The organism is Priestia megaterium, from assembly GCF_023824195.1.
Taxonomy (GTDB): Bacteria; Bacillota; Bacilli; order Bacillales; family Bacillaceae_H; genus Priestia; species Priestia megaterium_D.
This window is the reverse complement of sequence record NZ_CP085446.1, coordinates 1-57,671: the sequence shown is the minus strand read 5'-3', so window position 1 is coordinate 57,671 and position 57,671 is coordinate 1. Positions and strand designations below refer to the sequence as shown.

Annotated in this window: 59 protein-coding genes and 6 pseudogenes (1 of these 65 running past the window's edge); 36 read left to right on the top strand and 29 right to left on the bottom strand. The window is 32.9% G+C overall.

What is annotated here, in order from left to right; all coding sequences use genetic code 11:
• The 4 genes from LIS78_RS29390 to LIS78_RS29375 all read right to left on the bottom strand — a co-directional run.
• Positions 1-241, bottom strand: partial view of a DinB family protein gene (locus LIS78_RS29390; protein WP_252285559.1) — the 5' portion only. The gene continues 227 nt to the left of window position 1, outside the view; the window shows 241 of its 468 coding nt (coding positions 1-241); it begins with the start codon at positions 239-241; the stop codon falls past the left edge of the window.
• Between the two features lie 19 nt (positions 242-260).
• Positions 261-821, bottom strand: a complete 561-nt coding sequence (locus tag LIS78_RS29385; protein ID WP_252285558.1) for an HPP family protein — start codon at positions 819-821, stop codon at positions 261-263.
• A 119-nt stretch (positions 822-940) separates the two neighbouring features.
• Positions 941-1,525: a CGNR zinc finger domain-containing protein gene (locus LIS78_RS29380; RefSeq protein WP_252285557.1), complete on the bottom strand. Its 585-nt coding sequence runs from the start codon at positions 1,523-1,525 to the stop codon at positions 941-943.
• A 129-nt stretch (positions 1,526-1,654) separates the two neighbouring features.
• On the bottom strand, positions 1,655-2,674 hold the full coding sequence (locus LIS78_RS29375; RefSeq protein WP_252285556.1) for a hypothetical protein: 1,020 nt from the start codon (positions 2,672-2,674) through the stop codon (positions 1,655-1,657).
• A 1,204-nt stretch (positions 2,675-3,878) separates the two neighbouring features.
• Here LIS78_RS29375 and LIS78_RS29370 point away from each other — a divergent pair.
• Entirely contained in the window at positions 3,879-4,493 is a 615-nt protein-coding gene (locus LIS78_RS29370; RefSeq protein WP_209152421.1) for a DedA family protein, read from the top strand.
• 124 nt (positions 4,494-4,617) lie between these two features.
• Here LIS78_RS29370 and ftsW read toward each other — a convergent pair whose 3' ends face one another.
• Together ftsW and LIS78_RS29360 are read right to left on the bottom strand one after the other, a co-directional pair.
• Positions 4,618-5,808 carry a putative lipid II flippase FtsW gene (ftsW, locus tag LIS78_RS29365; protein WP_252285643.1) on the bottom strand — a complete coding sequence of 397 codons (1,191 nt, stop codon included), beginning with the start codon at positions 5,806-5,808 and terminating at the stop codon, positions 4,618-4,620.
• A 42-nt stretch (positions 5,809-5,850) separates the two neighbouring features.
• Complete coding sequence (locus LIS78_RS29360) at positions 5,851-6,108, bottom strand: hypothetical protein (RefSeq protein ID WP_252285642.1); 258 nt, start codon at positions 6,106-6,108, stop codon at positions 5,851-5,853.
• Between the two features lie 597 nt (positions 6,109-6,705).
• Here LIS78_RS29360 and corA point away from each other — a divergent pair.
• On the top strand, positions 6,706-7,665 hold the full coding sequence (gene corA, locus LIS78_RS29355) for a magnesium/cobalt transporter CorA (RefSeq protein ID WP_055990250.1): 960 nt from the start codon (positions 6,706-6,708) through the stop codon (positions 7,663-7,665).
• Between the two features lie 1,009 nt (positions 7,666-8,674).
• Here corA and LIS78_RS29350 read toward each other — a convergent pair.
• Entirely contained in the window at positions 8,675-8,866 is a 192-nt protein-coding gene (locus tag LIS78_RS29350) for a hypothetical protein (protein ID WP_252285641.1), read from the bottom strand.
• Positions 8,867-9,193: 327 nt separating this feature from the next.
• Here LIS78_RS29350 and LIS78_RS29345 point away from each other — a divergent pair.
• From LIS78_RS29345 to LIS78_RS29335, 3 genes and pseudogenes are all read left to right on the top strand, one after another.
• A pseudogene (locus tag LIS78_RS29345) lies at positions 9,194-9,543 on the top strand (DoxX family protein).
• Between the two features lie 192 nt (positions 9,544-9,735).
• A complete protein-coding gene (locus LIS78_RS29340; protein WP_252285640.1) occupies positions 9,736-10,365 on the top strand; it encodes an NAD(P)-dependent oxidoreductase in 630 nt (209 codons plus the stop codon).
• 1,347 nt (positions 10,366-11,712) lie between these two features.
• The gene (locus LIS78_RS29335; protein ID WP_252285639.1) at positions 11,713-11,901 is read left to right on the top strand and encodes a hypothetical protein; all 189 of its coding nucleotides are present in this window, start codon (positions 11,713-11,715) and stop codon (positions 11,899-11,901) included.
• Positions 11,902-12,356: 455 nt separating this feature from the next.
• Here the strand turns inward: LIS78_RS29335 and LIS78_RS29330 are convergent, their stop codons facing one another.
• Positions 12,357-12,770 carry an NUDIX hydrolase gene (locus tag LIS78_RS29330; protein WP_252285638.1) on the bottom strand — a complete coding sequence of 138 codons (414 nt, stop codon included), beginning with the start codon at positions 12,768-12,770 and terminating at the stop codon, positions 12,357-12,359.
• A gap of 184 nt (positions 12,771-12,954) precedes the next feature.
• On the opposite strand from LIS78_RS29330, the gene LIS78_RS29325 reads away from it, so the two are divergent.
• Together LIS78_RS29325 and LIS78_RS29320 are read left to right on the top strand one after the other, a co-directional pair.
• A complete protein-coding gene (locus LIS78_RS29325; RefSeq protein WP_252285637.1) occupies positions 12,955-13,476 on the top strand; it encodes a GrpB family protein in 522 nt (173 codons plus the stop codon).
• Positions 13,477-13,590: 114 nt separating this feature from the next.
• The gene (locus tag LIS78_RS29320; RefSeq protein ID WP_252285648.1) at positions 13,591-14,160 is read left to right on the top strand and encodes a histidine phosphatase family protein; all 570 of its coding nucleotides are present in this window, start codon (positions 13,591-13,593) and stop codon (positions 14,158-14,160) included.
• A gap of 195 nt (positions 14,161-14,355) precedes the next feature.
• Here the strand turns inward: LIS78_RS29320 and LIS78_RS29315 are convergent, their stop codons facing one another.
• Both LIS78_RS29315 and LIS78_RS29310 read right to left on the bottom strand, forming a co-directional pair.
• Positions 14,356-15,822, bottom strand: coding sequence for a serine hydrolase (locus tag LIS78_RS29315; protein WP_252285636.1), 1,467 nt, complete (start codon positions 15,820-15,822; stop codon positions 14,356-14,358).
• An 843-nt stretch (positions 15,823-16,665) separates the two neighbouring features.
• Positions 16,666-17,046: a winged helix-turn-helix transcriptional regulator gene (locus LIS78_RS29310; RefSeq protein WP_098598798.1), complete on the bottom strand. Its 381-nt coding sequence runs from the start codon at positions 17,044-17,046 to the stop codon at positions 16,666-16,668.
• A 144-nt stretch (positions 17,047-17,190) separates the two neighbouring features.
• Between LIS78_RS29310 and LIS78_RS29305 the strand changes: the two genes are divergently transcribed.
• Positions 17,191-17,709 (top strand): DJ-1/PfpI family protein, encoded by a 519-nt coding sequence (locus LIS78_RS29305; protein WP_252285635.1) that lies wholly within the window; start codon positions 17,191-17,193, stop codon positions 17,707-17,709.
• Positions 17,710-18,080: 371 nt separating this feature from the next.
• Here the strand turns inward: LIS78_RS29305 and LIS78_RS29300 are convergent, their stop codons facing one another.
• The 3 genes from LIS78_RS29300 to LIS78_RS29290 all read right to left on the bottom strand — a co-directional run bounded on the left by LIS78_RS29300 (position 18,081) and on the right by LIS78_RS29290 (position 19,959).
• The gene (locus LIS78_RS29300; protein ID WP_252285634.1) at positions 18,081-18,590 is read right to left on the bottom strand and encodes a GNAT family N-acetyltransferase; all 510 of its coding nucleotides are present in this window, start codon (positions 18,588-18,590) and stop codon (positions 18,081-18,083) included.
• A 183-nt stretch (positions 18,591-18,773) separates the two neighbouring features.
• On the bottom strand, positions 18,774-19,304 hold the full coding sequence (locus tag LIS78_RS29295) for a GNAT family N-acetyltransferase (RefSeq protein WP_252285633.1): 531 nt from the start codon (positions 19,302-19,304) through the stop codon (positions 18,774-18,776).
• 238 nt (positions 19,305-19,542) lie between these two features.
• A complete protein-coding gene (locus LIS78_RS29290; RefSeq protein WP_252285632.1) occupies positions 19,543-19,959 on the bottom strand; it encodes a carboxymuconolactone decarboxylase family protein in 417 nt (138 codons plus the stop codon).
• A gap of 406 nt (positions 19,960-20,365) precedes the next feature.
• Here LIS78_RS29290 and LIS78_RS29285 point away from each other — a divergent pair, with 406 nt between their 5' ends.
• The 8 genes from LIS78_RS29285 (at position 20,366) to LIS78_RS29250 (ending at position 27,041) form a co-directional block, all read left to right on the top strand.
• Positions 20,366-21,577, top strand: a complete 1,212-nt coding sequence (locus LIS78_RS29285) for a macrolide family glycosyltransferase (protein ID WP_252285631.1) — start codon at positions 20,366-20,368, stop codon at positions 21,575-21,577.
• A 602-nt stretch (positions 21,578-22,179) separates the two neighbouring features.
• Positions 22,180-22,362, top strand: a complete 183-nt coding sequence (locus LIS78_RS29280) for a hypothetical protein (protein WP_043977906.1) — start codon at positions 22,180-22,182, stop codon at positions 22,360-22,362.
• Between the two features lie 83 nt (positions 22,363-22,445).
• Complete coding sequence (locus LIS78_RS29275) at positions 22,446-22,784, top strand: VOC family protein (protein ID WP_252285630.1); 339 nt, start codon at positions 22,446-22,448, stop codon at positions 22,782-22,784.
• Positions 22,785-23,459: 675 nt separating this feature from the next.
• Positions 23,460-24,827 carry an FAD-dependent oxidoreductase gene (locus LIS78_RS29270; protein WP_252285647.1) on the top strand — a complete coding sequence of 456 codons (1,368 nt, stop codon included), beginning with the start codon at positions 23,460-23,462 and terminating at the stop codon, positions 24,825-24,827.
• 119 nt (positions 24,828-24,946) lie between these two features.
• Positions 24,947-25,249, top strand: a complete 303-nt coding sequence (locus tag LIS78_RS29265; RefSeq protein ID WP_209152410.1) for a hypothetical protein — start codon at positions 24,947-24,949, stop codon at positions 25,247-25,249.
• Positions 25,250-25,294: 45 nt separating this feature from the next.
• A complete protein-coding gene (locus LIS78_RS29260; protein ID WP_209152409.1) occupies positions 25,295-25,879 on the top strand; it encodes an NAD(P)H-dependent oxidoreductase in 585 nt (194 codons plus the stop codon).
• A 195-nt stretch (positions 25,880-26,074) separates the two neighbouring features.
• Positions 26,075-26,539: a GNAT family N-acetyltransferase gene (locus LIS78_RS29255; RefSeq protein WP_209152408.1), complete on the top strand. Its 465-nt coding sequence runs from the start codon at positions 26,075-26,077 to the stop codon at positions 26,537-26,539.
• A 205-nt stretch (positions 26,540-26,744) separates the two neighbouring features.
• Positions 26,745-27,041 (top strand): putative quinol monooxygenase, encoded by a 297-nt coding sequence (locus tag LIS78_RS29250; protein WP_374726335.1) that lies wholly within the window; start codon positions 26,745-26,747, stop codon positions 27,039-27,041.
• 267 nt (positions 27,042-27,308) lie between these two features.
• Here the strand turns inward: LIS78_RS29250 and LIS78_RS29245 are convergent, their stop codons facing one another.
• Positions 27,309-28,052: an MBL fold metallo-hydrolase gene (locus tag LIS78_RS29245; protein ID WP_209152406.1), complete on the bottom strand. Its 744-nt coding sequence runs from the start codon at positions 28,050-28,052 to the stop codon at positions 27,309-27,311.
• A gap of 437 nt (positions 28,053-28,489) precedes the next feature.
• A complete protein-coding gene (locus LIS78_RS29240; RefSeq protein WP_209152405.1) occupies positions 28,490-29,035 on the bottom strand; it encodes a DUF1697 domain-containing protein in 546 nt (181 codons plus the stop codon).
• Positions 29,036-29,690: 655 nt separating this feature from the next.
• Between LIS78_RS29240 and LIS78_RS29235 the strand changes: the two genes are divergently transcribed.
• Together LIS78_RS29235 and LIS78_RS29230 are read left to right on the top strand one after the other, a co-directional pair.
• Positions 29,691-30,209 carry a DinB family protein gene (locus LIS78_RS29235; protein WP_209152404.1) on the top strand — a complete coding sequence of 173 codons (519 nt, stop codon included), beginning with the start codon at positions 29,691-29,693 and terminating at the stop codon, positions 30,207-30,209.
• A gap of 40 nt (positions 30,210-30,249) precedes the next feature.
• Positions 30,250-30,778 (top strand): annotated as a pseudogene (locus LIS78_RS29230) (DUF1697 domain-containing protein).
• A 188-nt stretch (positions 30,779-30,966) separates the two neighbouring features.
• Here the strand turns inward: LIS78_RS29230 and LIS78_RS29225 are convergent.
• Positions 30,967-31,821, bottom strand: coding sequence for an Rpn family recombination-promoting nuclease/putative transposase (locus LIS78_RS29225; protein WP_252285629.1), 855 nt, complete (start codon positions 31,819-31,821; stop codon positions 30,967-30,969).
• A 566-nt stretch (positions 31,822-32,387) separates the two neighbouring features.
• Here LIS78_RS29225 and LIS78_RS29220 point away from each other — a divergent pair.
• The 3 genes from LIS78_RS29220 to LIS78_RS29210 all read left to right on the top strand — a co-directional run bounded on the left by LIS78_RS29220 (position 32,388) and on the right by LIS78_RS29210 (position 33,710).
• On the top strand, positions 32,388-32,612 hold the full coding sequence (locus LIS78_RS29220; protein ID WP_252285628.1) for a hypothetical protein: 225 nt from the start codon (positions 32,388-32,390) through the stop codon (positions 32,610-32,612).
• A gap of 419 nt (positions 32,613-33,031) precedes the next feature.
• On the top strand, positions 33,032-33,304 hold the full coding sequence (locus LIS78_RS29215) for an HU family DNA-binding protein (RefSeq protein WP_252285627.1): 273 nt from the start codon (positions 33,032-33,034) through the stop codon (positions 33,302-33,304).
• 223 nt (positions 33,305-33,527) lie between these two features.
• Positions 33,528-33,710 (top strand): YolD-like family protein, encoded by a 183-nt coding sequence (locus tag LIS78_RS29210; RefSeq protein ID WP_252285626.1) that lies wholly within the window; start codon positions 33,528-33,530, stop codon positions 33,708-33,710.
• A gap of 121 nt (positions 33,711-33,831) precedes the next feature.
• Here LIS78_RS29210 and LIS78_RS29205 read toward each other — a convergent pair whose 3' ends face one another.
• Positions 33,832-34,044: an alpha/beta-type small acid-soluble spore protein gene (locus LIS78_RS29205; protein ID WP_252285625.1), complete on the bottom strand. Its 213-nt coding sequence runs from the start codon at positions 34,042-34,044 to the stop codon at positions 33,832-33,834.
• 853 nt (positions 34,045-34,897) lie between these two features.
• On the opposite strand from LIS78_RS29205, the pseudogene LIS78_RS29200 reads away from it, so the two are divergent.
• From LIS78_RS29200 to LIS78_RS29190, 3 genes and pseudogenes are all read left to right on the top strand, one after another.
• A pseudogene (locus LIS78_RS29200) lies at positions 34,898-35,097 on the top strand (hypothetical protein).
• Between the two features lie 317 nt (positions 35,098-35,414).
• Positions 35,415-35,594, top strand: coding sequence for a hypothetical protein (locus tag LIS78_RS29195; RefSeq protein ID WP_252285624.1), 180 nt, complete (start codon positions 35,415-35,417; stop codon positions 35,592-35,594).
• Between the two features lie 367 nt (positions 35,595-35,961).
• Positions 35,962-36,162: pseudogene (locus tag LIS78_RS29190) on the top strand (DDE-type integrase/transposase/recombinase); the annotation flags it as partial.
• A gap of 224 nt (positions 36,163-36,386) precedes the next feature.
• Here the strand turns inward: LIS78_RS29190 and LIS78_RS29185 are convergent.
• A complete protein-coding gene (locus LIS78_RS29185; protein WP_252285623.1) occupies positions 36,387-38,012 on the bottom strand; it encodes a M4 family metallopeptidase in 1,626 nt (541 codons plus the stop codon).
• 328 nt (positions 38,013-38,340) lie between these two features.
• Between LIS78_RS29185 and LIS78_RS29180 the strand changes: the two are divergent.
• The 4 genes and pseudogenes from LIS78_RS29180 to LIS78_RS29165 form a co-directional block, all read left to right on the top strand.
• Positions 38,341-38,454: pseudogene (locus LIS78_RS29180) on the top strand (IS6 family transposase); the annotation flags it as partial.
• 122 nt (positions 38,455-38,576) lie between these two features.
• Positions 38,577-39,572: a beta-ketoacyl-ACP synthase 3 gene (locus LIS78_RS29175; protein WP_252285622.1), complete on the top strand. Its 996-nt coding sequence runs from the start codon at positions 38,577-38,579 to the stop codon at positions 39,570-39,572.
• 61 nt (positions 39,573-39,633) lie between these two features.
• A complete protein-coding gene (acpP, locus tag LIS78_RS29170; protein WP_252285621.1) occupies positions 39,634-39,891 on the top strand; it encodes an acyl carrier protein in 258 nt (85 codons plus the stop codon).
• 151 nt (positions 39,892-40,042) lie between these two features.
• The gene (locus LIS78_RS29165; RefSeq protein WP_252285646.1) at positions 40,043-42,205 is read left to right on the top strand and encodes an MMPL family transporter; all 2,163 of its coding nucleotides are present in this window, start codon (positions 40,043-40,045) and stop codon (positions 42,203-42,205) included.
• Positions 42,206-42,761: 556 nt separating this feature from the next.
• Here LIS78_RS29165 and LIS78_RS29160 read toward each other — a convergent pair.
• Positions 42,762-42,934, bottom strand: a pseudogene (locus tag LIS78_RS29160) (IS6 family transposase); the annotation flags it as partial.
• A 70-nt stretch (positions 42,935-43,004) separates the two neighbouring features.
• Positions 43,005-43,796, bottom strand: coding sequence for a DUF4046 domain-containing protein (locus LIS78_RS29155; protein WP_252285620.1), 792 nt, complete (start codon positions 43,794-43,796; stop codon positions 43,005-43,007).
• Between the two features lie 434 nt (positions 43,797-44,230).
• On the opposite strand from LIS78_RS29155, the gene LIS78_RS29150 reads away from it, so the two are divergent.
• The 3 genes from LIS78_RS29150 to LIS78_RS29140 are packed head-to-tail and all read left to right on the top strand — an operon-like array spanning position 44,231 to position 48,127.
• On the top strand, positions 44,231-45,802 hold the full coding sequence (locus LIS78_RS29150) for a spore germination protein (protein WP_434092396.1): 1,572 nt from the start codon (positions 44,231-44,233) through the stop codon (positions 45,800-45,802).
• A 25-nt stretch (positions 45,803-45,827) separates the two neighbouring features.
• Positions 45,828-46,916 (top strand): spore germination protein, encoded by a 1,089-nt coding sequence (locus LIS78_RS29145; protein WP_252285618.1) that lies wholly within the window; start codon positions 45,828-45,830, stop codon positions 46,914-46,916.
• Positions 46,916-48,127 (top strand): Ger(x)C family spore germination protein, encoded by a 1,212-nt coding sequence (locus LIS78_RS29140; protein WP_252285617.1) that lies wholly within the window; start codon positions 46,916-46,918, stop codon positions 48,125-48,127. The genes LIS78_RS29145 and LIS78_RS29140 overlap by 1 nt, the downstream gene beginning before the upstream one ends.
• Before the next feature lie 95 nt (positions 48,128-48,222).
• On the opposite strand, the gene LIS78_RS29135 is transcribed toward LIS78_RS29140, so the two are convergent.
• Entirely contained in the window at positions 48,223-48,495 is a 273-nt protein-coding gene (locus LIS78_RS29135) for an HU family DNA-binding protein (protein WP_252285616.1), read from the bottom strand.
• A 676-nt stretch (positions 48,496-49,171) separates the two neighbouring features.
• Here LIS78_RS29135 and LIS78_RS29130 point away from each other — a divergent pair.
• The 3 genes from LIS78_RS29130 to LIS78_RS29120 all read left to right on the top strand — a co-directional run bounded on the left by LIS78_RS29130 (position 49,172) and on the right by LIS78_RS29120 (position 50,433).
• Entirely contained in the window at positions 49,172-49,570 is a 399-nt protein-coding gene (locus tag LIS78_RS29130; RefSeq protein WP_207372847.1) for an IDEAL domain-containing protein, read from the top strand.
• A 32-nt stretch (positions 49,571-49,602) separates the two neighbouring features.
• Positions 49,603-50,061 carry a flavodoxin gene (locus LIS78_RS29125; protein WP_252285615.1) on the top strand — a complete coding sequence of 153 codons (459 nt, stop codon included), beginning with the start codon at positions 49,603-49,605 and terminating at the stop codon, positions 50,059-50,061.
• A gap of 216 nt (positions 50,062-50,277) precedes the next feature.
• The gene (locus tag LIS78_RS29120) at positions 50,278-50,433 is read left to right on the top strand and encodes a DUF1540 domain-containing protein (protein ID WP_081113397.1); all 156 of its coding nucleotides are present in this window, start codon (positions 50,278-50,280) and stop codon (positions 50,431-50,433) included.
• Positions 50,434-50,539: 106 nt separating this feature from the next.
• On the opposite strand, the gene LIS78_RS29115 is transcribed toward LIS78_RS29120, so the two are convergent.
• Positions 50,540-50,704: a hypothetical protein gene (locus tag LIS78_RS29115; RefSeq protein WP_171843305.1), complete on the bottom strand. Its 165-nt coding sequence runs from the start codon at positions 50,702-50,704 to the stop codon at positions 50,540-50,542.
• Between the two features lie 610 nt (positions 50,705-51,314).
• Here LIS78_RS29115 and LIS78_RS29110 point away from each other — a divergent pair.
• Positions 51,315-52,304, top strand: a complete 990-nt coding sequence (locus LIS78_RS29110) for an ABC transporter substrate-binding protein (RefSeq protein ID WP_252285614.1) — start codon at positions 51,315-51,317, stop codon at positions 52,302-52,304.
• A gap of 326 nt (positions 52,305-52,630) precedes the next feature.
• Here the strand turns inward: LIS78_RS29110 and LIS78_RS29105 are convergent, their stop codons facing one another.
• The 4 genes from LIS78_RS29105 to LIS78_RS29090 all read right to left on the bottom strand — a co-directional run bounded on the left by LIS78_RS29105 (position 52,631) and on the right by LIS78_RS29090 (position 54,644).
• Positions 52,631-53,017, bottom strand: coding sequence for a hypothetical protein (locus LIS78_RS29105; protein ID WP_098197665.1), 387 nt, complete (start codon positions 53,015-53,017; stop codon positions 52,631-52,633).
• A 177-nt stretch (positions 53,018-53,194) separates the two neighbouring features.
• Positions 53,195-53,662, bottom strand: a complete 468-nt coding sequence (locus tag LIS78_RS29100; RefSeq protein ID WP_252285613.1) for a hypothetical protein — start codon at positions 53,660-53,662, stop codon at positions 53,195-53,197.
• Positions 53,663-53,843: 181 nt separating this feature from the next.
• Positions 53,844-54,086: a hypothetical protein gene (locus LIS78_RS29095; protein WP_252285612.1), complete on the bottom strand. Its 243-nt coding sequence runs from the start codon at positions 54,084-54,086 to the stop codon at positions 53,844-53,846.
• A 141-nt stretch (positions 54,087-54,227) separates the two neighbouring features.
• The gene (locus LIS78_RS29090; protein ID WP_252285645.1) at positions 54,228-54,644 is read right to left on the bottom strand and encodes a DUF7832 domain-containing protein; all 417 of its coding nucleotides are present in this window, start codon (positions 54,642-54,644) and stop codon (positions 54,228-54,230) included.
• 211 nt (positions 54,645-54,855) lie between these two features.
• Between LIS78_RS29090 and LIS78_RS29085 the strand changes: the two genes are divergently transcribed.
• Positions 54,856-55,176, top strand: coding sequence for a hypothetical protein (locus LIS78_RS29085; protein WP_252285611.1), 321 nt, complete (start codon positions 54,856-54,858; stop codon positions 55,174-55,176).
• Positions 55,177-55,342: 166 nt separating this feature from the next.
• On the opposite strand, the gene LIS78_RS29080 is transcribed toward LIS78_RS29085, so the two are convergent.
• The 3 genes from LIS78_RS29080 to LIS78_RS29070 form a co-directional block, all read right to left on the bottom strand.
• Entirely contained in the window at positions 55,343-56,731 is a 1,389-nt protein-coding gene (locus tag LIS78_RS29080; RefSeq protein WP_286676982.1) for a catalase, read from the bottom strand.
• A gap of 53 nt (positions 56,732-56,784) precedes the next feature.
• Positions 56,785-57,150, bottom strand: coding sequence for a hypothetical protein (locus tag LIS78_RS29075; RefSeq protein WP_252285610.1), 366 nt, complete (start codon positions 57,148-57,150; stop codon positions 56,785-56,787).
• 104 nt (positions 57,151-57,254) lie between these two features.
• On the bottom strand, positions 57,255-57,671 hold the full coding sequence (locus tag LIS78_RS29070) for a MarR family winged helix-turn-helix transcriptional regulator (RefSeq protein WP_252285609.1): 417 nt from the start codon (positions 57,669-57,671) through the stop codon (positions 57,255-57,257).

Genomic DNA, 57,671 nt, shown 5'->3' with positions numbered 1-57,671 from the left:
ATTCTGATGGCTTGGTATCGGGTGCAAATATACTGTTATAATGTTCCGGTATATTTATTTCTTCTCCAGCAAAGGAAAAAGCAAATTTTTCTTGTACAACATATATATGGCCTAGATTCCACTTTATATTATTATTTAGCCCGGCTGGGATAATCTCTGTAAAAGTATCATCCATATGGGAAACTAGTTTAATTGTATTTTCTCGCGCAAAATTTAGTTGATTGAAAATATAATGTTCCATTATTAATTTTCTTCCTCCTTTACAACCAAAAAGTTGGATAAGCTCTATCACTTCGTAAATTATTTACGACTAAGGCTACAAGTACAATAAGTAAAGATCCAATTAGAACGGGCGTAATAATATAACTCCACGATACCCCACCTAAGATAACAACAATTGGATCGGCTCCTGCGGGAGGATGCGTCGTCTTAGTAAGCATCATCAACGCAATTGCTAAACCAACAGCTAATCCTAAAGTCCAAGCATTATTCCCAAATGCATGATATATTACTAAACCCACAAGAGTAGCAACTAAATGTCCTCCGATAATATTTCGTGGTTGAGACAAAGGTGCGTTCCATACACCAAATGCTAATACACAGCTTGCTCCAAATGGCGCCATCAACCAGGGCGTTGGAGTCATGTCTGTCAATAATCCTAGAGCTAGAATGCTAATAAGTCCTCCAATTAATCCTGTGGAAGCATCCTTAAGATTAATCTTTAATGGACTTTTTGTATTAGTAACCATTTTTGAAAAGAAACTCCTTTTAGGTATGGCTGTACCTTCTGTTTTTGGATGAACTGAACCTGTGACACTCATATGTTTCACTCCTTTTTATTTTTCATTTATTTTACATCTCTTAAAACTAACCTGTCAATTTTAATTTTATAGGTTAGTTCGTGACCACAATAAAAAAGACTTGAATTCAATTTAAGAATTCAAGTCTTTTTATTGTTTTTATGCTGAAAGCGAGCTACTTTTTTTCGATTCCCACATATTTTCATTGAACACCATTTACGTCTACCTGTTAAATCAATAAATAATAGCACACAATCAGGGTTACTGCATCTTTTTATCTTTTGTAGCTTACCATCAGTAATCAAACGCAAAGCATCTAATGATAAGAGCGATAAAATTTTATTTAGTTTGCTACCTTTAGGAACTTCTCTTAGTTCACCCGACTCAAATTGATATACATAAGGTGCATTCTCAATATTTTTTTCTAAGTTTAAGATCCAATTGTTATTAACGGAATTCCCATCTGCTATTCTTTCGAAATTTTCTCTTAGTGTAAAACGAAACTCATGAATATGAGGTAATATTTCAGTTGCTTCATCCTCGGATATATTTAAAATATCTCTATCAAGAGAAGGATTTTGTTCATACATTGTATGAAGCCAGTCTAAAAGATCTTGTTCATGAACCAGTAATTCATGGCGACGACCATGACTTATAACTTCTGTATTTACCAAATCAAGAGAAAGAAAGCCAGAAATTAAAGGGAATGTTCTTTTACTACACATTACGTTCTTCCTTCCTAATTATATAAGGATTTGCTTATTCAACTAAAGCACCCGTTTGAACAACAAAAAAGGACATTAATACATTTGTTTTCAAGGGACCCTGTTTCCTATAAAGTGCATCCTTACAATTTAATTAACAAACAAATTGATAGTATCTTCCTGTATTGTATACTGCCCCATTATTTCTCCAACACCAGTGATTAAAAGTGAATCACCAGTTTCCAATGGTTTATCCTTTAATACGATAAGTAATTTATTTATATTTTTCAATCCATCCGCACAATAGGTAAGGGATGGTTGTTGGACAAGGTATTCTTGGTTATTTATCCTTACTTTTATATAATTTTTATGTAATAACCTACCCTCAAAAGGGACGATATTCATCGGATCAAAAAATAAAGCAATAATTTCTCCTTCAATAAAAAGATGGGTTCCTATCTGTTCTTCGAATTCATCAAGTTCTTTCTTCCTTGATTCAACAGTAAAATTTACTGCTGCTTCTGTTTCAAGGCTGATTTGAACATCTTCAATTGCCTGTTTTCGAGGGGCAATATTAAGAAGTTTAATCAAATCAAATAGTGTTGCATTAGTACCAAAAAAACTTTCCTTCCAATCAGGTGACAATTCATCCAGCAACAAACACATAAATAAGCCTGAACTATAACAGCTCCTCCTTATATTGGAAGTGGATTCAACTACGTCTATTAGATTTTTTCCATATCTTTTTAAAACCAAATCATTAGCGAGCAGAGATTTTTCTGAAAAAGCCTTTATTTCAACGTACCAGGCAGGCCCTTCAACGGATTCAATTAAATTTTCATATGTTAGATGCTCTTTTATTCCTTCTGCCCTTTTTTCCCTTAGGCTGATAAACTCATTTAAATACTGTTTCTTTTTACTGATATCAGTTTCCAACAATGCATTATAAAGATTTTTTCTTTCCCGATTTCGAATTTCTACATTCTCTTTTGTTAAGGGATATGTTATTCCCAGAATTTCATCAGGGAAGCGTTTTTCCCCTTTTATATACTGATTTCCGTGGAATAATTCGTGGACCAATATTGAAATAAGTCCTTCATAGTCATCGTACAATTCCATATCAGCAATAGCCGTAGGATAGCCATCAAATAGAATGATCGTATTTCCCACAAACTGTTCTTCCCATTTTAAAATTTTATATAATTTAGGAGGAATGTTATTATACCTAGGATGATTGAACAAGAATACACTGTTTTTGTCGTACAATGCATAAGCAACAAGTTCAAAATTTGGCCAATACCTTTCTAAGTTCGTATTAGTTAAGTCTTTGGCAATTCGACTCAGAAAAATGACTCATTCTTTTTCATCCCCTATATTAGAATTTCCTTGAGTATTAATTCCCGGAGAAGAGAATATTCTTTTTTGAAAAAAAGGGTTTGTTCAACTTTACTGTCCCGTTAGTTGAGCAAGATTACTGTTATTATCCTAATTTTAACATAAAGTTTCTAACATTTGGTTTGCTGTTGGCGGGCTTATATCAAATTTTTGCACACCAAAGAAGCCATTTTATACACATTTTGTTTTTTCTTTTTTTTATATTAACAAAAACGTTCGTAAAAGCGTGTTTATTAAAGAGAACGTTCGTAATTTTAAAAAAACTTAAACGAACGATAAAAATGATAGATTTCTTATATAAAATAAAAGTCCGTAAAAGTATACTTTTACGAATACCTAATTCGATTCTGTTTTAAAACATTAAAGGTATAAAGTTAAAAGTTCTCTTCGAATTGTTGAAATTCTTTTAATGTCACTAAAGCAAAAAGTTAATTAAACCTTTTTATGAGGAAAAACAACAAACATATGTATTTCTGAGACAATTAACATTAGTTTTACATATAACTAATCATTAGATATAAACTTTAGTACGTGTATTTTACAAATGAAAAATACACAGTTTTGCGATAGGGAGTACTCTAGAAACTTTTGTTTTCATGCTACCTCAAGTTAAGATTACAGCATGTTAGACTATGTAAAATCAAATGACAGAACGTCTATTTAGTTAATAAAATAAACCTTTATGTACATATAAAAAGTATGCTACCTTTATAGACGATATGGAGGATACAGGTGCAACTTGGTTAGATGATCCAGTTGTTGTAGGTAGACACCCAATTCACATGATATTTGAGAGAGTTTATTTATGTATTGGAGCAAAAAAAGATATTGAGCATTCCTATAGCTGTGTATGATTCAAGCTTTTATGTACCTACTTCTACGACCTAAGGCGTAGCTAAAATTGCTTCTTCGGCGGCTGTTTAAGCATTTAAGGTTTCTCTATACTTAAATACATTAAAAAATAGTTGGAGTGAAAAGTATGACGGAAACAATATTGAGGCTTGTAGAAGATTGGGGTATCTGGGGTGTGCTTCTTTCTCTATTTATTGAAGGGAGTGCATTTCCCTTTATTGGAACATTTTTCATTGTAACAGTAGGTTTTATTTTAGATTTGTCCTGGTTTGAGATTGGTGGGATCTCAATATTAGGAAGCTTTCTATATGCTGTAGGTAGTTATATTCCTTATTTTATTGGATACAAACTAGGAAATTCCTTGGAGAACAGGTTAAGTCCTTCGAAAAGAGCAGGGCTGGAAAAAGCCAAAGCTAATTTTAGCAAATATGGTATTTGGAGTATAGTAATTTCAAGTCCCCTTCATTTAGGGAATGTTATTCCTTTCTTAGCTGGCGTGTCGAATATGAATCTTCGCTTGTATACATTACTAACCATGATTGGAATTGCTCCGACAACCTTTCTGTTTTTGAGTATCGGTCACTTCTATAATGGTGACACTGAGACTGCAATTAAAACAATTAAAGACTATCAATCGCTGCTTTTTACTGGCTTTGTGATAATTACTGTTGGATATATAGGTTGGAGAACACGTGGTCACCGTCAAAAAAAGAAAGATGCTAAAGAAGAGATGATAGGTTAAAGGTACGAAAAATCCTCGGTTATACTTACATAAATAAAAGACACTGGCTCTTAATCAGTGTCTTTTGCTCATAATTTTATTTAATCCTCAATAATTTTTATAGAAATGTCATTTAAGTAAATCATTAGACGCTTTTCAGTTCCCTTGGACCTGTTACTTTGTTTTTGTATTTCTTTTCATATTTATTAAACATGGATATATTCGCCAATACTCCTACAGCAAACATAAGTAATGTAAGAGAAGAACCACCATAACTGACAAAAGGTAACGTTACACCTGTAATAGGAAGAATTCCCGTTACTGCTCCAAGGTTAACAAATGCTTGAATGCCAATCATGACCGAAATACCTATAGCTAGTAGTGCTCCAAAAGGATCGTTGCATCTTCTTGCTATTTTTAAGCCTTGCAAAATAATAAAAAACAGTAATCCTAATACAAGAAGTACTCCCCAAAAACCTAATTCCTCGGCAATAACGGCCATAATAAAATCTGTGTGAGATTCAGGTAGGTAACCAGCTTTTTGGACACCTTGTCCTAACCCTTCACCTGTTAATCCCCCAGTTCCTATAGCCAAGTAAGAATTAACCAATTGGTATCCATCTCCTTGCTGATTTGCAAAAGGATGGAGAAAACCAGTGAAACGAGCTAGACGAACAGGGGAAAACACAGTATCTATATGTCCCGTTACCAATAAAACGACTAACATAATAATGATTCCTATTAATCCTAGTAAGGCAATCTTCAGCATTGATTTTCTAGAGATACCTGAACATAAGACAATAGCTGCAACTGTGCCTAAAATAAGTAGAATCCCACCGTAATCGGGTTGTAAAGCAATTAAGAAACAAATAAAAAATACGATAAGGATAGGTGGAATAATAGCGCGCTTTAAATCGTTGATGTACTCTTGTTTATTCGCAAAAACAGCCGATAGATATACAATGATCGTTAGTTTCGTAAATTCAAGTGGTTGTATTCTGATCGGACCTAGTATAAGCCAACTCTGTGCATTCCCGGCGGTATGTCCAAAAATAAGGACCAAAGCAAGAAGCGTAATTACTGTTACTAATAAGATTTTTAACACTTTTTTTTCTCGATAAATTTTATAGGGAATAAAAGCAGAAACACAGAAAAAGAAGAAGCCTGCTATAAGAGCAAGTTTTTGCTTTTGATAAAAATAATCCCCTTCAACACCGTAACGACTAACAGCCGTTACCATACTAGCACTGTAAACCATAACTAAACCAATGAGACTTAGAACAATTAGGGCTACAATAAGTTTGTAATCATAACATTTTACTATTTTCTTAAACATAAAAACTCCTCGTTCCTTGCAAGTGTAAGAATCTTATTTTTATCATAAAAAAAAGACTCTTAGTAAATTATATAGAGTAAAAAGAACACTCAATAGTATAATAACAGTTCCTCTCGCTTTGTTCTTTCCTACGATATAATCATTTACACCATGCAAGATAAAAGATACTGAAACAATCAGAACAGCTATATTGTACCAGTAATCGCTATCAAACAGCCAAGCTATACTCATACAAATAAGCAATACAATCAACGTTGCATTTCGAATTCGATTTTCAGTGAAAATTTGTGCGTATTTCATAAAGATCTCCTACTACCATTTCTTTTCTTATATAGTTACGTTTTATTATTTACTTTCTGTCCCAACTTATTGGCTTATATTCTTCTTGGACTATACCTGTTTTCAAGATTAATAATCCTCTTTCTTCCAAAAAATTAGGGCATATAGAATACTTTTATATATAATAAGTTGTTTTGTATGTTTTAATTATAGACATTAGGATAAAGAAAACAATAAAAAATGAATCCTTTTTTTATCCTATACGTTATTATAAAGCTAAATTGACTTTAGTACTTTTTGTACCTGATTAACATATGAAGAGAGACTCATTTTATTATCCCCTCGCTTAAAGGTGAGAAATAAGGAGAATTACTATGTCATTGACTACTACAGATAATTTCTTTCATTTCTTAATACTGGATATCATCCTTAGTTTCCTCCTCCTTTGTTTTATTATTTTTATAGATAAATATTTTAGGAAAAATAAAGATACAAGTGAAGAAAAAAGAAGAAAATATCAGAAAGATTTTATTGCCTTGTTAGTAGTCGGATTAATCGTTTATTTTATGTAACATACTATACAATAGAGAATCATTAATCACATGGAGGAGCAGCAGTATGATTCGAACAATAGCTATCACACAAGACTTACACGTCAAAGAAGATGTATCCCTTGATCACTTATCTGACCCTTCAATTAAGTGGTTCTGGGTAGATCTTGCCTCTCCATCTGAAGAGGAAGCAAAAGTGTTAGAGACGTTTTTTCACTTTCACCCTTTAGCTATCGAAGATTGTCTTCATTTATTACAACGTCCTAAACTTGATTATTATGAGGGTTACAGCTTTTTAGTTCTGCATTATTTAAATAGCAACACGTTAGATGTTGAAGAAGTAGATTTATTTATTGGAGAAAATTATTTAGTGACCTTTCACTTTAAACCAGTACTCAGTATTGAAACAGTACGACAACGCCTTTTACAGCATCCTAGTGGATTTAATAAAGGAGTGTCCTATATTGCTTATGCGGTTCTGGACCAATTAGTGGATGATTACTTCCCAATTGTGTATGAAATTGAGGATAAATTAAATGAAATTGAAAGCAGAGATGCCAAAAAATCAATTGCTTTACTAATGAATGATGTTTTTGATATCCGAAGTGATTTATTAAAGCTGAGAAAGACCATTCTTCCTATGCGTGATTTGCTATATCGAATTATTAATTCTGAACGTTTACATATACCTGCGGATCAGAAAGCCTATTTCAACGACATCTATGACCACTTGATAAAATTAACAAGCATGGTGGAAGCCAATCGAGATATGACATCAGATATGAGGGATAATTATCTTTCACTTAACGCCAATCGGATGAACTCTATTATGATGACATTAACGATTATCTCCTCGATTTTCATTCCCCTTACATTTGTCGTAGGGTTATATGGGATGAACTTTGATCATATGCCTGAACTTCACTGGCACTACGGATATTATATCGTTTTAGGAATTATGGCTTTAATGACAATCGGTATGATTCTTTGGTTTAAACGAAAAGGCTGGTTTAATATCAATAAGTAGGAAGGGTTGGAAGAAAGCCTTTCTAATAATTTTTTTAAATAAAAAGCTGCCATCTACGATTTGCCACTGCTTTTTCATTATGCTAGTATGTACTCAATGGTTATCAATTTGCTTACTTTATGCATTGAGTTATAAAGTGAAAATTGAAACAAAAAACACATCTCTAAGAGATGTGTTTTTTGTCTTTATTATATATATCTTCTCACAATTCCCTACGTCTGTTCAAAGATAATGGCTATACAAATATATATTTTAAAAAGTATGTCTTAGAAAGAACAAATAGAAAACTACCTCGGGTCGTCAGGAGAGGTAGCTTATAAGGGAAAGTTAATATGGAATTTATTTCACAATAAATCATAGTGAATTTTTGCTATAAATACTATCTTTTCCATTGTAAGCATATGTATAAAAGGTGCACTTTTTATACATCAATTTCATTCTCGCCTACTGAAGCAACGTTGAATTCTCAACGATGTATAAAAAGGTGCATAATTCATAATAGTAATCTCTTTTAAACCCTTACTCCCACAAGGGTTCTTTTTTGTGATGTGTACCGGAAAGAGACATTATGTTAACTAACCTTGTATACCATATACAGCTTAAAAAGAAAAAACTACCTGTCTGCTAGGGTAGTTTTTTCTGTTGCATAGTTAGTTACACGAGTCAATGTTTGGCGACATCTTGAGTAGTTTGCTCAAAATACTATTTATTATGCCACAAGAATATAAATTACTTTCTACTAGTTATTCGAACTAAATAATCGGTGAAAAATATAACAGCAAAGGGAACGATCGAAACAATGAAATACGAAATAAAGGCCTTACGTAATTTACGATTCATGTATATTAAATCCACCTTTATGTATTGAAATGAGTATTGAAAGGTTTCTTAAATAGAATGTTCAATTAAACAAGAACTCATGCAAATCAATAGGAAAAAGCAGGCTTAAGCCTGCTTTTTTAATGGGGGGTTCCGAAAAAATCCATTATGTAAATTACAGCTGTATTCTTTATAGACCTGATATTCCAAACGCAATAGCAATAAATAAAAATAGTACAATTGCTATTGTAATAACGGTTAGTACGATCTTTTTCCATATATTTTTAGGACTTAAAAAAGCAAAAATTAATGTCAAAGCTAATCCAATCAATAACCATGTGTTAATAGTTGTTGATGAGTAATTATTATTTGTAGGAACCATGAAATAAAAGCTAAAAGTCAAAATTAAAAAAGCAAATGAAATTTTACCAAAATGTTTTCTCAATGTGTTATGCCTCGCTTGCTTAATAGTTTATATGAGTTCTAAATAAGTATTCTTGACGATCCTGATGTTACCAGAAAATACATATTTGAACAAGGAGATCATAACTACCGATAAAATCCATTATGTTAACTAAATTTGTATATGGTATACATAATTTTAATTTAATAATTCATCATTAATGATAAAATACAACAAGGAATATATATCCATTCATTCCTACTTGAAAATATCTCTAAACAAGATCATTAAAAGGAGGAAGCTTAGATGATCACTTTTGTGCAAGTGATTTTAGCAATCTTTATTTTAATAGGAGGATTTATAAAACTTTTTCGTATACCGTTTCAAGTTGAACATTGGCGGCACTATCGATACCCATTATGGTTCATGTCTGCAATTGGACTTATTGAACTCATTGGAGCAATAGGAATGATCGGCGGTATTTGGAATCAACACTTGGTTTTAGGATCGGGCATATTATTTATAATTCTCATGATGGGGCCATACATGCTCATATGTTTCGAGCTCATCAATCTATTGTAACTGTTATTCCTGCAACAATCTGTTTGATCTTATCTATAGTAGTTATTTTCTGGAACTCGGATGTGTTTTCCTAAACCTACCGAAATTATGTTGCATTTCGAAAGCCTTACATTTTATTAAATTTAAGGCTTTTTGTGTGTGGGTTCCTGTTCCATTAATGGTGGTTATATCGACTAGAAGATAACAAAAGATAAGTTGTTTTGGTTATTTATGGATATAGAATGATAGAATTAAACAAAAGTGAATATGTGGAGGAACTAATTTATATGAAAAATGTAATTGCGATTATTGGAGGTACTGGAAAAGCAGGTAAATATTTAGCCGAAACAGCAATTCAAAAAGGTTATAAAGTCCGTTTGTTAGTTAGAAGTCCTGAGAAACTTACATTTGCAGATCCAAATGTAAGTTTTATTCAAGGAGACGCTAGAAATGCAGATTCCATTTATTCTCTAATTAATGGATGTGACGTAGTGATAAATACATTTGGTCAACCTAACAGAGCTAAACCTTTATATAGTGAAACTACCACTTTAATCGTCAACACTATGAAAGAACTTGAAATTAAAAGATATATTGGTGTAACGGGTGGGTCTTTAGATATCAAAGGGGATAAAAAGACATTCGTCAATAAACTAGGAGCAATTGCTTTTCGTATTCTTTATTCTGAGATGATTTTAGATAAGAAAAAAGAGCTACAAATCCTTGAAGAAAGCAAATTAGACTGGACACTTGTACGGTTGCCTTTTGTTAAAGAACATAAAGAATCAAAAAAAATAAAGGTTAATTCACTTGATATGCCCGGGTTTAAGATATCTGCTGAGGGTATCGCACAATTTTTGATCGAGCAGGTATCTTGCTCAAGTTACATACATAAAGCACCCTTTATATCAAATTAGGAGATGTCTACCGATAATACGTTTTATGGTGCGACAAGAAGTCGCTTTTATATAGTGTGGCTCACGCCACTAGTTTAGACGCAAAAACTATCCCCGTCCAAAACTGCGTTTCTGGTAACGGATTCGTGGGTTGCATGCGGAAATGCGGAAACAGAGAGTCAGTGCACGACTCGGAACACTGCTAGGGGAAGATGAGTATGGTGAACGAAAGTGAAGGTTTGTAAGCTTCGTAAGTGTTAGCTCAAGATCGTGCACAGACTTGCTTGGGTATTGGCAAGAGGAAAAGCAGATTAGATTCATAATGCTGCTGTGGCGCGTCCCGTATCTTGCCCGGAGTAAAGAGCCCACCTAACCTCGTCGTATCTATAAGATGCGGAACTTGGTAAGCCCTTTGTCATCTGTATAAGCAGTAGGGAGATCGTAAGATCAAACGATGTGACAGAGGGTAAAGGATACGAGAGAAAGCGAATGCCGTTATCTCGAAAGAGAACAGGAAAGCAGGAAACTGTATAACTGGATGGATACTATCGTCCTTACAGACAAACCCATGATAGGCCCGAAAGGGAGCTGACTTCTCGTTGGTCTCTCGTAGGCACATAAGGTTGTGGCTATCTTCTGACGAAAGAAACGTATTGTTATGTATACCTATATTTGGAGCGTCGGCGTACGTTTTACTTACCTTTATGGTATGTGATGAGGATACGACAGCAAATGGACCTGCAATGGGAGGCTTGAGCCGATGTGTCTTGAAAGGGACTCGCAGGGTTCAGTCGGGTAAGTTAGGGGTAGTAATGCCCCTAACTTACCCGACTGAACTAAAAATGAATAATGTATACAGCTTTAAAACAAAAAAAAATCTCTGAACATAGAAGAACAGAGATTACTACAGAATGATTGTTCTTACATAAAGCAAAGGAAGACTGGTCCTTTGTTAGAAAGGTTAAATACATCGTAACATGCTCTAACCTTTAGAGCTGTGAATTTTCTCACAGCTAATGAAGGAATCATTTGTTACCTTATAAAGATGAGAGTACATTCTCTTGATTACGTGCTTTTCTTTCATCTTCATTGCATATAGAGAACCCTACTGGTCCTAGTCAGTAGGGTTTTCTATGCATAGAATCTTATTCAATTAAAGCGCCCTTTAATGGAAAATTGTTCTTGAATTAGTAATCCCGATTGCGGACCCACATGCTAGGTGGTGTGAGAGGACTGGAGCTGACTTCGCCTTCCTACCAGATAATTTAATTATCATGAATACGATATACTTGAGTCTTATTCTTTTTGAGGAAAAATTATCCTTAGTGGGTTTGTTAAATGCTATAGTTAGATAAAGGGGGAGAGAAAATGAATTGGGCAGTATTGAAAGACTTCAGAACGATGTTGGGTCTAACAACAGCAATGTTGCTTGGAATAATCTCAGTTGTCTTGGCTGTTAGAGGTAATGGATATTGGGGAGTTCTTGTTGTCCTTGCAATTATTTTAACGTTTATAAGTATAGTTAGAGCAGACAAGGTTTATAAATCAAATTGCTAAAACATGCCCCCTCTCCAAACGGGTGGGGGGTTGCTGTATTTGAATAAAAGGGGAGAGAACTATCTGTAAAGTAAAACAGAAATACCATAATCTCCGCCTTTTACACTTTGTCGATAAGACATAATTCCCTCTTCTAATTGCTCAACCTCTAACATCTCTTGCTTCTCCGTAGGAGATAGGGTGCTTTCAACTTTTTTTTGGTTCTGCTTGAACAGTTTCTTTCTCTTCACTACAAGCTGTCATAAGGCTTGTAATCATAAATGATATACAAGTTGTTGCTATGATTGATTTCATCGTATATCCTCACTACATTCAAAATTTTATTATCAGGTTAATTTACATCAAAAAGAAAATTGAGGAATTATAATTTTTTTGAAAATATGAGATTTTCACTTCAAACAATTCCGATAACTTTGATTATGGTAACTAAAGATATATATGATATACACTTAGTTTTATCTTTGAATTATATATTGGGCATTTGAATTATTAATTAAACTGCTAATACCACTAGGGTAATAAGGCATTAGATTATCTGCTGTTTTTAAATCAATCCATTCTACTTTTAAAATATTTTCTTCTTTGGGGATTTGACTTGGTTCTTGTATAAGACAGTCTTTAAAGACAACAAAGAAGACATGATTATCGTCAATAAATGCTTCATTCAAACTTACAATACCATCTATGTCAATATCGTAGCCTGTTTCTTCTTTTGTTTCTCGAATTGCTGCTTGTTTTAAAGTTTCCCCCTTTTCTACTCCTCCACCAGGTAAAGACCATGAATTATTTCTATTTAGTACCATTAAAATTTTACTTTCACTTTTATCAAGTAATAAGCTATAAGCTACATCTACTCTATTAAAATCCACTGCTTTAACCTCCTTTTTATTCCAATTTATATTATATATCAAAGCTTTTATTATTTGTTTTCCAATAACGTTGATTATGGTAACTAGGGTTGGATGTAATATTCATTTCTCCTTTATAAATTAAACTCTTTTGATATATTTAAGATTGGTATTATATCCAAGAAAGAAATAAGGAGACATACATATGGATAAACAAATAATCATTGAGAATTATACGTCTGATTGGGCTTTATCTTTTCACGAAGAAAAAAAGCTTTTAAAAGATATTATAAGCGATATAGCTATATCAATTGAACATATTGGAAGTACATCTGTTAAGGGGTTAGGAGCTAAACCCATAATAGATATTATGATTGGAGTTTATAAATTAGAAAAAGTGGGCGGATTTATTGAACCACTAAGTAATATTGGATATGAACATGTATTTCATAAGGAATTTCCAAATAGAAGGTTCTTTAGAAAAGGATTATGGAGAGCAGGTACACATCATTTACACATATATAAATACGAAAGTGAAGAATGGAATCGTAATATTTTATTTCGAGATTATCTAAGAAAACATCCAGATGTACGTAATCAATATAATCAATTAAAAATTGAATTGGCTCAAAAATATAGTTGTGATCGAGTTGGATATACAGAAGCAAAAGCGCCGTTTATAACAGATGTTATACAGAAAGCTAAAGGTGAAACAAAGGGCCGATAATACGTTTTATATTAACTTATGGTATTTATCGTATACAGTTATATGAAGGAGCAGAAAGGGTTTAAGGTGTAGAACGTGAATAGGTTTGAAATTTTAGATAAGGGGATGGGATTAATGAAAACATTTATACTGGTAAGACATTGTAAAGCAGAAGGACAAGAAGAAGGGGCAATATTAACTGAAGAAGGAAAGAAAGAAGCGATTAATCTTATTACTTACTTAAATAAAGTGAACTGTAAAATCACTAAAATTATTTCTAGTCCGTATGAAAGAGCTGTAAAAACAATCGAACCTTATGCAAAAGAAGTAGGGTTAAGTATACAAATTGACAATAGATTATCAGAAAGAAGGCTAAGCAATAAATCATTTACTAACTGGTTAGAACTATTAAAACAAACTTTCGATGATATAGATCTTGTTATTGAAGGGGGAGAATCCACAAGAGAAGCTACAGAGCGTGCAATCAACCTTATCAGAGAAGAAATAGAATATAGCAAGGAACAGAATACGTTGTTAGTTACACATGGAAACCTTATGAGTTTAATTCTGAGATATTTTGACGAAAGTTTTGGTTTTAATGAATGGGCAAACCTAACGAATCCAGATGTTTATAGAATAGACATTGAAGATAACCAAATTAATATCAAAAGACTGTGGGACCCAATGGCATACCATAGTATCTAGACGTTGAATTTCCTATAAGCTGTTTTATGTTAACTATCTACTAAAGAAAGGATTTCTGAAAAATCATGTTGAATACTACTATTTAGTGCTATATCCATATAAAAAAGTAAAAAGAAAGTATTGAGCTAGAATTTACGTCCCGGCTCATACTTTCTTTTCATTAAAACTGATATATCGTAAGTTTTATATTTAATTTTATGAATTTCTATCTGTAATTCTACTAAACACAATCGGTTTTGTACTCAACATGGGTGGTAAATGCAATTTAAACTGTGATAACTTTCCTTCTACGTCCATCTCATAGGCAATTAATACATTCATTTCTGTATGAGAAAGATTCCACTTCGTTGTGTACATGTTGTAATGATGATGTTTCATCTCTATATCAACTGATTCCCACTTTAAATATAACGTATCATTTTGTTTATACACTTCAATTTTTCCATATGCAGGATGCTCAAATATCCCTGTATACTCTTCTACTGCATGTGTAAAGGTTGTCTCTTTTACTTGTGGAAGAGGCTTATCTAATTCTTTCATCATTTCTTTAAATTTAGCTGTATCTTCTACAGCTCTTTTATGCCAGTCAATTGCATCTAGCTCCAGAAGCTCATCATAAATTTGATTCGCAAGGTAAGATGGTAATAACGTTGTTCCAGTGTTTGTTAATATAACAAGCCCCATATTTTCCTCTGGTATAAAAGATACGAGTGCTGAAAATCCGTCAATATTCCCACCGTGATGGATTACTTTATGACCGCGATATGCACTAATAAACCAGCCAAGTCCATAACAATTTAGTGTTGTTTCTGATGTAGATAAAAGTGGTTCATCCGGAATTGGGATATGCGGTTGATACATCTGCTGTAACATATTCGGTGTAATAAGCTCATGTTCGCCCACTTTCCCTTGATTTAATTGGAACAGCACCCATTTGGCCATATCTTCTATATTTGAATTTATGCATCCTGCAGCGCCAACTGTATCGATGTTACGAAATGGGACTTTGACTACATCTTCGTTTTTTCCAATGTATGGAAGTGCGTGATCATCTTTTTCTTGTGAAGTAGTAACCGAGAAATTTGTATCTTCCATATGAAGAGGTTGCAGAATATGTTCGGTTACATACTGTTCCCATGTCTGATTTGTAATTTCTTCTACCATATAGCTAATGGTTGCATACATTATATTATTATATAAAAAGCTTGTACGAAATGGTGCATCTAGCTCCAAATATTGAATTTTTTCCGCGATGTCTTTTCGTGTTAATGAAGATCCATACCATAGCAGTTCATGACGACTAACACCAGAACGATGAGAGGCTAAATCACGAGCTGTAGTTTGTGAGCTTACGAGAGGATCATGGAGTGAAAAAGTAGGAATATAAGTCTGGATAGATTTATCCCAATTAAACTTTTGTTGCTGGGCCAGCAAACTTAGAGAAAGTGTACCAAATGCTTTTGTAGATGAACCAATTGCAAACAGTGTATTTGGTGTAACAGATTTTTTATTTTCAATGTCGCGATATCCAAATCCCTCAGAAAGAATAATTTCTCCATCTTTTATGATTGCGACTGCTGCCCCTGGTACATTTAAATCTTTCATCATTTCCTTTGTATAACCACGTAGGCGACCTGTAAGAGAGGATTTCATTTTTTGCATAAGACTTTGTCTCCTTTACCATTTTTTTCTACAAGTAGGTTATTTCGAGATAAAGAAGAGAAAGACCTTGTTGTTAACAAAGATGTCATATTTTTTTAGGCTCTCACTAGAAGTTGTAGTTGACGCACACATATATATTTTTTATGAATAATACAACAGGCATATAAAGTATAGAGGCTTATAGATACCTTAACTACCGAGAAGCTGTTTTATGTTAACTAACTTTGTATATCATATACAGTCTAAAAACAGAAAAACTACCTCTGGAGTTGGGAAGGTAGTTTTTCTGCTCTATTGCAGTAAGGATTTTCGCAGATGCCTCACGGTTTCTTGAGTAGTTTGCCCAAATTTTAAATATAAATCCTTTGTTTCATATATTAAATTTAAGAAGGGGGAGGGATTTGAAATTTTTTATTATGAAGTAATTTGTATAAGTTGCAGAAAAAAATTCAAAGTATATGAAGGCACATTGAAATATAAGCTAGTTAAAGAGAATATGAAAGGGAAATACACTTGTGAAGATTGTGGGCATAGGATACGTCTAGAAGCTATAAAAAATTTTTTTAATAGGTAAATAGATTTTTTGAGAATCTCTGATAAATCTACATTTTTTAAGCTTAACTAAACAATTTTTTCAAAGGCCTTTGTAAATTATAAAGGCCTTTTTATTTCCGATAATTGTGATTATGTTAACTAACTTTGTATACCGTATACAGCTTAAAAAACAGAAAAAACTACCGTTTGGAGAGGGAGGTAGTTTTTCTGTGTGAATACATATAAGGTTTGTAATTGACGCTTTGCATCGTCTTGGGTAGTTTGCTCAAAACACAAGATTTTATGTATTTAGTCTTTAGAGTTAATTTGTTTTTTTAAATCAACCATTCTTTTTTGTCCCCATTCATACATCATTTCTACTATAGGTAACAATGTCATTCCTAGTTCAGTCATCGAGTATTCAACTCGAGGAGGAATTTCAGGAAAAACTTCTCTATGTATGATTCCATCTTCCATTAGTTCACGTAACTGGTTTGATAATATCTTATGAGATATTTTTGGAAAGAGCTTTTGAAGGTCACTAAATCGATGTGGGCCTTCTACTCCTAAGTGCCATAAAATCACAACTTTCCATTTTCCACTAAGGATAGATAAAGTAAGTTCTTTTTCACAATTAAAATCACCATTTAGTATCTTTTTTCTAATTTCTTCTCGCAATGTATCTGACATCAATCTCATTCTCCTTTTGTTATTACAATAGTAACCTTTTAGTAACCTCCGCACAATAAAGTGCGTTCTTCACAGGCTACAAAGGCCAAGTTAAACTATGTTTAGGTTTTAAATAATTTTTATATTTCAGGAGGAAGACATACAATGAGTAAGAAAGCACTATTTATTATACCACCGGAACGATTCAACGAAGATGAATTATTTCATCCAAAAGAAGCATTAGAAAATGAAGGTATTGAAGTAACAATTGCAAGTACAAAAACAGGTGAAATTATAGGAGATTATCAAGGTAAAGTAGAATCAACTACTCTTTTTACTGATGTTTCATCTAATGATTATGATGCCGTAGCTGTTATTGGGGGTTCTGGCACAAACGATTATTTATGGAATAATCAAGACTTACAAACTTACTTAAAACAAGCTTACGAGCAAAAAGCTCTTGTAACTGGAATTTGTGCAGGTTCAGTTTCTGTAGTTCAAACAGGTCTTCTTGAAGGACGAACAGCAACATGTTATCCAGTAGATATACAGATTAATCAATTAAAAGATAATAACGTAAAATATGTCTCAGAACATGTTGTCGCATATAACGACATCATTACTGGTGATGGTCCAGATGGTGCAAAAGAATTTGGTCAAAGTTTAGTAAAAGCTTTGAGATAATTTTTAAGTAACAAAGAGATTTTAATTAAGATAGAACCTTCTTTAGATAATAGTAAACCCTCCTTTTTTAAGGAGGGTTTACTATCGTTTAATTCCGATAACTCACATTATGGTAACTAAAGGGGTATGGTATACATTGTGAACTGATGCGTAAACCCTGATAAAAATGTATAAAAAATACGTGAATAAAGAATAGAGGGGCTTACAAAACGAAGCTAAAAATAATTTCTAAAAAGAAGACCTTTTCTCGTGAAAATAAGTCGTCACATCCCAACCACTCTTAAGAACAAGGTCTTCATATAAATTTATTTACAATCAAATCCCTTCAACCTCTAATCTAGAAAGAAATTATAATAAACATAAGTTTAGGTTCATCTGTTCCACTCTGAAGCTAATATACCCATAAAATATGTATCTACATACTTCCCTTCCACATAGGCGTGATTTCTTAATATGCCTTCTGTAACAAAACCAATTTTTTTATATAATGCAATGGCCTGTTCATTTAATCCTCTTGTTGTTAAATAGATTTTATTTAGACGAAGCTGTTTAAACCCTAGATCAATCATTTGCTCCATAGCTATCTGACCATATCCTTGACCTCTAGCTTCGGAAGATAAAAGAATGCCGATACTAGCTCTTCCATGTGCATAATTTATATCTTTTAGGAATACCCATCCAACTAATACTTGTTCATTGTTTTCAATGCCTAAAATTAAATCGTCATTCATTCTTTTCCTTTCTACTTCCTGTACTACCTCTTCATAAGTTAAAGGTGTCCTACCTATCATTCGCATTGCCTGTTCATCATTTAACCATTTATGCAAATGTTGAATATGGGTTGTTTCAAATGGGATAAGATATATTTTTTTTGTACTCATTTATTTATCTGCTCCTTCTGCTCTCAACCAGCAATTTTTTTAAAAAAGTTAATAACAAGCTATACTTCTTGCCATACTTGATTCCGTAAATATAGCTGACAAAGGTAGAAATGTATTTCTAATCACGATGTAATTAACAGTAAATGTTAGTAAAATAAGTAAATGTATAATTGCATTAAGCCATTAATCTGTTTTTAATTTGGAATATACATTAAGATCTATAAACTTTCCTTTTGACTTCTCTACTTGCCTAAGCGTTCCTTCAAATGTAAAATTCAACCGATGTAAAGTTTTAATCGAATTAGTATTTAAAGGCTCTACTTTTGCTTCAACTCGGTTTATGTCCAAATCTAAAAAAGCATAATTTAATAGACTGCTAATAGCTTCAGATGCATACCCTCTTCCCCATACTGCTTTGGAAAGATCATATCCGATTTCAACTCTTGAATGCTCGAAGTCTAACATGTTATAGCCACATGATCCAATAATTTCATTTGTTTTTAATTCAATAATAGCAAAGCGAATAGCCTTTTTTTCAAAAGCTAGTTTATTTAAAAAGTTAATCATATCTCTTGCTTGTTCTATCTCGATAAAATTGTTAATATTCATGTACTTAGTAACATGAGGGTCAGACCAAATTTTAAATAAATTAGATGCATCGGATTCATGCATCTTTCTTAGGTGTAACCTTTTTGTATATAATTCCGAAATCAATAAAGGTTCCTCCTTATATTTTACTAACAAAGAATAATACCTAAAGGTATTTATTCTCTTCATATTTATTGTGAATTTTAATAAAGTTCATGATTTTATCTTATTTAAATCATGTCTTCCCCCTTATTCTAAGAGCAAAATTACATTTATTAAATAGATATAATAAATATGGTGTAAACTCTACCTATTTTTACTCTTATTGATTCAGGAAAAACTCTTGATCTACTAGATCATATGCTTACTCCTTATTTGGCTTTAAAGCCAATAAGGCTCCAAAATATTGTGAAGCTGTAGTAAAGCTTATAAATGCACATAATTCACTAATCTCACGATTGGTGAGGGTTTCCTTCAACACTTGAAAAAAGGATTCGTTTATTTCCCCTCTTTGTTTTAAAAAAACTTCCGCAAAACCTACAGCAAGAGACGTTTTTTCATCAAATAAATCTGGGTTAGGCTTTCCTTTTGCTTTACAATATTCGCATCCATTTTTTTGAGCTAATGTTCTTCTAACTTGCTCTTTCAAAGAAGCTGAGAGGCTGTTATCCCCTTCTAATACGTCTCCTAGATTGTTCCAAGCGCCCAATACATTTATATTATGGCCTAATAGCTGCTGAAAAGGAGTACTTCCATTATCGGATAAAGAAATATTTGTCATAATATTGATCCTCACTTATTATTTTTCATCCCTTATTCTAAAAGTTTTCAGTTCCTTTGAGAATTTAATTCGAATTAAATAACATTGAAATAAGATGCAAATAGAATTCAAAATAATTTCTTTCATTACAAATGTAATGTAAAGAAAATATATATATTTAAAAAGCTATCTTTATCAGCATAGTTAATCGCACTAAACCGAAAGTTGATGTATAAAGAATTTCATAATCGGTAAAAAGAAAACCCAACAGCCCCCTTGGGGCTTTGGGGAGTTCTTTTTGTATATGTTCTGGAAACGCTGATTGTGTGAACTAAGAATATATATGATATTAAAAGTTATTTAGTGGTATAATAAGGAAATATATTAATATTTTGTTATTTTATATTGTAAAAAAGGAGGAATTCTAATGGGAAAGGTATTATTCTTTAATTTTCCTGGAGAAGGCCATGTTAATCCCACTATTGCACTCGTAGAAGAGCTAGTGAAAAAGGGAGAAGACGTGGTCTATTACTGTGTAGAAGAATATAAAAGCAAAATTGAAAAAACAGGTGCTTTATTTCGTCCTTATGAAAATTTTACACACAATATAGATCCAATGAAAAGGCTGACAGAAAAAATAGATCCACTCGAAATGTTGCTATTTATGGGGCGGTCAATGGATAAGATTATAGAGGATGTTCTAAACGAAATAAGCGAAGAGAAGTACGACTATGTTATTTATGATAATAATTTCGCTGCAGGATGGATTATTGCTGATGTACTGGGAATACCTAAAATATCTTCTTGTACAACATTTGCCATTAATGAGGATATCTTTTCAGCTCTTATAAAGAGCAGAGGAGAAATGGATAAAATCTCCCCAAGATATAGAGAAATTGAAGAAATATCGACAAAATGGAAACATAAATATGGAGTAATTCTCAGTGATAGACAAAACTTGATGTCTTGTCCTGGGGATATCACGATTGTATTTACCTCTAAGTTATATCAACCCTATGCTGATAAATTTGATGAGTCTTTCATCTTTGTTGGTCCTTCTATTGCGCCACGGAAAGATGTAGAAACTCTTTCTTTAAAAAGTATCCCTAGTAATAAGCTCATCTTTATCTCAATGGGAACGGTATTTAATCAGCAACCTGATTTATATACTACCTGTTTTAAAGCATTCCAAGGAAGTCAAGCTACAGTTGTATTATCAGTAGGAAAACAGACTGATATTCGCCAGTTTAAAGATATTCCACCTAATTTCATCGTGCGTAATTATGTACCCCAATTAGAAATACTACAACAAGCAGATGTTTTTATTACTCATGGTGGAATGAATAGTTCGAGTGAAGGGCTTTATTTTGGTGTTCCTCTCGTTGTTATCCCTGTTATGGGGGATCAACCAATAGTGGCTAATCGAATTGAAGAATTAGGAGCTGGTCTACAACTTAATCGTCAAGAACTAGATGCTATCACATTACGAAATACAACGGAACAAGTAATATTAAATTCTTCATTTAAAGAAAAAAGCTTGGAAATTGGAAAATCTTTAAGGGATTCTGGAGGATACAAAAAGGCAGTAGAAGCCATTTTAAAATTTAAAAAGAATGCTAAAATAGAGGATTTTATTTAATTTTATCTGATTTTTAATCTTAACATTTAAATCAGTCTAGAAATAAAAAATTAATGAAGATAGAAAAGAAGTCTCAATGGGAGACTTCTTTTACTACTGCCTTACCTTTTAAGAAATTATTGTATTCATAATAATTCAATAGAAAATTTATAAGTATTTAATATAAATACATCTTTAATAATGTAATCTTTATTAAAGATGTAAAATAACCGTATTTTACATAAAGGAGTAAATGAATAAACTCTGTTATAAAAATTAAAGTTTTATACTTTACTCTTAGTGACGACAAATATGAACTTTTTCTACATTATAGATAATAGATAAAATACTTTTTGATAAAATACGTTAACTATTACTCTTCTATATAATATAAAATAAAATATTACATACAATTAGTATATAAACTTATTAGTTATTCTAATAGATATATATTATATATATACTTATTGGTTGTTCTTCTTATATATATATTTGTTTTTATGTGGATGTGTATCTTAAGACTTATATAAAAGAAACTTGTTAAACAGGAATTCTATAAAAACTGTAGAAGATATTATGGATAATTGATTGTGTAAAAATTTCCAGTTAAAGGTGGGGTATTCGTGGAAAATGAAAAGTTGGTTGAGGTACTTGATAAGTTAATTGAAAGGTCGGAAAGATGGTCTAAGGATGCAGAAAAAAGAAAGGATTTAAACAGCTCCATATTTTACGAAGGGCAAACCAAAGCTTTTGAAGAAGTAAAACGAATGGTTAAAAGAGATATAGATAAATATTTACATTCATAGAGTAAACTATTCATCTAATTAATGGTTTTTATAGGATACGACACAAGACTTATTATTGAATGTATTTAAGAAAGGGTGAAAACATGAAAATTCATCACCTCAACCTAACAGTTACAGATGTTCCTGCTACTCAAGAATTTTTGGAAACTTATTTTGGTATGACATGCAGGGCAAACAGGGGTAAAGGTTTTGCTATAATGTATGATGAAGAAGGTTTTGTACTAACTTTAATGAAGGGAAGCGAGGTCAATTATCCAAAGACCTTCCATATTGGATTCCCCCAAGAGAATGAAGAGGAGGTAGATAAAATTAATCAGAGGTTAAAAGAAGATGGATTTAATGTCGAACCTCCAAAACAATTACATGGTTATACATTTTACGTGGAAGCACCTGGAGGATTTACAGTTGAGGTACTTTGTTAAACTATCAGAGCCTCTCTCATATATTTTTAGTGGTTCTGGTGTAAAAACCTATTCTTAGAAACATAGAACACCGATTTTCTTTAAATTATTGAAATTATTTTAATGCACTCAAAATTAGGAAAGTAAATTTACCCTTTTTATGAATTAATTTACTTTTAATTATTTCTTAACCATATTTTAATGTTATGTTACATTTATTGGATTATAATGGAGTTGTTAGATCAGTCTTCTTTCTTTTAACTTGCTTTTCATCTAAAGCAAGTCTTTTTTATTTAATGGAATGAAACCTCCTACAATCATATAAGTTACATTGTATCAACATATTTTATTAATAATCACACTAAATTCTACACGATATTGAATAAATGGAATAAAACAACTAACAAACTTGATTAAGTAGTCCTATTAAGTGCTTAATTTGTTCATTAAATAAAAAACCCGTTCTTTTTTATGGGGGAAAAACATCAAATATATGTATCTAATATGCAGAGAAACGCTCCCTGAGGAAATTAACTGTGAGTTTATCGATAATTATATCAATCACTCCATGCAAATTTCAGCGTTCTAGAAACTTTTGATTTTATGAGAAGTTCATTTCAAAGGTAATTCTTATGAAGTATAATAAAACAAATTCCATATGGTATTTTATGCTAATTATAGATTGAGGGGAGAATCATATTGGAGAAAGCAATAGTTATCGGAGGAAGCATTGCTGGGAAACTAGCTGCTAAAGCCCTATCACATACTTTTCGGCAAGTAATTATTCTAGAAGCTGGGGAAAAGTGGGAGGAGAAAGCCCCTAGAAAGAGGGTGCCTCAAAGTCATCATCCCCATGTTTTATTAAAAGGAGGAGAACAAGCAATTGAGAAATTGTTCCCTCACTTCTTTAATCGATTAGTCGAAGATGGAAGTGTTATAAATAACTTTACAAAAGATTTAAAATGGCACCATTTTGGTTCCTGGAAAAAACGATTTTTAGGAGAATTAGAGATGATTCAACAAAGCCGCCCTATGTTAGAGTGGCATTTGCAACACCGTATTGATCAAATTCCTAATATTACAACCGAGTATGAAACAAAGGTCGAGCAACTATTATTAGATCATCAATGTAATAAAATATCCGGAGTACGAGCGCGCTCCCTTAAGACAGGAAGCGAAAAAACAATTCTTGCAAATGTTGTTATTGATGCTAGTGGGTTTGGTTCAAAAAGTATAGAGTGGCTAAAAACATACGATATAGAAGTTAAGGAAGAAAAGGTTTGGATTAACCTTTTTTACGCTACTAGACTCTTTCGGCTGAAAAATCAGGGACGACCTGACTGGTTTAACCTTTTAATTTCTCCTAGTTTCCCCGAGAACCCTTACGGTGCGTATATTCAAACGATTGAAGGAAATCGTTTTTCTGTTACCTTTAGTGGTTATGCTAATGAAAATGCGCCAAGAACAACGGAAGAATTTTTATCTTATGCACAAAAGTTACCTGTACCTGATGTGCTTCATTTCCTAGAACAAGTGGAACCAATTTCAGAAATAAAAATACATGCAATTCCCTATCAAGTACGTCGACGCTTTGATCTTGCGAATGCCCCAGAAGGTTTTCTAGTTGTTGGAGACGCTCACTGTCGATTCGATCCGGTATTTGGACAGGGAATATCTGTTGCTGCTATGGAGGCCTTAGAGTTGCAACACTATTTTGGAAATTCTGCATATCCTAATAGCAGGTTTACCAAAATACTTCACAAGAGATTTTCTACTCTTATTGCAACTCCATGGGATATGGCAATTACAGAAGCATTTCGCCATCCCGATATTAATGGAGAGAAACCTTTCATACAGCCGATTAAACAATGGTATAGTAAGAAAGTTTACCAGCTTTCGGCTTCTGATCCTGAGATTTATCTTAGATTAGTTAGAGTGATGAATTTAATACGCCCTCCTTTGCATCTTTTCCATCCTAGAGTTGGATTTGCTATATTGACCAATAGGAAGAAAAAAAGTAAGAAACAAGTAAATAGTCAAAAGTCAGCTCCCTATGAAAATTAAGATACGAATGTTGGGTTCTATGTAGAAACGTACTGAAAATTTTCATATGATAGACATTGTTGAATATATTACAAGTAATTCCGAAATTCCAAACAGTTACATAAAGGAGAAAATTTAGTATGAACAAGCTATTAATTTTGACCATAGCTTCGGAAATGTTTCTGTTGCTATCCTTTCTGATTATCTTTTTAACAACCAGAAAGACGAAAAAAAGTATTTTCTTGATACCCTTACTTATTATTGGAGGCTTCCCACTTCTCTATTTAGCTATAGACCATATGAACAGCCACTATGTGGACGCTAATATAGGATTGGGTCTTGCCTTTATGTTTACCTGGATATATAGTGCAATTGCCTTTGTCGTTGCTATTATTCTCATAGTAAGAAGAAAAAGAAATAATAATATTTCAAAAGAACAGTAACGTTGGTTCTGGTGGAAGAAATCCAATATAAATGGAGGAATATAAATGAAACATCTTGTTGTATATGCCCATCCACATCCAGAAAGTTTTAATTATTCTATAATGGAAACCATTGTTCAAGCCTTAGAGAATAAAGGTCATGAGGTTGTTGTGAGGGACTTGTATGCATTAGATTTTCAGCCTGTACTGAAACCTGAAGATACGGATGCTATGAAATCTGGCCATATCCCAGATGATATTAAAACGGAACAAGAATTCATTACTCAATCGGATGTAATAATATTTATATATCCAATTTGGTGGGCTGGTCTTCCCGCCATTATCAAAGGCTATGTAGATCGTGTATTTTCTTATGGCTATGCGTATGCTTATGGTGAGGAAGGAATTATTCAGTTACTCAAAGGTAAGAAAGGTTTGATAATTAATACTCACGGTGCTCCAAAAGAGATGTATGACAAAATCGGAATGACAGCTGGGTTAAAAATTACGTCAGATGTTGGGATATTTGAGTTTACAGGAATTGAACCTATAGATCATTTATTGTTTGGAAATGTCTCTGAACATCTTGAGGAGTCAGTGCTGAAGGAAATGCTAAAACAAATTGAAGAGAGAATAAATTCTATTTTTTAGAAGGATACAAAAATGACTACAAATAAAAAGAGAGCCTTGTTTATTTTAAAGCTCTCTTTTTTATTTACTACTGATAATTCACATTATGTTAAGTTATATAGGTTATATAAATTTAAAATAAACACCCTAAATTCAACAAATAATCTAATTGATTTTCCGAAAAATGTTACAATTTTCTAGTGAGGAGGATTGTATATGAGTACCTATGTTAAAAATGATTTTACAGTTTCAAGTAACAAAAACTATTTAGATGTAGAGCTGATTTATAATTACCTTCATGATGAAGCTTACTGGTCTAAAGGAATACCTTTACGTTTAGTAGAAAAATCAATTCAAAATTCAATCTGTTTTGGTGTGTTTGCGGGGGATCCTGAAAAGGGAAAATCGAAACAAGTTGGATTCGGAAGAATTATTACAGATTCATCAACTTTCGCTTACCTTGCTGATATATTTATACTTAATGAATTTAGAGGATTAGGTCTTGGCAAATCACTTGTTCAAACTATGATTAACTGTCCAAGTATTAGAGAGGTACGAAGGATTTTATTAGCAACAAAAGATGCTCATGGATTATATAAACAATATGACTTTCAAGCTGTAAAAGATAAAAACTTGTTCATGGAGATTAATCAGAAGGATATCTATAATAAGCTATCCTAAGGACTTTTCTTAATATTATGAGCGACAAAGCTTGTAGAATTATTATTCTATAGGCTTTTATACATATAAATACCGATAAGGATGACTATGTTAACTAAAAACGTAGATAGTGTGCACTTTATTTTTAGTTTCTTCCCTTGATAAAAAGGAATATTTTTCTTGAAATAATTCCGAGAAACGTTATAATGATAAATCACAAGAAACTATGAAAGAGGGGAACCCGATGTATTACATAACTGCATGCTTAAGAATTATTAGTAATAAGGACTTTAATGAAATAATAGGAGAGTTCAAAAAACTTGAGGAAGAAACTAATAAAGAAGAAGGATGTATTAAATTCCATGCTTATCCTCTTGAACCATCAGAACGAAAAATAATGCTTTGGGAGATTTGGAAAAACGAAGAAGCTGTTAATGTCCATTTCACCAAACCACATACCAAAAATGTTCAGAAACAAGAATTAACGGAAGTAGAATGGATAGTTAAAAGTAATGTAAATTAACAAAAAGGCGCTTTCCAAGTTGACATGAACCCCTCCTTTTTCTACATTTTCCTGAGAATGATCTTCAGACTCTTTCCTATACTGTTGAGTATAGTAACTAATTTTTATAAGATATATAGTTGTAAAAAAGAAAACTTAACAACAAGAAAACCCCTTACATTGAGGGGTTTTCTTGTTGTTAAATATTAAGGGTGTAATTGCCTCAACAATCAAGGGAGAAGATCATTCGATAATATCGCTGTAGAATAACTACAATTGAACCAATATTTATGATTTCTCGACTAGATCGCGGAGTTGGTCGCTAACATTTTCATTACAATATCCCCCATGATAACATAGCACTGATTCAATGTCGTATTCTAAATATTTTTTCAGAGAACACCTTGCTGTAACCATATCCGGCGTACTTGGTTGATGAATCCCCATCAATTTTCCATCTACACTGTACATCGAATCTCCTGCAACAAGAGCTTTACTTTCCTTTAGGTAAAGACTGATATGACCTGGGGTATGACCTGGGGTAAATATAATACTAATCCCTCCACAAAATGGAAGTTCCTCCCCACCGACCAATACCTTGTTGACGTTTCCTTTAGGGAGATTATCCAATAAGTAGGACACTACTTTTAAACGTTCCTCCTCCGAAAGGGATTCTAATTGCCAAGCCAAACTATCAAGATTGACTTTCATAAGAGGCAATTCCCCTTCAATATATGGCTTATCTTTTAGGTGAGCATAAACTTCAATATCCCCATTAGTTTCTCGCAGTATATCAGGAAGACTGCCTATGTGATCAAAATCCTGATGAGTTAATATGATTGCTTTCAATTTTTCGAAGGGTACCCCTTCAGCATACATAGCTGAACGTATCTGCTCCAAAGTACCCGGTGTTCCCGTATCGATTAGAACGGCTGTTTCATCGTCCCAAATTAAAGTGGGATTTAATATTTGACTATTACCTAAAACTTCCACCTTTAAATCAAGCATTGCTACTCCCTTTGCAATCTTCAAATGTCTATCCCTCCTTAGTTATAAAATAGAGTCTTTGTGTACTGTGTTTTTTATTTTTGAAAAGTAAACCGAAAATTATATTTTTCTATCTTTGATTTTACAACGAATTACTGGATTTAACATCCAAAAACTCCAGAATTATCATTGAGTGTATATAGTGAGTTATTGAAGTAACCTTCCCGAGAGTTGAATAATCATTTATCCTAAAAACGACCATTTTTCGTTTAATCAATTCTGAGCATGCTATGCAGTTGTCACTTTGATCGATAATTTGCGTATATTTAAAGTGGTATTTTGCACATCCAACTATAAAAACCAGCTACCTTTACATGAGAAAATTAGCTAGGTTTCTTAATTAATTACATCCAATCATTTATAGAACTATTCGGATCCGTCTAGTAGGCCCAGTGACAAGTTTCTTGCTAGTATCATGTAATTCACGCCTCTGCTGCTTGCATAAGTTCGTATATTTTGCGAGTTGTATTTACATTCCTGATTGTTATTTGTTGATATAGCTTTGAACCAACGAGTTTAGTCATACCGGATTTGGTAATATATTTTTTTTCAACCGACCATAGAATGGCTCCAGGAACGTATTTCACCGTATCAATTTCCGGTTTGATGACCAGCTTATTAAGCACTGACTCATCATCAATTTCGTCCCATAAAAACAGCACATCGCTTCTCATCCGTTGGTCGTTCTTCCATGACTCTGGAAGGGAGTGTATGACTTTTTTAAAATCATCAAAACTACGGACTAAAACTTTGACTTGTAATTCGAAGTTTGTATGTATAGCCTCTTCTAAAATATGAGATATTGTTGTTTTTGATTGGCCATTCACTGTGAAAATAATATTACCTGAATTGATATATGTAACTACAGAGCTCATACCTACTCGTTCAAAAGTTTTTTTAAGCAACTTCATGTCAATTTTATTTTTCCCACCAACATTGATTCCCCTAAGCAGTGCGACATAGACCATAACAATCCTCCTATTTGCATTTATATAAAACATTTGACGGATTAGAGCAGCAACCCTGTCACTACCACTAATAATATAATTCTCTTCATTTACAAAAAAACTTTCTTTTATGTAAACTAAACCTGTAGACCATCTATATTTCAAGTTACCATAAACTAAATAACATCTTCTGAATTTAACTTCGATTTACTTACGAATAATCCCTCCTCTTATTCAGTAGTCTAAGTATACGATACAACGTATAAAAAGATTGATTACTTTTTATACGTATAATAAGGTCTATTTTAGAGGATAAATAGATAGTTTTTCATTAGTTTTCTTATCGTCTAAAAAGCTGTACCTTTATGGACCATCAGCATTGGATAGCCTTAACCGTAGGTTATGTATTGTATCCAGAATTAATCAATGCAACAAAAACACTAAAATAAATATAATGTTACATATTTTTTGTTACAACAATATTATGGATTTCAGAGATTCATTGTACTTTTGAGTTATCAGTAACAAAATTGGTCGTTTTTGTTGCATATGAAATACATAGTTTTTATTTTTGATTACATAGAATGGGGAACAGGTGAAAGAATCTTATTTGAAAGAAGGAAACATCCCTTTTTTATAGAATGTAAGTACTTTACTTAAAAGGATGGTGATCTCATTGGGAAAAAGAGCTTTACAGGTATTTTCATTGCCAGAATATAAAGAAGAAATTGGCCGATGGATATGGTGTTTAGAAGATGTTCGCCGTACTCTTCTAACACAATTAAATGGCATCAGCCAATGTATGCTTGATACAAAAATTGATGAAAGACAAACGATTAGCTCACTATTATATCACATTGCATTTATCGAGGCAGATTGGTTATATAATGAGGTTCTTGTTACTAAATGGGATTCCGAAATACGGTCGTTGTTTCCATTAGAAAATAGTTCTGAAGATGGCTCTTTAACCCACATTAAAGGACAAAGTTTAGAGGAACATTTTTACCGTCTTAATAAGGTGCGAGAAGTATTTCTTTATCACTTTCGTTCAATGGATTTAACAGATTGGCGTAAACCAAGAGTACTTGAACATTACGACGTTACACCTGAGTGGGTTGTTTACCATTTGATTGAACATGAATCTCATCATAGAGGTCAAATTTTCCAATTACTTAGAGAATTACGAAACGATTAAGATGTTAAAGTAATGAAATAAAACAAAAGAGGTGCCAAAAATAACTATTTATATTGCTTTATTACGGGGCATTAACGTAGGTGGACACAAATTAATAAAGATGCAAGAATTAAAGAACGTATTAACAAACATGGGATTAGATAAAGTTAAAACCTACATTCAAAGTGGAAATGTAATATTTCATTCTGAAAGAAATGCAGAACAATTAGAAGCAAGAGATTAGAAATGCTTTCGGTTTTTCTGTCATTATTATCTTAAGAACAGCTTCAGAATGGGAGCAAATTATTAACAATTGCCCTTATCCAGTTAACTCGTTATCGGAAGGGGAGAGTGTACATATATCGTTGTTAACTAAAGAACCTTCTAAGGAATGCATAAATCATTTACTCGACTATAAAAGCGAGGTGGAGCAATGTTGCATAAGGGGCAGAGAGATTTATTTATATTTGCAACAAAGCATTCGGCATTCTAAGCTTTCTGCTCAACTTCAGAAGGTAGGTGTTCCAGGAACATCTCGTAATTGGAAAACCATTAAAAAGCTCGGAACTATGTTAAATGAAATACAATAAGTAGTTTGAAGAAATCCTTATAATTTCGTTATTCAACTAATACGAAGAGTGTGTTAGTTATTTATTATGTATCTTGCGGAAAAATAGCAATTTTTCTACTTAACATAATGGATCTTATCGGTATTCAAGTTACCTTTATTTAAATAAAAGGAGCAGTGTTTTTAACACACTGCTCCTTTTGCCTTAGCCTATTGTTGACGAAGTTTTTGAATCTCTTCTCTTGTAAGCCCTGTTAGTTCAATAATAGTATCTTCGTCTATTCCTTTTTGAAGCATACCTGAGGCTACTTTTATAACACCTTTTTTTTCAGCTCTTTTCAAAGCTGATTTTTCATCTAACAGAGCTTTTCTTCGAGCTTCATAAGCTAATAATACTTCAGGATCCTGACTGACACGTTCCCATTCATCCATCGCTTTCTTTAATACTTGATCTTCTTGCATCGCAATCTCCTCCAATACTTGAGTGATTTCTTCATCCTCGGATGCTTCAAGCAATAATAACCAGCGTACGAGTCGATCTTCACGAGGGTCAACTTCTCTGTGACGCCACTTAATCAACAATTTCGGGAGCTCCATAAAATGAATTTCGAGCATATCAGTTAAGAGGACTTTCTGTTCTCGCTCGTATAACTGAAAAGTCGAATGATAATCGCTGATATGCGACAAATAACGGAAGTTGACAATGTTAATGGTAATCGTTTTACAAAGCTCCCCATAGTCCATTCCTTCTTTCATTTGACTACTATACATTTTAGACCAGTAATAGAGCGTTCTTTTTTCCATGTCATGCTTATTATTGAGCTGAATCTCGATATTTACACGGCTTCCGTCCTCTAGTTGTGCATGTACATCTAAGATAGAGCGTTTATCTTCTTGATTTTCTTTATTAAAATGGGGATCTAATAACTGAACCGTCTGAATTTGTTTCTCATTTGGGAAACGGAGCGCTGCATTTAAAAAAGCAGCTAAAATGGATTCATTTCCATGTGTGCCAAAAAGAGACTTGAAAGCAAAATCGACACGTAAATCTAATCGTTGCGTCATAACGCCCTCCGTAATTTTATCTTCTTTCTTCCTAGTATATCACGAGTTTTACGTTAATCCTATGCAATGCCTTACTCTGTAAACCTAATTAGTTAGTAAGATGACTACAACAAAACTGTTCGTTGTACTTCAATCAAATTATAGCTAATTTGTATTAAATAAAGAAATTATGGAGAAGTGTTTAATGTAGAAAAAGGTTCTATTTTTCTACAATAGAAGTAATAATTAAAGTGAATTCAACTAAAATAATTTAACTCTTACTCTTATATATAAAATAAAAATTATCATTATTTAATATATAGAATAAATGTTATACTTTTTCGTATAAATAAATATTTCTTGTCTATCTAGCATTTACTGTATTTATTTTGACGTTTATTTGTATAAAAAGGTGTATCTTAAGATACACAAGTAGAAATTATCTTTAACTCTTTTACTCAATCATTCCTTTACCATTTAATTTTCTGAATATTTATGACAAGTTAATCAAAAAAGGTTAAATTATCCATATTTATCTTATATACTAAAAATTAACCAATACACAATAAGAAGGAGGAAGAAATCCTATGATAAGCATAAAAAAAGTTGCTTGTACTCATTATGGAATAAGAATGGACGTTTTTAAACCTGAGGAAATAATTAGTTCCAACCATATGCAGTTCAGAGGATACCTCACTTGTCCTTATTGTGGCGATATCGAAATCGCTCATGAATGCCAAGAAGGAAAATCAAGGTTTGTGGTTGCTGCTAATAGAGATCATACTCATGATTGCCTCTATAAAGAGTCATAAAAAATTAGTCGCTCTAAAAGGATGGATCTTTTTAGAGCGACTAATTTTACTTACACAAAAGTCTTTTCAAAATGGCATATTTTATAGAAGAAACTCGTCAAAAAAGTAGCCTTTGCTCAATGGGAGCAAAGGCTTTTTTAAACTCAGGCAATTGGGAAATACTTTATTAGTTTAGGCTAAATGTAAAATCTACATACATATTTTTAAAACAATATAGGGTTGAATTTTGTAGTGAATGAATATATTATCTAGCATGAACAAGTTTTCATTTCGGCACAGCGCTAATCTCAGGCATGCTTTTTATAATACATTTTTATAATTACTTTATATAAAGAACATACGTTTGACTCATATGCAGAAAATATGATATATTCTTCACCTATACATACTATATACGGTAAGAAGTGAGGTAGTTAAATATGAAAAAAGCTGAATTAATCGATGCAGTTGCAACAAAAACAGAACTAACGAAACAAGATTCAAAAAAAGCTGTAGATGCGTTGTTCGAAACGATTTCTAATACACTTGCAAAAGAAGAGAAAATTCAACTACTTGGCTTTGGTACATTTGAAGTACGTCAGCGTGCCGAGCGTACAGGTCGTAATCCTCAAACTGGCGAGGAAATGACAATTCCGGCTTCAAAGGTTCCTGCTTTTAAACCAGGAAAAGAGTTAAAAGCAGCTGTTAAATAAGTGTTTTAGAAAGCTCTTAGGTTTATTCTTTGAGCTTTCTTCCTGTTGAAAGTTCACAAAGTTTACACAATAAAATGTAAGCGTTTTCCCTAGAGTTATTGTATACTAAATATAAAACAAATAACTTCTAATTTGTATGATTTTCTAACAAATTATACATGATAATTACCTAATTGAATAACAAATTCCTACGTTAGTTATTAGGAAGAAAGGAGAATCGATTATGATATTGAAAGCATTAAGAAAGAAAGGTGTCATTACCATTAATTATTATCAAAACGGTTTATTACAAACATGTAAGGGACGTGTAAGTGATCTTAATCTTCATGACCAAACTCTTTCTCTAGAAGATGAACAACACAATATATTCTCTATTCGTTTAACAGGCATTACTGAAATTCATTAAGCCTATCATCGCATAGTTACATCATTTAATATACTTATTGCGTAGAATGTTAATGATAACGCTATAAAAAAAAGGAAGAGAACTCTCTTCCTCTTTTTTATGATTTATTTACTTTTTAGTATTATTTGTTGTATTCGCCAAGTTGTTGTTCAGCTAATGCTACAAGACGTTTTGTAATTTCTCCACCAACGGAGCCATTAGCACGAGCCGTTGTATCAGGGCCCAGTTGTACGCCAAATTCTTGTGCAATTTCTTGTTTCATTTGATTAACTGCTTGTGCGAAACTAGGAACCACTAAATTGTTTGTACGATTATTCTTTTGATTGTTTGCCATATTCATGATCTCCTTTTTTAATTTGATTAAACGTTTATAGAATGTGAAGATTTTCATCGTTTTATACAGATAATAATATTTATATAACTCCTTAAGGTTCTCTTTTATGCGGGGTTCCGTAAAATAGTCTTATGTAAACAAGAAATGAATATCATATACAGCTTGAAATAGAAAAAACTCCTTGCGCATGAGCAGGAGTTTTTCTCTTATCCAGAAATCCAAAATCGTTAGATACCAAAGGCTGGAGGGTATCTGATTACATTTTGTTCCAACTATTTAAAAATATACTAACAGCAAATGAAAAAAACTGCCCTATGGACATGAGGCAGCTTTTTATAAATGTACATCGAGAAAAAGGAAAACTTTGCTATGGAGATTTCACGTTCTTTTGTAGTTTTCTCAACATATAGAATATTATTCATTATTGCAAGTACGCAATGATCTAAAATTGAATATGACATATAGTCTAAAAAGGTTCACCTTTTTAGACGGCGTTGCACTTTTGAATTATCTGTAACAAAAATGGTCGTTATTGTTACGTTAGATAAACGGTAAGAACAAGATTCTAAAAGATAAACACTCATTAGTTATCAATTGACTTATAGAATCGATTTACGTTACCATTGAACAAACTTAATACTCCACCAAAGGGGAGTAGCTGTACAACAATAGTCGTCACTACGAAACAGAATGTTTCCGGCTTTGTTGGCAATCTTAATTGTTAGCAAGACCTTTGCCTACATTTTTAGTTAGGTGAAGTCTGTGTTTATACATCAAGCGCTTTTACCTACTAAAAAGATAAAAGCGTTTTTGTTTTTATAGATTTAAACTAATTATGAGGAGTGATTAAATCATGTTCAAGAAACTGTTTGATTCACTAATGAATAATAAACATAAGCATTACAGTAGTAGTGATTACAAGAGAGGAAAATCAAAACCTTTTAAGAGTTATAGCAGTAGTGATGATTATAAAAAGGCCGTGATCATCACGGAAGTTATGGACATCATCATTATAAGAGAAAAAGAAAGAGTGGAAGTTTCTTTAGTAGTTAAATAAGAAAAAGGCAACCTTATTCCAAAAGCATTGGAGTGGTACTTTTTAAAGGAATCTATAACTGGAGTTAAGTAATAACATATATTTTTTCTTCATAAAGACTATTTTTGTAGTGACAAGCATATGTATAAAAAGCTCCATACTCCGGAGAAAGAATCCTTGGTGGAAGGCTGATGCAGAATGGGCAGTCTTTGTTGTAGTTATTCTTTATAATTTGTATTAAATATAAATAAGTATAAGCTAATTCTAGAAGCATATGTTTTACCTATCTAAAAGAAGGGAATAATAGAGTTAATTTGATAAAGGGAGTGATTTTATGCAAGCCGATATGACGGTCGAAGAAGTCAAAGCCCAAATCCAGTACTTAGGAACAAATGGACAATCTCTAAAAAAGAAAAAAGTAAAGCAAACGCATCCAAAACTAATGAAAAATGCACTTTATTTTTTCCCTAGCTGGGACCATGCTATGGAAGAAAGTGGTGTAAATAGCGTATAATAAGCAGAAACTCAGTCTTTTTGACTGAGTTTTTTTATTAAATAAGGAAAGCTTTTATAGTCTGCACCTATATATTACTAAACTGTCTTGGGCTAAAATGTGAATATATTTTGATTATACCTAAATGATAGTTGGAGAGAAGGTTGATTTTACTGTATATTTCAACTCTCATATAGACTTGTCTTTTAAATATTAAATTTAGGCTGGATTTTTCCTGCTTTTGAGTAGTACATAGGAAAAAAGCCTAAAAGGTAAAGGGTGATCCAACGATTTTATATTGGATAGAGGAGAAAAGTGGTAAAGACAAATAAAGAATCATATTTTTCAAAATGGACGTTTGATCCAAACGAATAAAAAATTTTCCACGTTAAAGAACAAAAAAAAGATGCCTGTAGGCATCCAGATAAGGCAAGTGAAATATCTCAATAATATAGTCGAACAAGACTATCGATTTATTAAAAAACGAGTTCGGATGATGTTATGATTAAAATCTTTTCGTACAACAAAGAACGTGATTTCTGGAATAGAAGCGATGCATATGATTAAAAAAGAGCAACATGTTTTATAGAACACGTCTGTTCAAAATTAAGTGAAATTCATTCATCAACTATTTGGAACGACTACTTAAGACTAGATTCCACTAGAAAGTCTTTTACCTCTTTATATCTTCCTCAAGTATTTGCTCCAGATCCCGAAAAAACGGGAATTTCTCTTCCATTTATCTAACTTACGAAGTGACAAACATGGGGAATATACATACTTCTAACACAAATAAAGTGCCAATTTTAAAGGTCAATTTATTCCCACTGCATTATATGCTTTAGTTACTGCCGTAACTTCTTTTGATTTTTCTCCATAAAGGTCTGTTGCAGATTGAATAGCTGCTTGACGCATCATACTAAAATTGGAAGTAGCTGTTAGATAATTTGTCAACGCCCGATAATAGATTTGTTCTGTTGCTTTACGACCAACACCCTCTACCTTTACTCCATAATGTGTGCCACCTTCGGATATAAGATAAGCAGCCTTATTATTAATCGATGAGTTAGTATGAACACCTCCATTATCTTCTGATCCAATATATCGTTTACTGTAATGATCAGGATAACCCTGAGAAGCTGGATCTTTTAGTGAACGGAGGGAATCATTTGTAATAGTTGGCGTGTAGATATCTTCACCAACTTCCCAATCGTTTCGGTCTACCATGGCTCCCATAATATCGGATAATGACTCATTTAAGGCACCTGATTCATTTTGGTATTCCAATTGTGCCGTGTGTTCGGTTACTCCGTGAGTGATTTCATGGGCCACCACATCTAAACCCGCAGAAAAAGGAATAAATGTTTTTCCATCACCATCACCATACATCATTTGCGCACCATTCCATGCTGCATTATTCCATTTGGATCCTACGTGTACCGTAGAGTTCAATTTCATACCTGCATTATCCAGTGAATTACGTCCAAATACATTTTTATAATAATCGTACACCTTTTCAGCATTCACATGTGCATCAACTGCTACAGGATCACTAAAATTCTGAGTTTTACTTCTAATTTCGAAACCAGTGAATCCTGTGGTTTGTGAAAGTATCTGGTAAATTATTTCGTTTATATTTAGTGCATTAAATGTGTTAATCCCATTGCCTCTAGTCTCATCTGCTAGAAAATAGTTATTATTTTTATTAGTAACTTCAAAAGTTTCCTTATTTCCTAAAACTCCTGTTCCTTTACCAGTAACCTCGTCAATTGCATTGTACTGATTAATTATTTTTCCATTTGTAGCATCAATAAAATAATGCCAAAATCCTGGAGATGGAGTAGAAGTAGAAGCTTTGATAACGTAAGCAAGGTAATATTTATTTTTATATTCATAGATATAAAGTTGATGACTAGGTTTTGCATCATAGTGATCAACCTTACCTATTTTATTTTCAATATCTTTTTGTGCAATCCTAACTGCTTTATCAGCTGAAAAAGCGGCAACCGTAGGAATATTCTTATTTTCTAAATCAGGGGAAACTTGTCCAAAAAATGCTTTAACGTTATTGTTTTTGTCCAAAGAAATTGTTTGATTGAAACCATACATAGGTATATTTTTATGCTTTTGAATTAATTTATAATGATGAGTTTTGTTTTTTTTATCCGTTTCCTCTTTTAATATAGAAAACTCATTTTTAGCCCCTTCATCTAATTTAAAGACTTTTTTCCTAGAGTCTAAATAAGAAAAAACAATATTTTTTTTGTTAGTAGTAGGGTTTTTAAAATTTTTATTGTTTTCGATGATAAATGACGGTGTTTTATATTTGGAATTGAACTTTATAGTACTCTCTGCTGCGGATACATTGGGGCTACTGGCTATAAATGTACCAAAACTAATAGATAAAGCTAACGAAAGACATACTGCTTTTTTCTTCAATTAATCTCACTCTCCAATAGTAAAATAGGGTTTTGACATACAAATATAAGGTTAATTTAAAATAGGCTATAAATTTAAAACATACTGATATTATTATTCTAAAAAATGTTTAATGGATATGAATAAGGATTTTCAAAAAAATCCGCGCCAATAAAATACATAATATAACAAAAAAAACCAATTGCCAATGATTATCGTGCAAAAAATACATTTTTTATATTTTAAGGATAAAAAAGGGGTCTGATATAAAAAGTTTAAGATACTTGCAAGTACTCTCTAACTTTTGGATGTACTGATATTATTACTCTACAAAAGGTGAGTGATCGGTATAGAAAATGAAGATTTGTTTAAATAGAAACATTATTAGCCTGATGTTATTTTACTAACGATAAGATGGTATCTACGGTACCGTCTTAGTTTTCGTAATTTAGTAGAAATGATGAATGTTATTTTTTATAAATTATTCCATAAATGGTTGTCTAAAGTAATTATTTTCAATATAATAACAATATCGAAATCAAGAATATTCCAATATTTAGATAGAGATATTCTAGGAGGTAATTTATGTTTAAGGTCAAGATTTCTGGCATTGGTAAGACAGTCGGGTCAAGAGTTGTAGCGAGTACGGAACTAGAAAAAGTAATGGATGTAAAGCCTGGTTGGATTGAAAAAGCAACAGGAATTAAATCACGTAACTATGTAGACTTTGAAAATGGAGAAACTGCATTAACGTTAGGTGTAAGTGCTGCTAAGAAAGCAGTTGAAGATGCAGGGATTACTCTTGATAAAATCGATTGCATCATCGGTGCCAATGGTTCTCCACTTCAGGCGATTCCATGTGCAGCTGCGCTCTATCAACAGGAGTTAGGTTTAGGTGATAGTGGTGTACCGTCATTCGATATAGACACTACATGTTACAGTTTCGGTGTTGCATTATTTTTAGCGTCTGGTCTTGTTGATTCTGGTTTATATAAGAACATACTTATCATCAGTGCTGATGCACCAAGTCCGACATTAGATATTACTGATAATGAAGTTCGTGCATTATTCGGTGATGGTGCAGGGGCAGTAGTTCTAACAAAAACAAGTGAGGATGAACCAAGCAGAGTTCATCATTTCAAGATGAATACATACGGATCAGGTGCAAGTTTCACTGAAGTAAGAGGTGGCGGCACATTAAAGCATCCTAACCATCCTGAAACAACACCACTAGATAATGTTTTCCATATGGAAGGCAAGAAAATTTTTAAATATGCTGTTAGATATCTTCCGAGTTACTTTGAAAGTTTCTTTGTTGATTCTGGTATTAATCAGAAGGAATTAAAATTTATTCTTCCTCATCAAACAAGCAAGCATGGAATCGATATTTTCAGAAAATTCGGTTTTGCTTCAGAACAAATTGCTAGTCATTTAAGTATACATGGTAACTGTATCGCAGCTTCAATTCCAATGTTATTACACGATTACATCAAGAACGGTGAAATTAAGCGAGGCGATCAAATTCTATTATTTGGTACATCAGCCGGCCTTTCTTTAGGTGGGTTAGCTTTAACATACTAAACTATTAACTTACTTATCATCAAGATGTAAAAATATAACGGACAATAAGGAGGGAATAACAATGACAAAAGAAGAAATTTTAGTAAAAGGTAAACAAATTATCGTAGAACGCTTAGCAGTTGAAGAAGAAAAAATCAATTTAGAGTCTAATTTTAAAGAAGATCTTGGTGCTGACTCTCTTGACATTGTAGAGTTAATCATGGAGTTAGAAGATCAATTCGAATTAGAAATTCCAGATGAAGAAGCTGAAAATTTTTCTACTGTTGGAGAAGTAGTTGATTATTTCTATAATCACCTTCAAGGAAAATTAGTTAAGTAATAATTTAATAATACCTATCTATTGATAGGTATTTTTTATATATTTCAATATGACATTTCAACATAATTAAAACTAAATATTGCAGTAACTACTTTAGTTAAACTTATCCAAAATTTTAAAACAACAATAAAGGAGGGAAGTATAAGTGACTATGCTAGATAAGAGGACGTATCATTTTCGAAAGTTAATAATTGTATTATGGGTACTAGGAGTGGTTGTATTAGGCACATGTGCTTCTAAACTGCCAAATATTCTTGTGGGTGATGGTTTTGAAACTGACGGTACATATGCAAAAGTACAAGACATATTAAAGGAAGATTTTAAATCACCAAATTCAACTTTAATACTCCTATTTGAAAAGAAACAAAATGTAAATGAAGAAGAAATGAAATCATTTATCGAAGATACTTTAAACAATATAAAGGACACAAAAGGTCTAGTCGAAGTTAAATCTCCTAATGAGAAGAAGGAACAACGTAAAGATAACTTAGCCTATGCAACATTAGGTTTTGATAAAGACTTCCATGATATGAAATATATTTTAGAGGAGCTTAATAAAAAAATCAAAGACAGCAAAAATATAGAAGTAGGCTTAACAGGAACAGCACTTGTCAATGAAGATTTGAATACAGCGAGTCAACATGATTTGAAGCAAGCTGAAATGATTGGTTTACCAATTGCCTTAGTTGTCTTATTGCTTGCATTTGGAGGACTTGTCGCAGCTTCAATTCCACTTATTATTGGAATTGTATCTGTAGTTTCCTCAATGGGTGTGTTATACCTTATAGGTCAAGAACTAGATTTATCGATCTTTGTATTAAATATTGTTCCGATGATTGGTTTAGCCCTTGGAATCGATTTCTCTTTAATATTTATTAATCGCTTTAGAGAAGAATTGAAAAGTGGAAATATCCAAGAAGCTATAGCAGTATCCGTAAGGACAGCTGGAAGGTCCATCGCCTTTTCTGGTTTGTGTGTTCTCCTCGGCCTCTCCGGAATGCTATTTATCCAAGTTGAAATATTCAAAACAGTTGCTATTGGTGGTATGGTAGTAGTTCTTGTTTCTGTTCTATCCGCATTAACATTCTTACCTGCTTTATTAGCTGTAATTGGTAAGAATATTAACAGCTTAATGATTATTAAAGTAAAAGAAACAGAAAGAAATAAGTGGTATTCCTTTGCAAAGTTCGTTATGAAACGTCCAGTCATTATGACTCTTTTAGGCTTCTCGATTCTTTTGATGGGAGTTATTCCAGTATCTAATATTAAATTAAGCATTCCTGATGCTTCTTCGCTTCCAAAAGATTATGAAACAAGAACTGCATATGAAAAATACGAACAAGAATTTGTAGGGAAGAACAATTCGGAAGTTGTTATTATAGCTGAGGCTAATAAAGAAATAACAGAAAAGGAGTCTTTAAAGCAAATTGAATCCCTAATTAAAAGTTTGAAAGAAGAAAAAATCGTAACAAATATCAATTCCATTTTTTCTTCAACCAAAAACCCTGATTCTGATAAGCTTTATGCTATGCTACAAGACCCGCAAGCAAAACAAAACATACAACCTATACTTAATAAATTAGTAAAGAAAGACAAAACAATTTTAACAGTGCAATTAAATGAAAGTTTTGATTCTGAAAAAGCACAAAATTTTGTCCGTAAATGGGATGGGCAAGATGGGGACGTTAAGCTTTTAGTTGGCGGGTTACCGAAATTTAATCAAGAAATTTATGATGAAATTTTTGATAATATTGGTTATGGTTTAGCTATCACGCTTTCTTCTACTTTTTTGATTTTAATGTTAGCGTTCCGTTCCATCATAATTCCTCTAAAAGCGATTATCATGAATGTTATCAGCTTAAGTGCTACATTTGGAATTTTAGTTTGGCTATTTCAAGAGGGGATGTTCGGATTAGATAAGGTAGATTCCATTGGGCTTATGATACCAGTATTTATTTTTGGTATTGTATTTGGGTTATCAATGGACTATGAAGTATTCTTGATTTCAAGAATACATGAAATCTACGAAAAAACAGGGGATAATAATAAGGCTACTTTAGAAGGACTCACTTCCACTAGCAAAATTATTACTTCTGCAGCACTAATCATGATAGTTGTTACCGGAGCTTTTGCTTTTACAGGCGTTGTTCCAGTAAAACAAATGGGAATTGGAATAGCATTATCGATTTTTATTGATGCAACAATAGTACGCATGCTAATAGTACCATCATTAATGAAATTAATGGGCGATAAAAACTGGTGGTTCCCAAAAATCTTAAAAGCAAAGCTTAAAAATAATGTATTTAAACATTAGTATTCATAAAAAGAACTGGGAAATCCTAGTTCTTTTTTGATGATTTACGAAGTTAGTGAAAAGGTTCTGATACAAGTGACTTGAAATTGCAATTAATCTTTAAAACTTAGACATGCTGATACTATTACTCTAAAAAGAACGTGATCAGTATCGAAAAGGAAAAACTATTAAAAAGGTATATCTTAAGATGCACCTTTTTATCGTAACAAATGCAATGAAGAAAATATTAAATGTCAAACATTTAATAAATATCTTTTTACATAAAAGAATAATAACCAAAGTGTTAGATAATAAATAACATTTACTTTTACGTTATATATAAAAGTAAATGTTAAAATATTTTAGTTAAGGTTAGTTTATAAATTATTCATCTTGTAGAAAAACAATATATTTTGCTTCCATAAATTCAAGAGTTAAAGAAAGCACAACAATCAAAAAAGCCTTGTTCTATCCTCTAAGAGCAAGGCTCTTTTTTAAGTTACATGTTGTTTTTTCGGTTCTGGTGAAAAAACTACTCGCTAGAAGCATAGAGTATCAATCTCCTTTAAATTTCTAACTATGAAGCTAATCCAAACAATTTATGTATAAATTCTTTTTGGTTTTGGGCAGACGTCATCCTTTGATGAATCTGTTCCTTTTAATCATGCTCATAGTTTCAACACCATTAAATATAGAAGTAGCTGTTTTATAAGACTTGAATCCTAACATAGAACGCACACGTCTCATTAAACCTTCTTACCTATTCAAAGGAAAGTATATACTTACTTATATTGTATTTAACCTCTTCCAAGTAACGATTTTAGTTAAACTCATCACGTTTTGTTTCTAATCGACGTCTAGTTCTTTTCTCCTTTTCACCCTCCATTGAGATCCACTGTTTAACTCTTTCCAATCGAGAGTTAAATGCCCTTTGATATAAACCGGTTAATCGATATTTGAAGAAGTGTTTTACTTGTATTTTTATATATGCCTCAGCGTAGGAGAAAAAACCAAGCTGTTGAAAGAGAAACCATTCCATTATCTCTTCTATGTGTACAGGATCTTTCCAACAGTTCATAACTACATTATTAAATTGCCAGGGTTTAAATATGCCAGGATAAACAGCATCAATCACTTTGAATGGGGATTGCTCAAAAACAGAAAAAACACCTAATAAACGATGTTTCTTAAAGAAATGATGATTAATCTTAGAAGGAATATCTTCAAGACTAATTTCTACTTCAACTTCAATCACGTACTGAACTGCTTGAATGGCCCTCTTTCTGCCTTTTTCCCCAATCCAATATCCATTTGGAACTTGTTGAAACTCCCATGGCTTAAATTTACCTGGATAGGCATTTTGAATTACATCATAATAATTCCAACCATGTAAATTGGCAGGCGATTTTAAGCGATGAGACCATAGAGTACTTGCTTTTACCTTCAAGGGAATGTCATTAACTTTAATCGATAATAGTTCTTCTAGTAAATAACGTGTCATATACGCCAAATATTTCTTTCCTTCTTCTCCTATAAAAAAACCATCAGGAAACCGTCTTCTTTTTCCTTCTAAAGCTTCACTATACATCTCTATCACTTCTTCTCGATTCATTATTATATGATTAAGCCCCTATCTAAAATGATCTTATCATTATTATGGTTAAAAATAGAAGAACTATACGATAAAAGAAGAGGCTGAATTATTGGTAAATGAACATTCCTTCTACCTATAGATCTGATACCATCTGTAAAATGTTTCAAAAAAATAATTGGCTTAAATTTTCTCTGTATAAAAATGAAGAGAAGAAGAACACTACCTGTAAATAATAGAATTTTCTATTGGATAAATCTTGGAATTTTATAGATGCTTGTTTCTAAAATCAATCTTGGTATAAGCATACATAAGGTGGTTAATATGTGGAAATCAATTGTTTCCTATCTTCCAGAATGGCCTGCTTTTATACAAGCGTTTATAGTGTTTGTCATTCCATATATAATCTCTAAATTATTTAGTTGGATTCATACCTCAGAGGAAGAGTGATGATAATGAAAGAACGGAAATCAAAGATTAGAAAAATAGGAAAACATGCTAATAAAGATGAAAATGAACAGGGGTCTATGTCTCAAACTTCAACCGATCAGTTTATAGATGATTTTACTTTAAATCTAGAAGTAGTTAGAAAAGAAATTGGTCATAACTGGGATGTTCATTTTCGGGATTTTACTTTAGGGCGTGCTGGTATTCAGGCATGTATTATTTTTGTGGAAGGTCTATCAGATAAAGATCTCATTGATAAACATATTATGACATCATTAATGGTTGATTTTTCAGCAGAATACAAACAGGAACAGCCATACATAAAAGAAAGCCTTTCAAACGAATTTATAAAAAAACAAGTGTTACCGATTAGTGATGTAGAAGAGGTTCAATCTATTAAAGAGTTAGTATCAAAAGTTTTAACAGGTTCTACCGCACTTTTAATTGACGGATTATCACATGCATTCATTCTTGGTACAACCAAATTAAAAACAAGGACGATTGAAGAGCCAGTATCAGAGGCATTAGTGAGAGGCCCACGAGTAGGCTTCACTGAATCCTTAAGTGATAACACATCGCTTTTAAGAGGAACTGGAGATATTGAGAATTTATCGTTAGTAAAATTTCAAGTAGGGAAACGTTCAAAAAAAAATCTAGTTGTTGCTTACATAAAAGAAATTGTTAATCCAGAATTAGTCCAAGAAGTAGAAAAGCGAATTAAGAAAATTGACCTTGATAATGTGCCAGAGTCTGGTTATGTCGAACAACTCATCGAAGATAATTATCTTAGCCCCTTTCCACAGGTACAGAATACCGAGCGTCCTGACCGTGTAATTGCCGCCTTAATGGAAGGTCGGGTAGCCATCTTATTAGACGGGACGCCCTTTGCTTTGATTGCTCCAGTTACATTCAGCATGATGTTACAGTCACCAGAAGATTATTATGAAAGGTGGATCCCTGGTACATTCATTCGTTTCCTTCGTTATATCTCAGTGGTTCTTTCTCTTTTTACACCAGCTTTGTATATTGCTTTTATCTCATTTCATCCAGGGCTAATTCCAACTAAGTTAGCCATTTCCATTATAGGAACGAGATCGGGAGTTCCATTTCCAGCCCTTATCGAAGCATTATTTATGGAGATAGCTATCGAAGTTTTGAGGGAAGCCGGACTCCGGTTACCGAAGCCAATTGGTCCAGCTATGGGAATTGTCGGTGGATTAATCATTGGAGAAGCTGCTGTGCAGGCAGGGATTGTGAGCCCCATCTTGGTGATTGTAGTGGCGTTAACTGCGATTTCATCGTTCGCCATTCCGCATTATAGTGTAGGGATTACATTACGTATTCTTCGCTTCATAGCCATGCTTTGTGCTGCCATACTTGGATTATATGGAGTCGTTTTATTTTTCCTTTTTATGACCAGCCATTTAGTAAAACTAAAAAGTTTTGGCGTACCTTATATGAGCCCAGCTGTTCCTTATCGTTTAAGTGAATGGAAAGACTTGATGGTCCGCATGCCTCTTATGATGATGAAAAAACGTCCGAAGATGATGCATACGAAAGATCCTATACGTAAAGGATAACCTATCGTGAAAGGAAGAGGAAAGGATGATTCTTAGTCCAAAAGATCAAATAACAACTCCCCAAGCAGCTGTTATTGTTATCAACTTTATACTTGGTACAGGAATTCTCACCTTACCTAGAACATCTGTCGAGAAGGTGCATACACCAGATGTGTGGCTAACCGTTATTTTAGGCGGTCTAATCGCGACGATGGCAGGAGTAGTCATGGTAAAGCTAAGTCAACAGTTTCCCCAAAGAACCTTTTATCAATACAGCCAAGAAATTGCAGGAAAATGGGTGGGTGGATTACTTAGTTTACTTATTATAGGTTACTTTCTTACAACTTCCGGATTTCAAATTCGCTCACTAACAGAAGTAACACAGTATTTATTGCTAGAAGGCACTCCCACCTGGGCCATTATTATGCCATTTATGTGGGTGGGGCTCTATCTAATGGTGGGAGGAATCAATCCAATTGCCCGTCTGTTTGACATTATATTACCTATTACGGTTATTCTTTTTTTGCTGGTTGCCTTTATGAGTATCAAAATATTTGAAGTGGATAATCTGCGCCCAGTACTAGGAGCGGGCATCATCCCTGTACTGAACGGGGTAAAGACAACAGCTCTCGCATTCACAGGCCCTGAAATTATGCTTCTACTTGTGGCATTTATGAAGCAGCCGAATAAAGCAATAAAAGCTACCTTAGTTGGAATCTTTATATCTTCAATTTTTTACATAATAACCGTTGTAATGGTCCTAGGAGCGTTGTCTGTCGATGAAGTGATGACCAGAACATGGCCAACACTAGATCTCATACGTAGCTTTGAGTTAACTGGTTTGGTTTTCGAACGATTCGATTCTCTATTGCTGGTGATATGGATTATGCAAATGTTTACTACCTTTAGTATAGCTTATTATGCTGCTGCTCTAGGTCTGGCACAACTTTTCAAAAAGAGCATCCATCCATTTATATATGGATTAGTTCCAATTATCTACCTCATCTCAATGACTCCAAAAAATAATAATGACTTATTTAAGCTTGGGGATATAATCGGCACTATTGCATTGTTTTTATTTGGCTTACTCCCACTGCCCCTCCTTATTGTCGCGAAATGGAAAGGAAGAAAATAATGAATATAAGTCAACACTATATACGGTTTCTCTTAGTGTCGATGTCTGTCCTTTTGCTTTTTTCTCTTACAGGATGTTGGAGTAGTCATGAAATAGAAGAGATAAGCCTAGGTGTAGGGGTGGCATTCGATAAAGGAGAAAAGTCAATTATAGAAAAAAAGATAACTGAACGGGGGGAAGAGTATCCAAGAAAAGATTCAATTACCACAACTTATCAGCTTATTACTCCACAAATAGCAAGTTCAACGAATAAAGAAGGTGGATCGCCACAAAAATCTTATGTGAATATGTCTGAAACGGGAGATTCCATCCTTCAACAAGTTCGTGAGTTATCATTAAGAACAGAAAGTCCTTTTAATGCTACTCATATGAAGGTCATTGTAATCGGTGAAGAACTTGCACAATCATATAATTTAGAACAATTACTTGATCAATATCTTCGAGATAACGATTTTAGACCAAGCTGCCTGGTGTTTGTTAGTAAAGGAAGAGCCAGCGACACACTAGAATCAAAAGTAGCAGGAGAAGTTCCCGCATTTCGCCTGTATGGAATGGTAGATAATGCATATCGAACAACAAGGATTTTACCTCCTATGCCGATCATTAAGGTAGAGAGTAGGCTACAATCAGGATCGAGTTTTCTTTTACAAAATGTAATCTTAAAAAATGGGGAAACAAAATTTGTAGGAGCTGCCGTGATAAAAGGAAAGACAAAGAAACTGCGTGGTTTTTTAAATGAAAAGGAATTGGAGGGAATAACATGGTTAACAGGCAAGGGAAAGGGCGGTGTGGTGAAAAGTTTTGATAAACAGACAAATGAACTAATTGTATATGAAATAGAATCTATGAAAAGTAAAATTACACCTCATGTTAAAGGAAACAATATCTCTTTTGATGTACACATTGAATCAGAGGGAAGGCTATCTGAAAATTGGGTGGCCTCAGGAAACCCATTTGAAAATCAATTTTTACAGAAGGCACAAAAAACTTCAGAAAAAGAAGTAGAGCATATGGCGCGGAATGTAATAGAAAAAATGCAAAAAGAATACCAAGTCGATGTTGCAGGCTTCGGAAATCAATTGAGAATTAAGTATCCTAGAGTATGGATGAGGGTCAAAGAGAATTGGGATCAAACATTTAGTGAAGTTCCGATTAACTATGATGTGAAATTAACGATTAAAGATTATGGAACGTCAGGATCAAAGAAGTGAGTCTTCAAGTTTAACTTTGCTTGTTTCGATGCCAAAAGTGAAAGAAAGCTCAAAGGAATAACCTTAGAGCTTTCTAAAAAATATTTACCATATACTTATTTAAGAGCTTCTTTTAATTCTTTTCCGGGTTTAAACGCAGGAACTTTTGAAGCTGGAATCGTCATTTCTTCACCAGTTTGTGGATTACGTCCTGTACGAGCTACACGTTCACGCACTTCAAATGTGCCAAATCCAATCAATTGAATTTTTTCTTCATTAGCAAGCGTATTAGATATTGTTTCGAGTAACGCATCTACAACTTTTTTTGAATCTTGTTTCGTTAGTTCAGATTTTGTTGCAACCGCATCGATTAATTCAGCTTTTTTCATATTTAAGTACCTCATTTCTTACTACATGTATAGTATGTATGTGTAAAACATGTTATTGGAAATCTGAAAAAAAGAACTGAAGGTTCAGAGCAGCCTAAGTTTAGGTTGCATTTCTTCCTCCCGGCTGAATAGGTCACGTAACTAAAATATATCATAATTTCCTTTTATAACTACTGATAACAAAAAACCTACTCGATTGAGTAGGTTTTTTGCCTTTACACAGAAATGGGGTAAAAGAGACTAAAGGGAAGTCTCCTATATTCAACTGTCCTGGGAATCAGTCGAAACTAAGGTTTGAAGGGTCCTTTTAATTGATAAAGATTATCATTATCAATTAAAAGGATTATATCATTCACTTAACCTTCTTGTCTAGTTCTTTGTGATATTTAGGGTTAACGATTATTTGTAGCCTTTTCTAGTAGGATTAAAGTGAAACGTACCTAAAACATAAAGAGCTTTATTTAAAAAATACATTTTACTTTTTAAAATAGACAGACCAAGCAAATTTTCTCTTGCTAATAATTATTTTCACAAGAAAAAGGAGCTTAACTAGAATATAATTGACATTGATAATCATTATCATATAAAATGATAATGATTATCAATGTCAATTATAAAGTTATTTATAAATGAAAAAAGTTTCAAGAAAGTATATAGACGTAAAGGAGAATTGTATATGGATACGCATTTCATAATAATGAAGCCATTTTGCCACGAAGTAGGGTGCTGTTGTCCAGAACAACAGCATCAACATATGATTAACTTCCGTCAAGGAGATATTTGGACAATTACAAACAACCGGAAATACGTCGATGGCTTAGGATGGTACTGTTTAATCGATATTAATAACGAATTTCAGTTCTTTATCTATGTTGATGATATTCAGGAGTTACATGCTAAGGGTAGCATTTGCTCTATCTGGGATTTAGACCTAAAGATTAATTATTTGAACTTTAAAATAAACAAAGCACTCGATACACACGACAGAGAGGCATTTCTTTCTCTTTCTAATGAGCTGCGCCATGCACAACAGGTAAAGAGTAAAATGAACTATGCTCATGTGCAGAATGTTTAAACAAGCTGAAAAACTTCAAGAGGAGAAACAGTATGACTAAAATTCTTATTGCATACGCAAGCATGTCGGGCAATACTGAAGAGATTTCTGAACTGATAAAATCAAATCTCGAACCTTTTGGTTACCATATAGACATGGAGGAAATTGAACACTTGGATATACAAAAGCTGGTAGAGTACGATGGTATTTTATTAGGTGTATATACATGGGGAAATGGAGACCTACCATACGAGGTTGAAGACTTTTATGATGAAGTTGAAAATGTTGATTTAATGGGTAAAAAAGCTGCAATCTTCGGTTCTGGTGATCGTTCTTATCCTGAATTTTGTGCAGCTGTTGATTTATTAGAGGAAAAACTAGAACTTTGTGGAGCAGAAATTGTACAAAAAGGATTAAAAATCGAGCTTGCTCCGGAAACAGAAGAAGACATTGAACATTGCAATTCCTTTGCAATCAGCTTTTCCAAAAGCTTCGAGGAATCTTCACTATGAAAAACATGTCCAGTTCAACAGCTGTGACTAGAACTGAAAACAAAACAGAAAAATTATCTCGTGATACATAGGATTTTCTTATTGGGAATTGAAACATGTATTAAAATTTTAATGTCTTATTGTACATGGGGAATTTGTTCATCAGAAAACTTGATAAAAGGTCAGTATCAGCAACCTCCAACTTGTTAATCATAACAAAAGAGGAGGTGTGATAATATGGAGCAAAATATTCTCTGTGAAGTAAACAACTGTAAATACTGGCATTCTGGCAACAAATGTACTGCTGATGAGATATATGTTGTCAGCCATAAAGGCAAACAGGCATCAAATAGTGAGGATACAGATTGTAAAACATTTATACCAGAAGTTTAATAAATAAGGGTAGCCATAAGAGAGATGGTTACCCTTATTTATTAATAGTATTGATACTAATAATCATTTTCATTCATGATTATTTAATTTTTAACTTCTTTTCATTTTAAAATAATAAGTAATGTGCTCTCTCTACTTTTTCTTCTACATATTCAAGTGAATAGTTACCAAATGGATCTGCTAAATTACCAAGAGCTCGTGAAAGATTATCTATTACTACTTTTGATGTAGAAGAGTCATTAAATTCATCATCTACATTCATCTTATCCATTATTTCATGTGCTAGATGTTGGATTCTGCGTAATCGTATCTCTTCTTTCTCACATCGTTTTCCTCCTCGATATAAATTTACATCGTTTAAATATACGGAGGAGACATAGGTTTTATGAAAACCTTTTAATTCATTTAATAAAGTAAGATAAGAAATGTTCGATAAAACTCATAGATCAAGGTTTATTGAACGCTTTTATCTTTCTAAAAACTCCATTATAGTAACCAAATCTGTATATTGTGCAGATAAGAAAAGAGGAATAAGAACTACCCTATTTTTCTTGTCTGCAGATTTTACATTTTTTAATTGAGTGTTTAATATATGCTTTTCCTTTACATGATTGAGAGCAGTATTTTGCATTTTTGTTATAACTTTCAAAATCAGAATCACACATCTGACAAATAAATTGAGCCAAGGTTCTATTCACTCCTATTGAATATTAATCATCAAGATTATAGTATACAAAATGAATTTTTAATTATTGTAGTTAGGCTACATACAGTTCTATTAAAACTATAAATTATTTTATAATCCTATTGACAGTATACCACTATTCATAGCATTATAAATAAGAATGAAAATCATTATCATATTTACTGGGGGAGAAAATATGCGTACATATTCAAAAGCTGTGCTTGCTTTGGTAACTGCTCTTTTTTTAGTTTTCATGGCTGCTTGTGGCAGTAATGGGGCTTCAAAGGAAGAGTCAGGATCAAATTCAAAGGAAGAAAAAGCTTACACAGTTAAGCATGCAATGGGAAAAGCAGAGATTCCTAAGACACCTAAGCGTGTAGTCGTTTTAACAAATGAAGGAACGGAAGCTTTACTAGCAATGGGTATTAAACCTGTTGGGGCAGTGCAATCCTGGTTAGGTGATCCTTGGTATGACCATATTAAAGGTGATATGAAGGGTGTTCAAGTTGTCGGTACAGAAAGTGAAGTTAGTATTGAAAAGATTGCAGCATTGAAACCAGATTTAATTATCGGGAATAAAATGCGTCAAGAAGCTGTTTACGATCAATTAAGTCAAATTGCACCAACTGTATTCTCAGAGACATTAAGAGGAGATTGGAAAGAAAACTTTGAATTATATGCTAAGGCTACAAACAAAGAAGCAAAAGGAAAAGAAGTATTAGCTGACTTTGATCAACATGTTAATGATGTTAAAGAAAAGCTTGGTGATAAAGTGAATCAAGAAGTATCTGTTGTTCGCTTTATGCCAGGAACAGCTCGTATCTACTATACCGATTCTTTCTCAGGTGTAATTTTTAAACAATTAGGATTTAAACGTACTCCAGAGCAAGAAAAAATGTTCAAAGATAATAGCAAACTAGGTAACCTTGCTGTAGATGTTGGAAAAGAAGTTATACCTAAAATGGATGGTGACGTTATGTTCTACTTTACATACGCTCCAAAAGGTGACAATGAAGGTGTAGCTATGGAAAAAGAATGGACCAATGATCCACTTTGGAAAAATTTAAAAGTTTCTAAGGCTGGAAATGCGCATAAGGTTAGTGATGCAGTTTGGAATACTGCTGGCGGTGTAATTGCAGCTAATCAAATGTTAGATGAACTTGAGAAAATAATGGTAGATAAATAAGTTATAATTAAGTTTTTATGTTATAATAATAGTACTCTTATAGAGGATTTTCATTAACCGAAGAAACCAGCTATTTTATATAGCTGGTTTTTTTGTTCCCTGAATATAGTTTGGTTAAGATAATCTTTTCCTGTAAAGTTCTTTATAGTAACTAGCTTTTTATATCATACACAACTTAAAAACAGAAGAGACTACTGGCCTCCGGAATGGGAAGAGATAGTTTTTTATTTTTAAGGTGTATAAGATATACACCCTTAGTTAACATAATCACCGTTCTAGGTAGTAAAAATAAAAGATGGTGAAAGAGAAACTTCTTTCACCATCTTTTATTTTGCTTTTAAATCAAATTCTTCTGTTTTACCGTCCCATTTGATAGTTACATGAAAGGGTTCAGAACTATCTTGTTTTGCACATCCTTCACAAGCATCATTGATACTCATTTGGCCATCCACTGGTGTTGAAGTTTTATCGATACTGCCATAATTACCTTCAATTTTATATGTAACTTCTCCAATATTATCTTTATTGTCTCCCTTATAAATAATACTTCCTTCACCATTTTCCCTATCCTTATCTTGAGTTAAGAAGTATTGAGACTTCCAATTATCACTTTCCCCTTCAAAGCGTAAACTCTTATCTTCTTCACTACAGCTAGCAAGAAGAATCAATGTACAAGCAAATACCATGACCAAACTGAGTTGTCTAAATTTCAAATTTATGTCCTCCTAACAATATCTACTTTTATGTTAACACATCCAATTTCGATTAAGGTGAAAAATGTATATTATATGCAATCCTTGTTAACATGGTGTAACTTATCGGCAGAAATAAAGCCCTAAAAGTGTTCAACACTCATAGAGCTCTATTTCTTATACCTATTATGTATGTACCTACTGTTTCTGCTGACTTTGACTAGACAGATATTCAGATACATCATTTGGAACTTTAAGCTTTAAATTAAGATTTTTAATTTCAACGTCAATATAAGGAATACCTTTGTAAGTAGTAATTGTAGCAACTTGTTTAAGTTCTTTTTTACCCTTATTTGATGCCTCTCCCAATTTAACAGTTCCTTCTTGATACATTTTATAGACATTCTCTTTCTTAGCATCGGCAGGGAGATCTGCAACATTCCATTTATCAACTTTTAGTTTATTGATAAATGTATTTATATCTTGCTTCTTATCAATAGTATCTAATACTATTTCTGGATGATTTACAGATGATACTTCTACTTTTTTAGCTTGGTCAAATCCTAAGTCTACGTCTTCCTTCATCTCTTTTTCCTTTGAGCTACAACCAAACAAGAGTATAGATATACTCAAAGCTACTATGACCCCAATATAAACTTTTTTCATAAATATCCTCCATGTACTATCCATTAATTTACATAGAAAATTTTAACATTAATTTCCCCTTATTACTATACATCTAGAGACGTAGATTTCTATAAATCTCATATACAAATTTAGTTAACATAAAACAAATTACAGGAACTAAAGCCCCTTTATCCTACAGAATAGAATAAAGGGGCTTTAATTACCTATAATTACTTTCTATAAGTGTGCCCAAATTATCTAAATCTTGACTGATATTTAGGATAATTAAATAATGCCATTCTCCTTTACGTTTCCCTAAATTTACTACTTGATGGACTTCAACTTGATCATTTTCATATTCTCTAGCTGCTTCACACATTTCCCACAACTTACTGCCAAACTCTGTGTTATCCCAATTTCTTATTGTCAAATCAATATAAGACTGGCTCTTTTTTAAATTCATATCCCACTCCCCTTATTACTAAAAATAACATTAAAGTAATAGTTTGGGTTAAAAATAGTTCACATAATGGATTTCATCGGAAATAAAAAGCCCTGAGAAAATAAATTTTTCTAGGGCTTTAAAATTTATGTAAGTAGATATCTACTCGCTTTTCCATTCTTTAAAACGTTCATTAAGTTTGCTTTTCACGATATTGTAATTATCCAACGTATCATTTACTTCATAAACAGAACTAACATCAGAGAATAGGTCTGCATAATCTTCAAAATATATTCCTGACTCATAATAATCTTGGGTAAAAGCATTTCCTTCTTTACTTAACATGTCACTTGCTAGTACGCCATCCCAATTCATATATATTTCCGTTCCTGATAGTAGATTTTGTTTAAACTTTGCTATTTCATTAGAGGAAACCTCTTTAAACTCCTTGCTATACAAGTTATTATCTATAACCCATCCTAAATACATTCCTGTATGTACAAATCCTTGATCTTCATCTAATTCTTCTGGAAAGTCCCCTTCATAATGCCATTCTGCTTTATCATAAGCCATCGTCATATCATCTCCTTTTTTCGTATCTTCCTCTATCAGGTTTTGTTCTTTATCCCCCTGAAAAATGAAAATAGAAAATATTATTATTAACATGCTCTTCAGTTTATACAACTCGTTTCTCCATTCTAATAAACTATTCAAGATATTATATCCTGTTAAAATTTAAAAGAATATACTTAATATAAAGTAAGTAACTATTATCAAAAGGAGTAACAAAATGGCTATTGATTTTTGTATAGGAAACACTATTAAAGAAGCAGCACACTCAGAGATGTGTGCAAGTTTAACTGATGAAATACAGGATTCTTTAAAGGAAAAGGAAATTCCTCATAAAGCATTTATAGAGCTCATCCTAGACCTTAATCCATACGGTGATAAAGTCTATTCCCAAGAACAAATAAGGGAGCTAATTGAAATATGTACTCTAATAAGAAATTCAATTAAAGAAAAGAGGATTGTATTATTTTTTAATGAACTGCAAGAAATGTGCAATTTAGCTTTACAGCAAAATAAATTAATATTTGCTGTTGGAGACTGAAGATTTCTTTGGAACGTGTGTATATCATATACAAAATTAGTTAACATAATGTGATTTATCGGTACTAAAAAATAAGCAGACCTTAATAAGGGGACTGCTTATTTTTCTTCTAATTCCTTATATAATATTGCTAATTTAGAAGGAACAAGGACAATGAGAATTAGAATTATTCCTTTGTTTGCATTTCAATGTGTTGAGTAACCCTCTCTCCCAGTTCTGCCGATGCATTACATAGATAGCTCAACACAATACTTTGCGTAACATGTGATATACCGGCAAGATCGGCAGAGAGGTTATCCACCAAATGTTCTTGCTGCACAGGAGAAAGGGCACGATAATACTCACCAGCCTGCGTAAAATTATCTGGTTTAGGAAGGTCGGATCGCATAAGACGTCCCTCCACATATCTACCATTTCCACTGGTCACAAGGGAATTGGGCGACCAGTCTTCCTGTTGGTTGATGCGAATTTTACGAAAATCTGGTCCCAACCGCCGACGTTGTGAATCCGAGTAAATATTTGCACGTCCTTGCAGCATTTTATCGTCCGATAATTCAGCACCGTCCAAAAGATTGGACGGTGAAAATGCTATTTTCTCTACTTGTTCCATATAGTTAGTTGGGTTGCGGTCCAGTACCAATCGGCCAACTGGCAATAATGGATATTGCTGTTCATCCCATACCTTAGTATCGTCTAGAGGATCAAAAGGAAGATTGGCTTCATCATTTGGATTCATAACCTGCACGTAAAGCCCATATTCAACAGTCTTTCCCATTGCTATGGTATCATATAGATCTTTACCCGCAATATCAGGATTCTCGCAGGCTAACCGAGCAGCTTCGTGTCGGTCTATATACTGCTCACCAGCAAATGGAATCCAACGGTATTTCACATAATGACGAGTTCCTTGTGCATTCCTCCACACATAGGTATTCACACTATGACCAGGAATGTGGCGAAGACTTTTTACTGTACCTGCATCAGAGTATAGCTGGACAAGAAAATGAGTTGATTCCGGCGCTCTAGCTATGAAACTCCAGAACCGTTCAGGATCTATTAAATTGTTTACTGGTGAAGGTAAAAATGCCTTAATGGACTCTGGAAAACGTATAGGGTCTCTGACAGAAAACACAGGAATATGGTTAAAAACAAGATCAAAAACACCCTCTTGTGTGTAAAATTTGGTAGCAAAGCCGCGTATGTTGCGAGAAGTATCTGGAGTACCTTTATTGCTTACAGCAAGAGAAAACCTTACTGTGATGGGAACCTGTTGACCAGGCTGTTGTAAAAAACAGAGCTTTGTATATTTTGACATAGAATGCATTGTCTCAAAATACCCAAAAGCGCCATATCCTTTTACATGTACCGGCCTTTCTATAATCTTTTCATGAACAAAAGTTTCCATTGTTTCGTGCAGAATACTGTCCTGCTCTAGTATTGGACCTCTTTCACCTATAGTTTGCGAATGAAATTTTGCCGGTGTATCCCCTGTCCATTGTGTAGACCTATGACCTTTGAGATTCTCATTTTTCTTCGTATTCTCGTTTTCTTCCATAATCCTACCTCCCATACTCCCATATTTCCAAGTCAATTATTTCTCATACAACATTATGTATACTGAGCTTCATTGCAATTATGACTATACATAGTATATTGTGAACAGAAGCGATAAAACACCACATAATCTCCCTGAGAGGGTAGATACATTAAGATTAGGAATTTTCGCTTATTTACCACTCTTGTTGGTGTAGGTAGGTGGGAATTCAAAAAAATGATAGCACCCGTTGCAATCATTTCATCATTATCTTCTACTATCCATTCAATTAGAGAACCATCGCCCATTTTATTAGTAAAGAACTCTTTTAGTTCCGTATCAATCTCTTGATTAGGCTCGATTCCTTCATCAACTAATTGTTTCTTTCTTAAATAAATCAATTTATCAATTTCATTGACAGTGGCTTTACGAAATTTCACCTTTTCATCATCCTTCTATCATATAAAATTGGTTAACCATATATTTTCTTACCTGCTAACGGGCGTACCGATACAATCTGTTATATAGCTAAAAAATAATCGTTTTAAGTGGAATATACATGTTTTATTTCTTCTCTTAATACGGAAAAAGCATCTATAATTTTCTGTTGTTCCTCCAATGTAAATCGCTCTAAAATCATTTTTAACTTATCTTCATCTAATTCTGTGTTTCGTTTCAAGACTTCTTCGCCATAAGGAGTAAGTTTTACATAAACAATTCTCTTGTCATGAGCAGAACGTTCTTTTTCTAAAATCCCTTTGTTAATAAGTCTCTTAATATGCTCAGAAGCCGTATGATGGGTAACATCAAGCACTTCTGATAAATCCTTTACTGTTACCTCTTTTTTCTTCTTAATCATTTGCATACATCGAATATTTTGGTGGGTTAACGTTTCTTCATGTTTATAGTGCAAGTAAAAATAGATATCTGTTAATGAGTCATTAATTTGCGTAACATCCAT

Coding starts and splice junctions, on each gene's coding strand:
- LIS78_RS29385 (WP_252285558.1), bottom strand. CDS start 821: ATGAGTGTCACAGGTTCAGTTCATCCAAAAACAGAAGGTACAGCCATA.
- LIS78_RS29380 (WP_252285557.1), bottom strand. CDS start 1,525: ATGTGTAGTAAAAGAACATTCCCTTTAATTTCTGGCTTTCTTTCTCTT.
- LIS78_RS29370 (WP_209152421.1), top strand. CDS start 3,879: ATGACGGAAACAATATTGAGGCTTGTAGAAGATTGGGGTATCTGGGGT.
- ftsW (WP_252285643.1), bottom strand. CDS start 5,808: ATGTTTAAGAAAATAGTAAAATGTTATGATTACAAACTTATTGTAGCC.
- LIS78_RS29360 (WP_252285642.1), bottom strand. CDS start 6,108: ATGAAATACGCACAAATTTTCACTGAAAATCGAATTCGAAATGCAACG.
- corA (WP_055990250.1), top strand. CDS start 6,706: ATGATTCGAACAATAGCTATCACACAAGACTTACACGTCAAAGAAGAT.
- LIS78_RS29350 (WP_252285641.1), bottom strand. CDS start 8,866: ATGGTTCCTACAAATAATAATTACTCATCAACAACTATTAACACATGG.
- LIS78_RS29340 (WP_252285640.1), top strand. CDS start 9,736: ATGAAAAATGTAATTGCGATTATTGGAGGTACTGGAAAAGCAGGTAAA.
- LIS78_RS29335 (WP_252285639.1), top strand. CDS start 11,713: ATGAATTGGGCAGTATTGAAAGACTTCAGAACGATGTTGGGTCTAACA.
- LIS78_RS29325 (WP_252285637.1), top strand. CDS start 12,955: ATGGATAAACAAATAATCATTGAGAATTATACGTCTGATTGGGCTTTA.
- LIS78_RS29320 (WP_252285648.1), top strand. CDS start 13,591: ATGAAAACATTTATACTGGTAAGACATTGTAAAGCAGAAGGACAAGAA.
- LIS78_RS29315 (WP_252285636.1), bottom strand. CDS start 15,822: ATGCAAAAAATGAAATCCTCTCTTACAGGTCGCCTACGTGGTTATACA.
- LIS78_RS29310 (WP_098598798.1), bottom strand. CDS start 17,046: ATGTCAGATACATTGCGAGAAGAAATTAGAAAAAAGATACTAAATGGT.
- LIS78_RS29305 (WP_252285635.1), top strand. CDS start 17,191: ATGAGTAAGAAAGCACTATTTATTATACCACCGGAACGATTCAACGAA.
- LIS78_RS29300 (WP_252285634.1), bottom strand. CDS start 18,590: ATGAGTACAAAAAAAATATATCTTATCCCATTTGAAACAACCCATATT.
- LIS78_RS29290 (WP_252285632.1), bottom strand. CDS start 19,959: ATGACAAATATTTCTTTATCCGATAATGGAAGTACTCCTTTTCAGCAG.
- LIS78_RS29285 (WP_252285631.1), top strand. CDS start 20,366: ATGGGAAAGGTATTATTCTTTAATTTTCCTGGAGAAGGCCATGTTAAT.
- LIS78_RS29275 (WP_252285630.1), top strand. CDS start 22,446: ATGAAAATTCATCACCTCAACCTAACAGTTACAGATGTTCCTGCTACT.
- LIS78_RS29265 (WP_209152410.1), top strand. CDS start 24,947: ATGAACAAGCTATTAATTTTGACCATAGCTTCGGAAATGTTTCTGTTG.
- LIS78_RS29260 (WP_209152409.1), top strand. CDS start 25,295: ATGAAACATCTTGTTGTATATGCCCATCCACATCCAGAAAGTTTTAAT.
- LIS78_RS29255 (WP_209152408.1), top strand. CDS start 26,075: ATGAGTACCTATGTTAAAAATGATTTTACAGTTTCAAGTAACAAAAAC.
- LIS78_RS29250 (WP_374726335.1), top strand. CDS start 26,745: ATGAAAGAGGGGAACCCGATGTATTACATAACTGCATGCTTAAGAATT.
- LIS78_RS29240 (WP_209152405.1), bottom strand. CDS start 29,035: ATGGTCTATGTCGCACTGCTTAGGGGAATCAATGTTGGTGGGAAAAAT.
- LIS78_RS29225 (WP_252285629.1), bottom strand. CDS start 31,821: ATGACGCAACGATTAGATTTACGTGTCGATTTTGCTTTCAAGTCTCTT.
- LIS78_RS29220 (WP_252285628.1), top strand. CDS start 32,388: ATGATAAGCATAAAAAAAGTTGCTTGTACTCATTATGGAATAAGAATG.
- LIS78_RS29215 (WP_252285627.1), top strand. CDS start 33,032: ATGAAAAAAGCTGAATTAATCGATGCAGTTGCAACAAAAACAGAACTA.
- LIS78_RS29210 (WP_252285626.1), top strand. CDS start 33,528: ATGATATTGAAAGCATTAAGAAAGAAAGGTGTCATTACCATTAATTAT.
- LIS78_RS29205 (WP_252285625.1), bottom strand. CDS start 34,044: ATGGCAAACAATCAAAAGAATAATCGTACAAACAATTTAGTGGTTCCT.
- LIS78_RS29195 (WP_252285624.1), top strand. CDS start 35,415: ATGCAAGCCGATATGACGGTCGAAGAAGTCAAAGCCCAAATCCAGTAC.
- LIS78_RS29175 (WP_252285622.1), top strand. CDS start 38,577: ATGTTTAAGGTCAAGATTTCTGGCATTGGTAAGACAGTCGGGTCAAGA.
- acpP (WP_252285621.1), top strand. CDS start 39,634: ATGACAAAAGAAGAAATTTTAGTAAAAGGTAAACAAATTATCGTAGAA.
- LIS78_RS29165 (WP_252285646.1), top strand. CDS start 40,043: ATGCTAGATAAGAGGACGTATCATTTTCGAAAGTTAATAATTGTATTA.
- LIS78_RS29155 (WP_252285620.1), bottom strand. CDS start 43,796: ATGAATCGAGAAGAAGTGATAGAGATGTATAGTGAAGCTTTAGAAGGA.
- LIS78_RS29150 (WP_434092396.1), top strand. CDS start 44,231: ATGAAAGAACGGAAATCAAAGATTAGAAAAATAGGAAAACATGCTAAT.
- LIS78_RS29145 (WP_252285618.1), top strand. CDS start 45,828: ATGATTCTTAGTCCAAAAGATCAAATAACAACTCCCCAAGCAGCTGTT.
- LIS78_RS29140 (WP_252285617.1), top strand. CDS start 46,916: ATGAATATAAGTCAACACTATATACGGTTTCTCTTAGTGTCGATGTCT.
- LIS78_RS29135 (WP_252285616.1), bottom strand. CDS start 48,495: ATGAAAAAAGCTGAATTAATCGATGCGGTTGCAACAAAATCTGAACTA.
- LIS78_RS29130 (WP_207372847.1), top strand. CDS start 49,172: ATGGATACGCATTTCATAATAATGAAGCCATTTTGCCACGAAGTAGGG.
- LIS78_RS29125 (WP_252285615.1), top strand. CDS start 49,603: ATGACTAAAATTCTTATTGCATACGCAAGCATGTCGGGCAATACTGAA.
- LIS78_RS29120 (WP_081113397.1), top strand. CDS start 50,278: ATGGAGCAAAATATTCTCTGTGAAGTAAACAACTGTAAATACTGGCAT.
- LIS78_RS29115 (WP_171843305.1), bottom strand. CDS start 50,704: ATGGATAAGATGAATGTAGATGATGAATTTAATGACTCTTCTACATCA.
- LIS78_RS29110 (WP_252285614.1), top strand. CDS start 51,315: ATGCGTACATATTCAAAAGCTGTGCTTGCTTTGGTAACTGCTCTTTTT.
- LIS78_RS29100 (WP_252285613.1), bottom strand. CDS start 53,662: ATGAAAAAAGTTTATATTGGGGTCATAGTAGCTTTGAGTATATCTATA.
- LIS78_RS29095 (WP_252285612.1), bottom strand. CDS start 54,086: ATGAATTTAAAAAAGAGCCAGTCTTATATTGATTTGACAATAAGAAAT.
- LIS78_RS29090 (WP_252285645.1), bottom strand. CDS start 54,644: ATGACGATGGCTTATGATAAAGCAGAATGGCATTATGAAGGGGACTTT.
- LIS78_RS29085 (WP_252285611.1), top strand. CDS start 54,856: ATGGCTATTGATTTTTGTATAGGAAACACTATTAAAGAAGCAGCACAC.
- LIS78_RS29080 (WP_286676982.1), bottom strand. CDS start 56,731: ATGGAAGAAAACGAGAATACGAAGAAAAATGAGAATCTCAAAGGTCAT.
- LIS78_RS29070 (WP_252285609.1), bottom strand. CDS start 57,671: ATGGATGTTACGCAAATTAATGACTCATTAACAGATATCTATTTTTAC.